Genomic DNA, 56,680 nt, shown 5'->3' on the forward strand with positions numbered 1-56,680 from the left:
CCGGCGGGTGCCCGGGCTGCGCCGCGAGGAGGTCGCCCTGCTCGCCGGGATCAGCCCGGACTACTACCTGCGCCTGGAACGGGGCCGGGACCGCAACCCCTCCTCCCAGGTCCTCGAGTCCCTCGCCCGCGTCCTGCGGCTCGACGAGGTGGAGCGGACGTATCTGCTCGGCCTCACGGCCGCACGCCCGCGCGCCGCGCGGCCCCGGCGGCCCGAGCGGGTGCCGGCCCGGGTGCACGAGCTGCTCGCGCACCTGACGATTCCCGCGTTCGTCGAGGGGCGCGCCTTCGACGTCCTGGCGTCCAACCCGATGGCCGTGGCGCTCTCGCCCCGGCTGCGGCCCGGTGAGAACCGGCTGCGCTCCCTGCTCCTCGACCCCGAGGAGCGGGCCTTCCAACGGGACTGGGAGAAGGCGACCGCCGGCATCGTGGCCGCCCTGCGCACCACCGTCGGGGACGACACCGACAACCCGCGGTTCGTCGAACTCGTGGGCGAACTGGCCCTGTCCAGTCCGCGGTTCCGCACCCTGTGGGCCCGGCACGACGTGCGCACCCTGGAGGGCGGCACGGCCACGGTCGACCACCCCACGGTCGGTGAACTGCGCCTGCACCGCGACAAACTGCCCGTCGGCGGGGTTCTCCTTGTCCTCTACTACCCGGACAAGGACAGCGACAGCGACGAGAAGCTGCGGCTCCTCGCCTCCCTGTCGGCCACGCGCACCCCGCGGGCCGCCGAAGCCGGGTCCGCCGACGCGGAGTCCGCCGGGCCGACGCCCTAGCGGGCCGGAGTGATACCGCCGGAATCCTTTGGCGGGTTGCCCCGAAGGGGATATTGGCGACATCCGGCGTGAACCCCGCGTCAATCGCTGCACGTAGCGCACAGCGTCGAGAAGCAATCGCCGGTCGATCCCGCACACCCTGACGAGGGGTACCATCTGGCGGATACGCGCCCGCCCGAGTGGCGCTCGCCCCGATATCCTCCGCACCGGCCCTCGGGGGCCATCTCCCCTGATTTCACGGTGCAGTTGGCCTTGGGTGATCATGGTAACGTCCTCATTCGAAAGGACAGTGCCACCTGAAAGGGAAATCGTGAACACGGAGAAAATCGCCACTCGCCGTCTCTCGCTCGAAGAGGTGACGAAGCTCGGCGTGAAGGACAGAATCTTCGTTTCCGCCGACACGGCCGAGCTCAAACTTCCCGACTGCTATGTCCCTGCCTTTCTGACCAAGCCCGGTGAGGATTTCGAGGGCGGCGCGATCACGGCGCGCACCATATTCCAGGAAGAAGTCACCTGCCTTCCGGACGACGAGAACGAAGCCGGAATCCACGTGGCCGACGAGAACGGCTCGGAGACCGTCGAGGTCCTCCAGTCCGCCGGTGTCGTACTGGACTTGGCGCTTTTCGTCCCTGGCGGGGACAAGGGGTCGCTCAGTGCCCTCTACGCCGCGGCCCGGCAGGCGTTCGGCGCCGACATCGTGCAGATCTGGCGGCAGGGCCTCAAGGAGGTCCCCGACGTGAAGGTCGACATCTTCGAGGAGCAGGTTCCCCGGGGACGCAAGGGAGGCGACAACCCCAAGCGTGACCGTCGCGCGATCGACACCTACCCCACCCGCGCGGACTTCATCGAGTTCTCGGCGGGGTGGAAGCCGGTCGTCGAGGTGCACAAGCCGGTCGTCGACGACACCCCGACCATCTGAGGCGGTCATATCGGGACGTCCGCCACGCCCGTACCCTCCGGCACGCCGATCGACCGGTGTCCCCTCCCGCGAGAGATCTCGTGGAGGGCACACCGGTCGATCGGTCGACGGCGGACCCGATCGGGACGGCGGACCCGATCGGGACGGGAATCTCACTCAGGCCGGCGTGCCTCGGCGGCGCACCTGGTCCTCACACCCCCACGCTCGCGAGAGCGCGCTGTGCCTCCGGCGTCGGACGGGCCGGGAAGTACAGATAGCAGACCCCGCCGGAACCACCCTTGACCTGGCCGTTGGCGTCGTAGCGCTTGGTGCGCAGCCAGATGTTCTCGAATTCGCGGCGCCGGTAGACGCGGCGCACCTCGGCGTCGCCGGGCGCGGCGGGGTCGTTGGCGATGACGTCACCCTCGGCGGTGAAGCCGATCACGGTCATCAGGTGTCCCGCGGTGCCGTAACCGGCGCCCGTCAGCTCCTCCTTGAGGAAGGACTGCGAGGTGATGACCGGGATGCCCGCGGCGACCAGCGTCTCGACGTCGTTGAGCGAGGTCAGCCGGGTCACCACCCCCTGCATGTCCGGGTAGGTCGCCGCATAGGCCGCGTTGAAGGGCCAGTTGCCACAGCCCTCGTACTGGTGGTCGAAGGTGTAGCGGGCCGCGTGGCAGACCTGGGGATCGGCGTACGACGGGTCCACCCAGGCGAGTTGCCCGGCCGTCGGCCTTCGGCCCCAGTACTCGATGATCATCTGCGAGGAGGTGGGGCTGCACCAGGCCTCGCCGCCGTTGTCGTACTGCGGGTACTGGCCCTTGTGGATCTCCTGGGAGTAGCGCGGGACCCGGAGTTCCCCGGCGTACCCCGGCGTGGAGGCCGGCACCGTGAAACGGTCGGGGACGTCCGAGCCCATGGCGCCGAGCCGCCACACGGTGGGCGTCTTCTCGGTGCCGGGCGCACGGTACAGGGTGAGGCGCAACCGGTAGGAGGCGAGGCGCAGCCCGCTCGCGGCGTCGTCGACGGCGAGGGTGTCGGTCCAGACGCTGCTCCTGCCGTCGCTCTGGTCGTCCACGGAGGTGCGGCGGATGTCCTCGTCGCCGGCCGCCCAGCGCCCCATCACGTACCAGGGGGTGTCGGTGCCGTCGGAGTAGCGGGCCGAGACCTCGGTCTGGATCCAGGTGCCGGCCGGGGTCCGCGCGTTCCAGGAGGCGATGAGCTCGGTGGCGGGCACGGCCAGGGTGTGGGCCCGGGAGGTCCAGGTGGCGTACTCCCAGGCGGAGGTCCGGCCGGTGTGCGGGTCGGTGTAGTCGGTGCGGCCCGCGGGGGCGTCGAGCACCAGGCCGGGGCGGACACCGGCGAGGACGCGGGTGCCCTTGGCCGTGCCGGAACGCCAGTCGGTGACGGAGGTCCAGGCGTGATGGTCCACGGTGGGTGCGGGCTTCGTTCTCGTCGGACGGTGGAAGGGGGCGGCGGCCACGGGGGCCGTCGCGCCGGCCGCGGCGGCGACGGCCACCGCGGCGGTGAGGAGGGTACGGCGGGAGGGCTGGGAAGATCCGGTCATGTGTGTCTACCCCCGAGTGTCCTTGGGTCCTTGGACGGTGGTGGGACGCGAGTGGGCCAACTATGGCCGCCGCGGCGGGACGCCTGCCAGCATTCCGGCGCTTCGGCGCGCCACCACTATTGGTCTCGACCTCCGGCAGGAGAGGATGGTCCCGTCAATCTCTGCCGGTACTCGGCGTTCGGGGCTCGTCATTCAGCAGCTCGTTTCCTCGGTGCGCCGCACACCGCCCTCGTGCGGGGACGTGCGGCTCCTCGGCGTGGACGGGCACGCGGGGTCCGGGAAGAGCACGTTCGCGGGGCGACTGGCCGAGGCACTGGGCGGGGCACCGGTGCTGCACCTCGACGACATCGCCACCCACGCGGAACTCTTCGACTGGACGGGGCGGCTGCTGCGCGAGGTCCTCGCACCGCTGCGCGAGGGCCGCACGGCGCACTACCGCCCGTACGACTGGCGTGCGCGCCGCTTCGGACCGGCGCGCGCGCTGCCGCCCGCTCCCGTGGTGCTGCTCGAGGGGGTCGGCGCCGGACGCCGGGCCCTGCGCCCGCATCTGGCGCTGCTGCTGTGGATGGAGCTGCCGGCCGAGGAGGCCTGGCGGGCCGGCCGGGAGCGGGACGGCGAGGAGCAGCGGGAGTTCTGGGACGGTTGGATCCCGGCGGAGCGCCGGCACTTCGCCGAGGACCCCTCACGACCGCACGCCGATCTGCTGGTGCGGCGGACGCGCGAGGGGATCCGGTCCGGGTCCGGGTCCGCGGCCGGCACCGGAGCCGGGTCCGAAGCCGCGTCCGTGTCCGGGTCCGAATCCGCGTCCGGCGAAAAATATCTGGTGCTGCCGGGGCCCGCGGGGACCTGGTGACAGGGGATTCCCTCACGGAGGGTGACGGATCGTCAGCGGTGTGCTGATTCAGTGAAGGGCCAGCTCATCGACGTGTGCGCCCGGCCCTCCGCACCGCTTGACCGGGGCGCCGCACACGTCCTACGTTGCCCATGTGCGGTTCCGCGGAGCCGCCCTCGCGCGCGAAGCCCCCGGTTGTTCCCCCGTGATCGGGGGCTTCGTCCTGTCCGCGGGCGCCTTGCCGTGTGCCGAGCGACGCCCCGCGCTCACTCACCGTCACCGGCGCGTGTGCGCCCCCGTGCTCCCACCTCGTCCGAAGGCCCCGACGGCACCCTTCGGCGGGCGGCTGCCCCGCAGGTACGATGCCCTCGGCGTGACCGGGCCCGCCTGGTCGCACCACTGCAACTCCGGTCCGCGGTACAGCGGTTCGAGGACTGCCGACGGGCACCTGCCCGGCGGTGAACCATCGGGGGCACGGTTTGTGGGGGACGTGATGGACTTCGGCACGCAGGGCCCCGAGGCTCCGGCCGACCTCGCCTGGCTGCGCGGCGTGGACGCCTACACCATGGGCGCCTACCCACAGGCGGAGGAGGAGTTCCGGGCCGCGGTACGGATGGACCCCGGGATGGCGGACGGCTGGCTCGGCCTGCACGCGCTGCGCGTCGACACGACGACCGCCCTGCTGCGGATGTTCCACCACCGGGAGCGCTTCGGGGAGCAGCGGGCCCGGCACCGGCGCACCTTCAACTCCTGGTACTGGCTGGGCTGGTGGGTGCAGCCGGTGCTGGAGAGCCCCCGCGATCTGCTGCTCGCCCACGCCTCGCACTGGCTGGACGGGCGGCACGTGCCCGAACTCGACCGGGCCCTCGCGGGGCTGCCGCCCATCGACACCGACCCCCAGGTCCGCTTCCTGCACGCCTGCCGGGCCTATCTGGTCAAGGACTGGGAGCAGCTGGTCCGGCACACCGACCCGCTGATCGACGACACCCTCCTCGGCATCGAGGCGGGGTTGTTCGGCGGCATGGCGCGGGTGCGGCTGGAGATGTTCGGGCAGGCCGAGCCGCTGCTGTCGGCCGCGCTGATGCGGTGCCGCAGCGAGCAGCCGCAGCGCAAGGAACTGCGGTACTGGCTCGCGCGGGCACATGAGGGCACGGGCCGTTCGGCGGCCGCGCTGCCCCTGTACCGGGCGGTGCACCGGGTGGACCCGGCGTTCATGGACACCTCGGCCCGGCTCGCGGCGATCTCCGAGGGGGACGGGTACGAGGACGCGACCGGTCTCGCGGCGATCACGCTCGCCGGCCTCGGCCAGGACCTGCTGGACGGCCCGGACGGACTCGACGCCGCCGACCCGCTGTACGGCGCCGGCGCGGAGGGCTGGGACCTGCGGACCGCCCCCGAGCCCGAGCCGCCCACCGTTCCGGCCGCCCCGGTCGTCGCGGCGCCGGCCGCCGACGCGGCCCGGGAACGGACCGGAACGGGCACGTCCTCGCTGCCGGCCGGGCCCACCGATTCCGCGCTGCTGGCGCAGGCACTCGCCGAGCTGGAGCGGATGGTCGGCCTGGAGCCGGTGAAACGCCAGGTCAAGGCGTTGTCGGCGCAACTCAACATGGCGCGGCTGCGGGCCGGTCAGGGGCTGCCCGTGCAGCCGCCGAAGCGGCACTTCGTCTTCTCGGGTCCCTCCGGCACCGGGAAGACGACGGTGGCGCGCATCCTCGGCCGGGTGTTCTACGCGCTCGGGCTGCTCGGCGGCGACCACCTGGTGGAGGCGCAGCGGGCGGACCTCGTAGGCGAGTACCTCGGGCAGACGGCCGTGAAGGCCAACGAGCTGATCGACTCGGCGATCGGCGGTGTCCTCTTCGTCGACGAGGCGTACGCCCTGTCCAATTCCGGCTACGGCAAGGGCGACGCGTACGGCGACGAGGCGCTGCAGGTGCTGCTGAAGCGGGCGGAGGACAACCGGGACCACCTGGTGGTCATCCTCGCCGGGTACCCGGAGGGCATGGACCGGCTGCTGGCCGCCAATCCCGGGCTGTCCTCGCGGTTCACCACACGGGTGGACTTCCCCTCGTACCGGCCGCTGGAGCTGACGTCCATCGGGGAGGTGCTGGCGGCGGAGAACGGCGACGTCTGGGACGAGGAGGCGCTGGACGAGCTGCGCTCGATCGCCGGGCACGTCGTCGACCAGGGATGGATCGACGAACTGGGCAACGGGCGGTTCCTGCGCACGCTGTACGAGAAGAGCTGTGCCTACCGGGACCTGCGGCTGAGCACGTATCCCGGGGCCCTGTCCCGGGACGACCTCGCCACGCTGCGGCTGCCGGACCTGATGCAGGCGTACGGGGAGGTCCTGTCCGGGCGGAGCCCGCAGGATCCGTCCGCGCTGTAGGACGTCACGGCCCTCACCGGGAGGGCGTGCGCGGGGACGGCGGAGTGTCCGCCGCCCCCGCCGTCCCTCACACCGCGGGTGCCTTCGCCCCTTCCGGGGCGAGCCGGTGCGCCGGGTCCCGCACCTCGCCGACCAGCAGTTCCAGGACGTCCTCCAGGGCGACGAGGCCCAGCACCCGGCCGGAGGCGTCCGCCACCTGCGCCAGGTGGGTCGCGGCCCGCCGCATCACCGTCAGGGCGTCGTCCAGCGGCAGTTCGGCGGCCAGGGTGGTCATCGGCCGCCACACGTGCTGGGGTACCGCCCGCTCGGACTCCTCGAGGTCGAGGACATCCTTCACGTGCAGATAGCCCATGAAGGCACCGGTCTCGGCGGCGACGGGGAACCGGGAGTACCCGGTCCGGGCCGTCAGCGCCACGATCTCCCCCGGGGTGACCGCGGGGCGCACCGTCACCAGCGAGGCGCGGTCCAGGAGGACGTCTGTGACCGGGCGGGAGCCCAGTTCCAGCGCGTCCTCCAGGCGCTCCTGCTCCTCCGGGTCGAGCAGTCCGGCCTGGCCGGAGTCCTCGACGAGCTGGTTGAGCTGCTCGCTGGTGAAGACCGCCTCGACCTCGTCCTTGGGCTCCACCCGGAACATCCTGAGGACGAGCCGGGCGCAGGCGCTGAGGAAGACCGTGACCGGCCTGCACAGGCGGGCGAAGGCGACCAGGCCGGGACCGAGCCACAGCGCGGCCTTCTCGGGTGCCGCCATCGCGAGGTTCTTCGGCACCATCTCGCCGATGACGAGGTGGAAGAAGACCACGGCGGCGAGCGCGATCACGTAGCCGAGGGGATGGACCATGCCCTCGGGGATCCGGACCGCGGCGAAGAGGGGCTCCAGCAGGTGCGCCACGGTGGGTTCCGCGACGGCGCCGAGGGTGAGCGAGCAGACCGTGATGCCGAACTGGGCGGCCGCCATCATCTGCGGCAGCCGCTCCAGCCCCTGGAGCACCTGACGCGCCCGGGCGGTGCCGAGCGGCTCGATCTGGCTGCGCCGCACGGAGACCAGGGCGAACTCGGCCCCGACGAAGAACCCGTTCGTGAGCACCAGGAGCGCGGCGAACAGGAGTTGGACGACGCTCATCGCACGGCCTCCGCCTGGGAACCGCTGCGGGCGGGCCGTCCTGCGCGCCCGGACGTGTCCGCGTCGCCGTCCGGTACGGCTTCGCGGCCGGTCGCGGCGGTGCCGCCGCGGCGCTCCGCCGTCTGCGCCGCGCCGCCGGGGACGGCGTGCGGCAGCACGGTCCCGGTGCCCGGGCCGGGCGCCGCGGTCATGCTCCAGGGCGCGGCCGCCGGGGCCGGAGCCGAGGAGCCGCCGGGCGCGGACGCCTGTGCCGCCGCCGGGCGGGCCGGGGCGGACGCGGCGGGCGCGGTGCGCGGGGCCGGCGGGGAGGAGGCCGCGTGGGTCTCGACTGCCGGATCCGTGCGGGTCAGGCGGACCCGCTCGGCGTGGTAGTGGTCGACCTGCCGGACGGTCAGCCGCCAGCCGGGGAGGTCCGTGCGGTCGCCGGGGGCGGGGATGCGTCCCAGGAGGTCGGCGACGAGGCCGGCCACCGTCTCGTACGGCCCCTCCGGCGCGTCGAGGCCGATGCGCCGCAGCACGTCGACCCGCAGCCCGCCGTCGACGTCCCAGGAGGGGCGTCCGTCCTCGGGCGGGGCGACGGCGAGCTCGGGCAGGTCGAGGCCGTCGTGCTCGTCGCGCACCTCGCCGACGAGTTCCTCGACGATGTCCTCCAGGGTGACCACGCCCGCCGTGCCGCCGTACTCGTCGACGACGACGGCGATGGGCTGCTCGCTGCGCAGCCGCGTCAGCAGCGGCCGCACCGGCAGGGTCTCGGGGACCAGGACCGGCGGCTGGGCGATCCGGCCGACGGTGGTGCGCAGCCGGTCGTGCACGGGCACGGCGAGCGCGTCCTTGAGGTGCACCATGCCGACGATCTCGTCGATCTTCTCCCGGTAGACGGGGAAGCGGGACAGTCCGGTGGCGCGGGTCAGGTTGACCACGTCCTCGGCGGTCGCGGAGGACTGCAGGGCACTGACCTTCACGCGCGGGGTCATCACGTGCTGGGCGGTGAGGTCGCCCAGCGACAGCGTGCGCACGAACAGGTCGGCCGTGTCCTGCTCCAGCGTGCCGGCCTGCGCGGAGTGGCGGGCCAGCGAGACCAGCTCGCCGGGGGTGCGGGCGGAGGCCAGTTCCTCGGCCGGTTCCACGCCCAGGGCCCGAACGAGCCGGTTGGCGACGGTGTTGAGCGCCGAGATCACCGGGCGGAACAGGCGGGCGAAGACGTGCTGCGGGCCCGCGACGAAGCGGGCGACCTGCAGCGGCCGGGACACCGCCCAGTTCTTCGGGACGAGCTCGCCGATCACCATCTGTATCGCGGAGGCCAGCAGCATGCCGACCACGACCGCGAGGGGGGAGAGCACTCCCTCGGGCAGGCCGAGGGCGGCCAACGGGCCGCGCAGCAGTTCGGCCAGCGCCGGTTCGGCGAGCATGCCGACGACGAGGGAGGTGATGGTGATGCCGAGCTGGGTGCCGGAGAGCTGGAACGAGAGTTGCTTGAGCGCCTCGACGACCGTGCGTGCGCGCCGGTCGCCCTCGGCGGCGGCCTTCTCGGCCTCGGCCCGCTCCACGGTGACCAGACCGAATTCGGCGGCCACGAAGAAGCCGTTGGCAAGGATCAGTACGAAGGCCGCTGCGAGGAGCAGCAGGGGGATGGTCATGATGCCGCCGCCCGAGCACGCGCGCGGAACGGGTCCGCGCTATGTCGGCAGGGGGCGGCGCAGGTACTGCAGGACGGTCCGTCCATCGCCGGAGGGAGTCACTCCTCGGATAGCAGGAGCCCCCGGGCACCGGGCGGTGCGGCAGGGGCGGAGGTGTTGTGTCAACGCCTCCGCCCCCAAGATTAATCAAGACACGGCCGAATGCGGCAGGGCCGGCTTCCCCGACTCAGCCCTGAGGCTCCCCCGAGGGCGTCTCGGGGTCGTCGGCGGAGCGGGCCCGGACGAGCGCGCGCAGCGCCCGCGCGTCGGCGATGGCACGGTCCCGTGCGATGCCCGGCTGGATGCCCAGCGCGGGGAGGCTGGTGCCGTCGCTGAGGTCGAGGAAGACCCAGGCGTCGCCCGGGCGGAGATTGACCTGAACGATCTGCGCCCACGCCAGCCGGCGCCGGCTGATGATGTTCACCACGGTCACCCCGGAGTCGTCGGCGGTGATCCGGGGCCGCGCGAGCAGGACCAGCACGCCGGCGAGCAGGAACGCGGTGAGCACGAAGCTGAGACGCTCCCCGGGCCCGAGCTGTTCGAGCAGCAGGGCGACCACGGTGATCACGAGGACGGTCGCGAGGGCCGCCGTGAGCAGCACGGCCCGGGTGCGCCCCGGCCGGAAGGTGACCGGCAGGGCGGGGACCTCGGGGGTGCCCGGGGTGTCCCGGGCACCGGACGGATCGGCGGGGCCGGTGGGGCCGGTGGGGCCCCCGGGTGCGGGCGGTGTCGGCATGGTGTCGCTCCGGCCGGTCAGAGGCGGCAGGCGTGGATCGCCGTGGTCAGGATGGCGCGCGCGCCCAGGTCGTAGAGGTCGTCCATGATCCGCTGCGCCTCCTTGGAGGGGACCATGGCACGCACGGCGACCCAGCCCTCGTTGTGCAGCGGGGAGACGGTCGGGGACTCCAGACCGGGGGTGAGCGCGACGGCCTTCTCGAGCTGCTCGACGCGGCAGTCGTAGTCCATCATCACGTAGGTCCGGGCCACCAGGACGCCCTGGAGCCGGCGCAGGAACTGCTGCACCTTGGGCTCCTCGACGTCCGCCCCGGTGCGGCGGACGACGACGGCCTCGGAGGTCATGATGGGCTCCCCGAAGACCTCCAGGCCCGCGTTGCGCAGCGAGGTCCCGGTCTCGACGACGTCCGCGATGACCTCGGCCACGCCGAGCTCGATCGCGGTCTCGACGGCGCCGTCGAGGTGGACGACGGAGGCGTCGACGCCGTGCTCGGCGAGGTGCCCGGCGACGATGCCCTCGTAGGAGGTGGCGACCGTCAGGCCGGCCAGGTCCTTGACGCCGTCGACGGTGCCGGGCTTGCCGGCGAAGCGGAAGGTGGAGCGGGCGAAGCCGAGCGGAAGGATCTCCTCGACCTGGGCTCCGGAGTCGACGAGCAGATCGCGTCCGGTGATGCCGATGTCGAGGCGGCCGGAGGAGACGTAGATCGCGATGTCGCGGGGGCGGAGGTAGAAGAACTCGACCTCGTTGACCGGGTCGACGATCCGCAGTTCCTTGGACTCCCGGCGCTGCTGGTAGCCGGCCTCATGCAGCATCGCCGCCGCAGGGCCTGACAGGGAACCCTTGTTGGGGACGGCGATGCGCAGCATGAGGTCGGCTTCCTTCGCGTGGGAGAGGTGAGTGGGGCGGGGCAGGAGGGGCGGGACGGCTACAGATGGGCGTAGACGTCGTCCAGGGAGATGCCGCGGGCGACCATCATCACCTGGACGTGGTACAGCAGCTGCGAGATCTCCTCGGCTGCCGCCGCCTTGCCCTCGTGCTCGGCGGCCATCCAGACCTCGGCGGCTTCCTCGACGACCTTCTTGCCGATGGCGTGCACACCCTTGCCGACCAGCTCGGCGGTGCGGGAGGTGGCGGGATCGCCGTGGGCGGCCTTGTGCTGGAGCTCGGTGAAGAGCTCCTCGAACGTCTTCTTGGACATGGTGTTCCTTACCCTACGCGGTCCGGCCGGTGCCTCAGTGCCAGGGTTCGGATACCGAGCGGAGCGTGGCCGCGGTGGCGACCGCCGCCGTCACCGCCTCGTGCCCCTTGTCCTCGTTCGAGCCCTCGAGGCCGGCCCGGTCCAGGGCCTGCTCCTCGGTGTCGCAGGTGAGGACGCCGAAGCCGATCGGGACGCCGGTCTCGACGGACACCTGGGTGAGTCCCTGGGTGACGCCCTGGCACACGTAGTCGAAGTGGGGGGTGCCGCCGCGGATGACGACGCCCAGGGCGACGACGGCGTCGTAGCCGCGGCCCGCGAGGACCTTGGCGGCGACGGGGAGCTCGAAGCTGCCGGGGACCCGGAGCAGTGTGGGTTCGTCGATGCCCAGCTCCCGCAGGGCGCGCAGGGCGCCGTCCACCAGTCCGTCCATCACCTTGTCGTGCCACTGTGCCGCGACGACGGCGACCCTGAGGTCGCTCACGTTCCGTACGGACAGTTCCGGTGCGCCCTTGCCGCTCACGTTCTCGTGTCTCCTGGGAGGTCTGGTTGTGGACTGGTTCCGGTGGGGGCCGGCCTGATGTGTCCGGCCGGGCCGTGTCGCTGACGGTGTCTCTACTGGTTGCCGCAGGGGGAGGCGGTGGCCGTGTCCAGCCAGGGCAGGTCGTGCCCCATCCGGTCCCGCTTGGTGCGCAGGTAGCGCAGGTTGTGCTCGCCGGCCTGCACGGGCATGGGTACCCGCGCGGCGACCCGCACACCGTGGCGTTCCAGCGCGTCGGTCTTGTCGGGGTTGTTGGTCAGCAGCCGTACGCTGCGCACCCCGAGGTCGGCGAGGATCCGCGCCCCTGCGCCGTAGTCGCGGGCGTCGGCGGGCAGGCCCAGTTCGAGGTTGGCGTCCAGGGTGTCGCGGCCGCGCTCCTGGAGTTCGTAGGCGCGCAGTTTGGACATCAGGCCGATGCCGCGCCCCTCGTGGCCGCGCAGGTAGACCACCACTCCCCTGCCCTCGCGCTGGACGAGCTCCAGGGAGGTGTCGAGCTGGGGGCCGCAGTCGCAGCGCAGGGAGTGGAAGACGTCCCCGGTGAGGCATTCGGAGTGGACGCGCACGAGGATGTCCTCGCCGTCGCCGAGGTCGCCGTGGACGAGGGCGATGTGCTCGACGCCGTCGGCGGTGGCGCGGTAGCCGTGCGCGGTGAACTCGCCGTGCGCGGTGGGCAGCCGGACCTCGGCCTCGTGCCGGACGGCCGGCTCGGCGGCTGCGGTGGGCTCCTCGGCCTCGGCGGTTCGGCGGTAGGCGACCAGGTCCTCGATGGAGATGATCGTCAGGCCGTGCTTGCGGGCGAAGGGCACGAGTTCGGGCAGTCGCAGCATGCGGCCGTCCTCCCCGGCGATCTCCACGATCGCCCCGGCGGGACGCAGCCCGGCGAGCCGGGCCAGGTCGACGGCGGCCTCGGTGTGCCCGTCGCGGGTGAGGACGCCGCCGGGCCGTGCGCGCAGCGGGAAGATGTGGCCGGGACGGACGAGGTCGGCGGGCTCGGCGGAGCCGCTCGCCAGCAGCCGCAGCGTGGTGGCGCGGTCGGCGGCGGAGATGCCGGTGGTGACGCCGTGCGCGGCGCCGGCGTCCACGGACACGGTGAACGCGGTCTTCATGGACTCGGTGTTGTCCTCGACCATCTGCGGCAGTCGCAGCCGGTCCAGTTCCGCGCCCTCCATGGGGGCGCAGATCAGGCCGCGGCACTCGCTCATCATGAAGGCGACGTGCGCGGGGGTGACCTTCTCGGCCGCCATGACGAGGTCGCCCTCGTTCTCGCGGTCCTCGTCGTCGACGACCACGACCGGGCGGCCTGCCGCGATGTCGGCGATCGCCTGCTCGACGGGGTCAAGCGCGAGCTCGTCGAGGAGGTCGGTGCTGTGCAGGACGGGCGCCGTGGTCATGCCGTGGCTCCTTCCAGGACGGGCCGCGTGCTCCGGCGGGAGCGCAGCCACCAGTCGCGCAGGCCCCACAGGACGAGCGCGCCGTACAGGACGTAGACGAAACCGGAGAAGGCGAAGCCGTTGGCGAAGTTCAGCGGGACGCCGACGGCGTCGACGAGCAGCCAGGCGAACCAGAACTCGACCATGCCGCGCGCCTGGGCGTACATCGCGACGACGGTGCCGACGAAGATGTACGCGTCCGGCCAGGGATCCCAGGACAGCGAGGGGTACGCCTTGAACAGGGCGGCCACGGCAACCGTGCCGACGGCCGCGAACGCGGCCAGTGCCGCGCGCTCGCGCCAGGTGGCGAAGCGGACGGCGATGTGGCCGTCCTCCGCGCCGCCCCGGCCCCGGTTCCACTGCCACCAGCCGTAACCGGCGACGACCATGACGACGACCTGCTTGCCGGCGCTGCCGGACAGGTGGGCGGTGGCGAAGGCGGCGAAGAGGATGAGACCGGAGAGGAACTGGGTGGGCCAGCTCCAGATGGACCGGCGCCAGCCGAAGGCCAGACCGATCAGGCCGATGACGTTGCCGATCATGTCCGACCACTTGATCTGCTGGTCGAAGAGGGTGAACGCCTGCGAGTTCAGCCAGTTCACTCGGCCGCCTCCCGGTCCGCGCCGAGCAGCCGCTCGACGTACTTGGCGACGATGTCGACCTCGAGGTTGACCGGGTCGCCGGGCTGCTTGCGGCCCAGGGTGGTCAGGGCGAGGGTCGTGGGGATCAGGCTGACGGTGAAGTGGGCCTCGCCGGCCTCGACGACGGTGAGGCTGATGCCGTCGACGGTGATGGAGCCCTTCTCGACGACGTAGCGCGCGAGGTCCGGCGGGAGGGAGATCTTGACGATCTCCCAGTGCTCGGAGGGCGTGCGCGCGAGGATCTCGCCCGTGCCGTCGACGTGGCCCTGCACGATGTGCCCGCCGAGGCGCGCGCCAACGGCGGTGGGGCGTTCGAGGTTGACGCGGGAGCCGACGGTGAGGGCACCGAGGCTGGAGCGGGTCAGGGTCTCCGCCATGACGTCGGCGGTGAACTCCTCGCCCTCGTGGTCGACCACGGTGAGACAGACGCCGTTGACGGCGATGGAGTCGCCGTGCTGCGCCCCCTCGGTGACGACGGGGCCACGGAGCCGGAAGCGGGCGGCGTCGCCGAGGTTCTCGACGGCGGTCACTTCGCCCAGCTCTTCGACGATTCCGGTGAACACTTCCCGGGTCCTCCTGCCTCTTCGGGCACGGACTCCGGGGGCTGTCGGAACGACAGACTCGTACGGGAGGAACACCGGGGGCGACGCCGAGAGCGGATCCGCCCCGGGCACGGAGTGCGGATCCGCGCGGGATGTCCCGCGGGTCCGCACGGTCACGCGTCCTCATGGACGAACCGTTACGGCGGCGCGCACGAATGCCCGCCCGCCGCGCACTGCCTCCCATCCGGACTTTAACCGTCGGTCCAGGAATTTCACCTGGTCAACCGGTCGCTGGAAGCGACCGGGTCGCGGACTGTAACCGCCGGTTCGGACTTTCACCGACCCCGGAGTGCGCTGCTTCTTGTACAGGCACAGTGTGCCACGGCCGTGCGGGTGAGTGACTGTGCGGTCTCTCACAGCGAGGACCGGGAATTTCCGGCGCGGAAGCCCGGGAGCCCGCAGGGCGGAACGGGACCGCCGCGTTCGCGCTGGTCAGCCGAGCCGGGCGGCGAAGACGGACTCCTGCACCGCGTCGCGGGCCGTCAGCAGCGCGCCCCGCAGCACCGCCCCGCCCCCCAGCTCCCCCACCCGCACCCGTGTCGGCAGCGGCGACATCCCGGCCAGCCGCTCCGCCACGCGCCCGGCCAGTTCCTCCCCGCCGGCCCGGCCGACCTCGCCCCCGAGCACCACGCACCCGGGGTCCAGGACGGCGACGACGGACGACACTCCGATCGCCACCCGCTCGGCGAGCGCGTCGAGGAAGTCCTCGGCCCCGCCCGCGATGCCCGCCCGCACCAGCAGGGCCGCGTGCTCTCCCGGCTCGGCCGAGGGCGCCGTCACCCCGTACCGCTCCGCGAGCCGGATCACCCCCGCGGCCCCCGCCAGCGCGTGGAATCCGCCCTCGCAGTCCCTCGCCGAGGGCAGGCCCCCCGTTCCCGGCACCGGCAGGAAGCCGATCTCCCCGGTCCCGCCGGAGGCGCCGCGCCGCAGCGCGCCGTCGAGCACGACCGCCGCCCCGGTGCCGTGTCCCAGCCACAGCAGCACGAACGTGTCGTGCTCGCGCGCGGCCCCGTCGCGCCGCTCGGCCAGCGCCGCCAGGTTGGTCTCGTTCTCGACGATCACCCGCGCGGGGAGCCGCTCCTGCAGGGCGGCCACCAGCCGCCGGTGCCACTCGGGCAGTCCGGAGGAGTCGCGCAGTTCTCCCGTCGCGGGGTCGATCAGCCCGGGCGCGCCGATCGCGAGGGTGTGCAGGCGGTCGACGCCGGCCTCCTTCGCGGTGCGCTCCACCAGCGTCACCGCCTGTTCGACGGCAGGCCCGGTCCCGGTGCCGCCGACGATCGGCACGGACGCCTCGGCGAGCACCTCGCCCAGCAGGTCGGCGACGAGGACCGTGACGCCCTCGGTGCGCACGTCGAGGGCGGCCAGATGCGCGAGCCCGGCGACGAGCCCGTAGAGCCGGGCGTTGGGGCCCCGGCGCTGCTCCCCGGACTCCCCCACCACCTCGATCAGCCCGGCGGCGGCCAGCCGTTCGACGAGGTCGGCGACCGTGGGCCGGGACAGTCCGGTGAGCTGCTTCAACCGCCCGGCCGTCAGCGGCCCGTGCTCGTGCAGCAGCCGCAGGGCGAGCCGGTCGTTGATGGCCCGGGCGGTGCGCGGGGATGCGGGCATGCCGGGATCCTCCCAGACGGGACGGCGCGAAGGGCCCCGGGCTCCCGTCACGCCGGGCCCGGGCCGACCGGCCGTAAAGCGACTATCTAACAGGTAGGCTCCCTGATAGTTTACGCGAGCATCGCGGCCCACGGGTCCAGGGAGGGAAGAGGCACCATGGCGGACGTGTACGGAACGGGCCACGAGGTCCACGACAGGCGAGGACTGAGGCGGGCGCGGTACGCCGTGGCGGCCGTCTTCGCCGTGCACGGGGCGGTGACCGGCTCGTTCGCGACCCGCGTGCCGTGGATCCAGGACCACGCCTCGGTGAGCGCGGGACAGCTCGGCCTGGCGCTCGCCTTCCCGGCGTTCGGCGCGGCCGTGGCGATGCCGCTCGCAAGCCGGATCACCCACCGCTTCGGTTCCCGCGCCGCGCTGCGCGGCCTGCTCGCGCTGTGGACGCTCTCCCTGATCCTGCCGTCCCTCTCGCCGAACGTGTACGCGCTGTGCCCGGCCCTCTTCGCCTACGGCGCCGCGGCGGGCATGTCCGACGTGGCCATGAACGCGCTGGGCGTGGAGGTGGAGAACCGCCTCGACAAATCGATCATGTCGGGGCTGCACGGCATGTGGAGCGCCGGTGCCCTGGTCGGCTCGGCCGGCGGCACGCTCGCCGCCCACCTGGGCAGCGACGCGCGCGTCCACCACGCCCTGGCCGCGGGTGTCCTGACCGTGCTCGGCCTGGCGGCCTGTCACTGGGTGCTGGACCTGCGGCCCACCGAGGAGGAGGAACCGCCGCCGCGGTTCTCGCTGCCGCCCCGGTCCGCGCTGCTGATCGGCGCGGTCGGCTTCTGCGCGGTGTTCGCGGAGGGCGCGAGCCTGGACTGGTCGGCGGTGTACCTGCGCGACCGGCTCGAGACCTCGGCCGGCCTCGCCGCGGCCTGCACCACCGGCTTCACGCTGACCATGGCGGTCGCCCGCCTCGTGGGCGACGCGGTGGTGGACCGGTTCGGCGCCGCCCGGACCGTACGCGTCGGCGGTGTGCTGGCGACGCTCGGCGGGCTGATGGTCGTCCTGGCCGGGCACCCGGCCGTCGCCATGAGCGGCTTCGCCCTGATGGGACTCGGCATCGCGGTGGTGGTCCCGCTGTGCTTCGCCGCGGCCGGCCGCAGCGGGCCGAACCCGAGTCAGGCCATCGCGGGCGTCGCGGCCATCACCTACACCTCGGGGCTCGTCGCCCCCGGCGCGATCGGCACGCTCGCCGAGGCGACCAGCCTGATGGCGTCCTTCGCCCTGGTGACGGTGCTGGCCTCGGGGCTCGCGCTGTTCGCCGGAGTACTGCGGGTCGGCGACCGTGACCGACAGAGGGTCAGCGGCGGTCCGGGTGCAGCAGTTCCCGACCCACGGCCCTGAACGGCTCGCTCCACGGCGCGGGCCGCAGCGTCACCGGGTCCAGCCGCACCAGGACCCGGCTGCCGCGGGCGTACGTCACGGTCCCGTCCGCCGAGCAGAAGCGGAACCCGTAGGTCAGCCCGGTGGTGCCGAGCCGCTCCAGCCACAGGTGCACGGCGTAGACGCCGGGGCGGCTCACCGGCGCCTCGTAGCCGATCCGCAGCTCCCGCACGGCGTTGCAGGCGTCACCGGCGGCCTCCCAGTCCCCCTCGTACCCGCCGAAGCCGTACTCCCGCCACAGCTCGCCCCAGGCGCGCTCGACCATGAGGGGGTAGCGGGCGTTGTGCAGCAGCCCGAGGGCGTCGAGGTCGTCGAAGTGGACGGTGACGGGAACCAGCCGCCCGTACGACAGTGCGGGCGCGGCTGGGGCTTCGGCGGTCACGGGGGGGCTCCTGGAGAAGGGCGGGGTGCGCGGACCTTCCCATACTAAGCGTCCGCTCAGACAGACCCGCCGTGCGGCCTATTCCCGCGGCCGCTCCTCCTCGTCGTACTCGGTCAGACCGCCGTCCAGCAGCGCGGGCTGGTACGTGCCCGCCGCCTTGGAGAGCCAGCGCAGGCAGTGGTAGCCGGCCAGCACCAGCAGGGTGCCGAGCGCGATGCCGCTGAGCTCGAAGTTGTCGGAGATCTTCAGGCTCACGCCGCCGATGCCCACGATGAGCCCCGCGGCCGCCGGGATGAGGTTCAGCGGCTGACCGAAGTCGACCTTGTTGCGGATCCAGATCTGGGCCCCGAGCAGCCCGATCATGCCGTAGAGGATCACGGTGATGCCGCCGAGGACGCCTCCGGGGATCGCCGCGACGAAGGCGCCGAACTTCGGGCAGAGCCCGAAGAGCAGGGCGAAGAGCGCCGCGCACATGTAGGCGGCGGTCGAGTACACGCGGGTCGCGGCCATGACGCCGATGTTCTCCGCGTACGTGGTGGTGGCCGGACCGCCGGCGACCGTCGAGACCATGGAGGCGGCGCCGTCCGCCATGATGGCCGTGCCCAGCTCGTCGTCCAGCGAGTCACCCGTCATCTCGCCCACGGCCTTGATGTGGCCGGTGTTCTCCGCGACCAGGGCGATCAGGACCGGCAGGGCCACGATGATCGCCGAGGAGCTGAACGCGGGCGCGTGCAGATCGGGGAAGCCGACCCAGGCGGCCTGCTCGACCGACGTCAGGTCCAGGCGCAGGTGGTCCGTCACCTTGCCGCTGCCGTCCACCGAGTGGATCTTCCCCGCGGTCAGGTCCAGCAGCCAGGAGAGCAGGTACCCGAACACGAGCCCGAGGAAGATCGCGATGCGCGACCAGAAGCCGCGCAGCACCACCAGGGCCAGGCCGGTGAACCCCATCGTGGCCAGCGCCGACCACTGGTCCTGCGGCCAGTAGGTCGAGGCGGCCACCGGAGCCAGGTTGAAGCCGATCAGCATGACCACGGCCCCCGTCACGGCCGGGGGCAGTACGGCGTGGATCACCCGGGAGCCGAGGAAGCGGATCACCACGCCGACCACGGCGAGCGCGAGACCCACGACGAAGAGGGCACCGGTCAGCTCGGCCGGCCCTCCGCCCTGGCTGCCGATGACCGCCGCCACGCCGACGAAGGAGAGCGAGGACCCCAGGTAGCTGGGCACCCTTCCGCGCGTGATCACGAGGAACATCAGCGTCGCCACACCCGAGGCCATCAGGCCGAGGCTCGGGTTGAGCCCCATGAGCACGGGGGCGACGAAACACGCGCCGATCATCGACACGACATGCTGAGCGCCCAGCCCGATGGTGCGGGTCCAGGTGAGCCGCTCCCCCGGCCGGACGACCTCACCCGCTTCCAGGCGGCGTCCGTCGCCGTGCAGCTTCCAACCAAAACCCGACATCAAGCACACTCCGTTCGTTCGGTACCGCAAGAAAATATAGGTCGCACGTTCGCCCGACCGGACCACCGAGGCACCGACCACCTGCCGGAAGACCCGGCGCCGCACCCTCCAGGCGTCACCGCACCGCTCCACCCTCGCGTCCCCCGTTGTGGGGAATGCCCTCGGCCCATGCGGTGCCGGAGGCGGGTGGGCTGGGACGCTGCGGGGATGGTGTGGTCGCGGGAGTCCTTGGCCGGTGTCGGCGGTGGTGGCGTTGTCAGCGGTGGTGGCAGCGGCGGCGGCGCCGGCGACGTCGACGCGGTGGTCGCCCGTATGCGGGCGCTGGGCGCGGCCTGGCCGGAGTGGGACGGGGTGGGGGTGTTCAACCGCGTCTATCTGGCGGTCACCGAGGAAATGGACCGGCGCCTCGAGGCCGGGGAGTTCACGGACCGCAGGGGCGCGAGCACGCTGGACGTCCGGTTCGCCGAGCGGTACCTGACGGTGGCCGAGCGCGGACCGGTGCCCGCGTGCTGGCGTCCGCTGTTCCAGTTCCGCCGGCACCCGGGCGTACGTCCGCTGCAGTTCGCCCTCGCGGGGATCAACGCGCACATCGGGCACGACCTCGCCCTGGCCGTGGTGGACGCCTGCCAGGTGCTCGGCTGCGAGCCCGAGGATCTGGAGGACGACTTCGAACGCGTCGGCGACGTGCTCCTCGCGATGGAGGAACGTATCCGCGAGGAGCTGATGCCCGGCCCCGACCTGCTCCAGGTCGCCGACCCGCTGACGCATCTGCTGGGCTCGTGGAGCCTGGAGCGGGCCCGGGAGGCCGGCTGGTCCTCGGCCCGTGCGCTGTGGGCGCTGCGCGGACTGCCGGAACTGGCCGGGGAGTTCGCCGCCCGGCTGGACGCGGTGGTGGGCCTGGCGAGCCGCATGCTGCTCACCCCGCTGGGACGGTGGGCCCCCGGCGCCCGCTGAGGCCTCCGGGGGACGCCGAGGCGGAGCCCCTCAGTCCTCCGGCAGTTCCACCGGCGCGATCTCCTCGTACACGTCCCCCGGCCCGGGGTTGGTCGGGTCGGTCGTGCCGCCCAGGTGGTGCATGACGCCCCAGACCGCGTTGAGCGCGGTCTGCACCGCGCCCTCGGCCCAGCCCGCCGTCCAGGAGATGTCGTCGCCGGCGAGGAAGATGCCGCGCTTGTCCGCGGGCAGCCGGTCCTGCACGAAGTGGGTGAACAGGCGGCGCTGGTAGCGGTAGTGGCCGGGCAGGTTGGCCTTGAACGCGCCCATGAAGTAGGGCTCGTTCTCCCAGGAGACGGTGACCGGGCTGCCGATGACGTGCTTGCGGATGTCGACGCCGGGATAGATCTCGCCGAGCGACTTCAGCATGACCTCCATCCGCTCGTTCGCCGACAGCGGCAGCCACTTCAGGCTGTCGTCGCACCAGGTGTAGGAGAGGCAGATGACGGCCGGCCTGTCGGGGCCGTCGTCGAGGAGGTAGGTGCCGCGCGTCATGCGGTCGGTGAGCGTCATCGACATGACGTCTCGGCCCGTGCGCGCGTCCTTGTCGAGCCAGAACGGCCGGTCGACGGGGACGAACAGCTTGGAGGACTCCATGTAGTGGGTGCGCTCGATCGCCGTCCAGTGGTCGATCGGGAAGAGCGAGTCGTCGCAGTCGATCTTCGAGAGCAGCATCCAGGACTGGGCGGTGAAGACCGCCGCCCGGTAGGTGCGGATGTCTCCGTGCGCGTCGGTGACGGTGATGCGGTTGCCGGCCGTGCGGTGCAGGCGGGTCACGGCGGGGCGCGGGGCACCGTCGACGTGCAGGGACTTCAGCGAGGTGCCGTACGGCCAGTGGACGATCTTGCCCGGCTCGCGCTCCCACAGCCGCAGCGGCAGCTGCTGGGAACCGCCGACGATGCCGCGGTGGTGGTCGTCGGCCTCGGTGTAGACGACGCGGAGGATCTCCAGGATGGAGTTGGGGAAGTCGGTGTCCCAGCCGCCGGTGCCGAAGCCGACCTGGCCGAAGATCTCGCGGTGGCGGAAGGAGGAGAAGGCGTCGGAGTCGCAGAGGAAGCCGTAGAAGGTCTGGTTGTCGAGCTTCTCGACGAGCCGCGACCAGATCTCGCGGATGCGCGGCACGTCCCGCTCGCGCAGGGCGCGGTTCATGACGGAGAAGTCGGCGCCCTCCTCCAGGCAGCGGGCCCAGGCCTCGGCCACGTCCCGGTAGACCTGTGGCAGATCGTCCATGGTCTCGGCGTAGTGGGACTCGCCCTTGAGGTCGACGACGGTCGACGGGGTGGCCTCCGCGAGGGGGTTCGGGAACGGCCGGGTCTCGAGGCCGACCAGGTCGATGTAGTGCTGCAGCGCCGTGGAGGACGGGGGGAAGCGCATCGCGCCCATCTCGGCGGTCAGCGAGGGGTCACAGCCCTCGAAGCCCACCGTGCGCAGCCGGCCGCCGATCCGGTCCGCCTCGTACACCACGGGCTTGAGGCCCATCTTCATCAGCTCGTAGGCGGCGACGATGCCGGACAGTCCACCGCCGATGACGGCGATCTCGGTGCCGTGCTCGGTCGCGGGGACCTGGCCGAGACCGGCGGGGTGGGCGAGGAAGTCGTCGTAGGCGTACGGGAAGTCCGGGCCGAACATGGTGATCGGCGGCTGCTGCCCCTCGGGCTGCTCGATCGCGTTGGGCACGGTGGACGTCATGGGGTACGGCTCCTTGCACGGGTGGTACGGGAGAGCGGGGGTCACGGAGGGAAACGGAGGGAAACGGAGGGAAACGGAGGGAAGGGGACGCGGGTCAGGCGGGCGTGCCGTAGAGACCCGGGCGGCGGTCCCGCAGATAGGGGTTGGCCTCGCGGGAGGCGGCGAGGAGGCCGGGGTCCACGTCGGCGAGGAGCAGTTCCTCCGTCCGGCCGGCCCGGGCGCGGGCGGTGCCGTCGGGTCCGGCGAGCGTGGAGAGGCCGACGAACTCGAACTCGCCCTCCTGGCCGACCCGGTTGACGTAGGCCACGTACATCTGGTTCTCGAAGGCGCGCACCGGCACGAGGGACTCGGCGACGAACTCGAAGGGGTGCAGTTGCGCCGTCGGCACGAGCAGCAGGTCGGTGCCGGCCAGGGCGTGGGCGCGCACGTTCTCCGGGAACTCCACGTCGTAGCAGATCATCAGGCCGACGGTGAGGCCGCCCAGCTCGGCCTGGACGATGTGTCGCTCGCCGGGGGTGAAGTGCGCGCGCTCGAAGCCGCCGTAGAGGTGGGTCTTGCGGTAGTTGGCGAGCCGGGCGCCCTCGGCGGTGACGAGCTGGACGGAGTTGAAGACCGTGCCCTCCGGCGCCCGTTCGGGATAGCCGTAGGCGAGGGCGAGTCCGTGGCGGGCGGCGGTCTCGGCGACCTCGTCGGCGGCCTCGCCGTCGGCGGGCTCGGCGAGCCGGGCGAGGTCCTCGCCAATCGCGTACCCGGTGAGGAACAGCTCCGGCGTGACGAGCAGCCCGGCGCCCGCGGCGGCGGCACGGCCCGCGGCCTCGTCGAGGACCTTCAGGTTCTCGACGACGGAGCCGGGGCGGCCGGAGCTCTGGAGCAGGGCGGTGCGCATGCGGGGTCCTCACCGGGTACGGAGGGGGGTCGGGGATCGCTTAGACCGTACGGTCGGGCGACTTGGGCGGACAAGGCGGAGCCGTTGCGCGCCGGTGCGCCTTCCGTTGCGTCTCCCGGGCCGTTTCCGGCGATTCGTTGCGCGTGTGCCGGGAGGGGCGGGGGCGGCGGCCCGCCCGCGCCAGCAGGGCCGCCGTCAGCAGGTACGGCGTCGCGCCCCAGGTGAAGGCGGCGGCGTGGCCGGCGGCCGTGGCGAGCGCCCCGTACCCCGCGTACACGGCGACCGTCGTGAGGGAGCTGCCCAGTCCCGCCACCGAGGTGAGGGTGGCCCGGCGGCTGTCCGTGAGGCGCCGTTGGAGCCGCGCGTCGGCGAGCACGACCGCGAGCTGGAAGCCGCCGAAGGCCGCGGCGATCCCGACCAGTCCGGCCGGGCTGCCCGAGGCGGCGCCCAGGGCCAGGGCGCAGGCGGCGCCCGCCAGCAGTGCGGCGAGGCCGCGGCTGCCGAGCCGGGACCCGGGTCCGGCCAGCAGCCCCCCGGCGGTGGCCCCGGCCCAGACCAGCAACAGAAGCCACGGCACCGTCCGGTCGGCCACGCCGGTGTCGCGCACCAGCAGCGGGGTGTACTCGTCGAGCGCCTCGAAGACGGAGGTCACGGCCGGGACGAGCAGCAGCGCCCCGCGGACGGAGCGGTCGTCGCGGGCCTCGGCGAGCCCGGCGCGCAGCGTCGCGGTCCAGCCCCTGACGCCGGCGGCCGGCCCCCGGTGCTCGGGGAGGCGGTTCGCCGTGGCCGCGGCGAGCAGGCAGGTCAGTACGCTCGCCGCGCCGACGGCGAGGTAGCCGCCCCCGGCGAACACGGGCCCGGCGAGGGCCATCGCGGCCATGACGGCCACCAGTCCGCAGGCGCGGGCCCGGCCCATGATCCCGGCGTAGCGGTCGGCGGCGCCGAGCCGCTGCAGTTCCTCGTAGACGAGTGCTTCTAGGGTGCCGGAGCCGAGCGCTCCCCCTGCGCCCCACAGCACGAAGCCGACGGCGAAGGAGGCGTACGAGGGCAGCAGCACCCACAGGGCGAAGCCGGTGGCGGTGAGCAGCGGGGCGAGGACGAGCAGCCGGCGCCGGGAGGTTCCGTCGGCCAGCGCGCCGGAGGGCACCTCGAGGACGACGCCGGTGAGGGACCAGAGGGCGAACAGGGAGGAGATCTGCCAGACCGAGAGTCCGGTGTCGCTGAACAGCAGCGCGTACACCGGGTACAGGAGGACGAACTCGTCGAGGAACGCGTAGCGGTAGAGGGTGCGCGTGAGCCGCCGCGGACCGCCGGCGGGCGCGGGTGAAGAGGGCATCGGCCTTCCCGAGGTCGAATGTCGGACACCGGACGTGTGGACGTGCGGTGTCCGGGGCGGCCCTCGGGAAGCGTGGGCGGGCCGTCGCCCTCGGGAGGCGTGGGCGGGGTATCAATGTCGCCAGGTCATACGGGGAGCGTAGACCGGCGGGGCGGGCGGTGTCGCCGGGATTTCACGCCCGGCCCTGCGTGGGGAGGACCCCTACGCCGGTGCCCCCGAGGAGAAGCGGCGCAGCAGCGGGGAGAGCACGAGGACGGACTTGGTCCGTTCCACGAAGGGCTCCCCCGCGATCCGTTCCAGCACACGTTCGAAGTGGCGCATGTCGGAGGCGAAGACCTGGACGACCGCGTCCGCGTCCCCGGTGACGGTGGACGCGGCCACGACCTCCTGGTACCGCTCGAGGCCCCGCCGGATGGTCTCCGGCGAGGTGTTGCGCCGGCAGTGCAGTTCGATGAACCCCTCGGTCTCCCAGCCGAGCGCCGCCGGGTCCACGCGGACGGTGAACCCGGTGATGGCACCGGTGCTGCGCAGCCGGTCGACGCGCCGCTTCACGGCGGGGGCCGACAGGCCGACCAGGTGCCCGATGTCCGCGTAGGAGCGCCGGGCGTCCTCGGCGAGGGCGTGCACGATGCGTTCGTCGAGTTCGTTCAGCACGGGTGGCGGTTCACTTCTGCTCGGGGAAGGGGGCGCCCCCGGCCGGAGCCGGGGACGTCCTCGCGGTCTCAGCTCCAGCTCGCGTGCAGGGGCTTGCCCTCGGCGTAGCCCGCCGCGCTCTGGATGCCCACGACGGCCTTCTCGGCGAACTCCTCCAGGGAGCCCGCGCCGGCGTAGGTGCAGGAGGAGCGGACGCCCGCGATGATCATGTCGATGAGGTCCTCGACGCCCGGACGGGCCGGATCGAGGAACATCCGGGAGGTGGAGATGCCCTCCTCGAACAGCGCCTTGCGGGCGCGGTCGTACGCCGACTCCTCCGAGGTGCGGTTGCGCACGGCGCGGGCGGAGGCCATGCCGTAGGACTCCTTGTACGGCCGTCCGTCGGCGTCGTGCTGGAGGTCGCCGGGCGACTCGTAGGTGCCGGCGAACCAGGAGCCGATCATCACGTTCGAGGCGCCGGCCGCGAGGGCCATCGCCACGTCGCGCGGGTGACGGACGCCGCCATCGGCCCACACGTGCTTGCCGTACTTGCGCGCCTCGGCCGCGCACTCCAGGACGGCGGAGAACTGCGGCCGGCCGACGCCGGTCATCATGCGGGTGGTGCACATGGCGCCGGGGCCGACGCCGACCTTGATGATGTCCGCACCCGCGTCGATCAGGTCCTTGACGCCCTCGGCGGAGACGATGTTGCCGGCCACGACGGGCACCTCGGGGTCGAGGGCGCGGACCAGCTTCAGCGCGCTGATCATCGACTCCTGGTGGCCGTGCGCGGTGTCGATCACGAGGGTGTCGACGCCCGCGTCGAGGAGTTGCTTGGCCTTGCCCGCCACGTCCCCGTTGATGCCGACGGCGGCGGCGACACGCAGCCTGCCCCGGGCGTCGGTGGCGGGGGTGTAGAGGGTGGCGCGCAGGGCGCCGGTGCGGGTGAGGATGCCGGCGAGCCGGCCCTCGGCGTCGACGGCCGGGGCGTAGCGGCGGTTGGCCCCGTCCAGGCGGTTGAAGGCCTCGCGGGGGTCTATGTCCGCGTCGAGGAGCAGCAGGTCCTTGGACATGACCACTTCGAGCTGGGTGAAGCGGTCGACGCCGGTCAGGTCCCGGTCGGTGACGACGCCGACGGGGCGCCGGTTCTCGTCGACGACCACGCCGGCGTTGTGGGCCCGCTTGGGCAGCAGGGCGAGCGCGTCGGCGACGGTCTGGTGCGGGGCGAGGACGATCGGGGTGTCGAGCACGTGGTGACGGCTCTTGACCCAGGCCAGGACGTCGGTGACGACCTCGATCGGGATGTCCTGCGGGATGACGACCAGGCCGCCGCGGCGGGCCACGGTCTCGGCCATGCGGCGGCCGGCGATCGCGGTCATGTTGGCGACGACGAGCGGGATGGTCGTGCCGCTGCCGTCGGGGGAGCTGAGGTCCACGGACTGGCGGGAGCCGACGGTGCTGTGGCGGGGGACCATGAAGACGTCGTCGTACGTCAGGTCGTGGGGCGGCTTGATGTCATGGAGGAAACGCACGTACTTGATTCTCACACGGGGAGCGGCCCGGTGGGACGGGGAGGATCGTCCAGGGCACGGGGTCCGGGGCTCGTACGAACGTCCAGACGGTGCCGCTAGGAACTCCGTCCGGGTGCCCATGGGGGTGTCCCCGCCGATGTCCTCACGGGGCGGACCCCGCGCCGGAGGCACCGCCCCGGCCCGCACGGTCCCCCGCCCTCCCCTCAGGAGGCGCGGAGAACCGGGCGCTACCCTCAGGGGGCGCGGGGAACCCGGGGCGCGCGGCCGCGCTCACACCCCGTCGGGGTCCGCGCGGCTCAGCGCCGGTTTGGGGGCCGGTCCCGCGGTCATCAGCGCGTCCGCGGCGGAGGTGTCGGTGACGAGGCTCGTCACCAGTCCCGAGCGCAGCACCGCGTCGATCGCCGCCGCCTTGCGCTGTCCGCCCGCGATCGCGACGACCTCGGGGACGCGCCGGAGCTGGTCGGCCTTGACCGTGATGCAGCGCTCCCCCAGGTCGCGCCCCACCCGGCGCCCCTCGGCGTCGAAGAGGTGCGCGGACATCTCCGCGGCCACACCGAGCGTCGCGTAGTGCGAGCGCTCCTCCTCGCTGAGCATGTCGTGCACCGTGGAGATGCCCGCCTCCCAGGAACCGATGGAGACGCAGGCGACGGTGACCTTGTCGAAGTACTCGAAGGCCCGCGCGATCCCGGTCTGGTGCCGCAGCGCCGCCGCGGTGGCCGCGTCCGGCAGCAGCATCGGGGCGTAGATGGGGTGCGCGTCCCCGCCGGAGACCTGCGCGGCCCGCCGCACGGCCTCCACCGAGCCGCGTTCCGCGGTCCCGGCGTCGTAGACCCCCGTGAGCTGCACGACCGTGCACGGCGGCAGCCGGTCGAGGGCGGCCGCCATGTGGATGGTGGAGCGGCCCCAGGCCAGCCCCAGCACATCGCCCTCGGTCACCAGTTCGCCCAGCAGGTCCGCGGCGACCTCGCCGAGGTTCTCCGGGTCGGGCGACTCGTCGACGTCGGCGGGGGACTCCACCACGACGGCGTGCCGGAGACCGTAACGGGCCCGCAGCGCGTCGGAGCGCTCGGCGTCCAGCTCCGCGGGGACGCGGATCTCGATGCGCACGAGATCCCGTTCGAGGGCGGTCTCCAGGACCCGGGCCACCTTGAAGCGGCTGACGCCGAACTCCTCGGCGATCTGGATCTTCGATTTGCCCTCGAGGTAGAAGCGGCGTGCCATGGCCGCCGCCTGCACCAGCTCAGCGGGTCCCATCCGCATCGCCGACCGGCCCGCCGACATACCCGACACGGCCATCTCCTCACTTGTGTGCTGCTGTTCACATTTCGATGTGCCGTTCATCCTCGCAGATCCACGGATCGCGATCAGCCCGGACGATCGGCGTTCGGCTCGCGTTCGTTCAGTGGTCGCCTGCCCAGGAGACACCCGCCGTCACGTTCTCGGCCTGGGCGCGCAGGGCACGCACCGCCGCGGCCGGATCCTCGGCGCCGTAGACCGCGCTGCCGGCGACGAAGACGTCCGCGCCGGCCTCCGCGCAGCGCTCGATGGTCGAGGCCGAGACACCGCCGTCGACCTGCAGCCACAGGTCGAGGCCGTGCTTGCCGATGAGCTGCCGGGTGCGGCGGATCTTGGGCAGCATGATGTCGAGGAAGGCCTGGCCGCCGAAGCCGGGCTCGACGGTCATGATCAGCAGCATGTCGAGTTCGGGCAGCAGGTCCTCGTACGGCTCGATCGGGGTCGCGGGCTTGAGGGCCATGGAGGCGCGGGCCCCCTTGGCGCGGATCTCCCGGGCGAGGCGCACCGGCGCGGCGGCCGCCTCCACGTGGAAGGTGACGGAGGAGGCGCCCGCCTCGACGTACTGGGGCGCCCAGCGGTCGGGGGCCTCGATCATCAGGTGGCAGTCCAGCGGGGTGTCCGTCGCCCGGGCCAGCGACTCCACGACCGGCACGCCGAGCGTCAGGTTGGGTACGAAGTGGTTGTCCATGACGTCGACGTGGAGCCAGTCGGCCCCCTCGACCGCCCGCGCCTCCTCGGCGAGACGCGCGAAGTCGGCGGACAGGATGCTGGGGTTGATCTGCACGGCCATGCCTCAAGCCTCCCATGCCGCGGCGGCGGGCTTCGCCCCGCGGCCCTCCGGGTGCGCGGGGAACGGTGTCGAACGGTGTCTTCGGGTCGGCGCGGTCCTCGGGTACGCACGCACGTCAGGCGCGCACGCACGTCAGGCGCGCACGTACCGAGGTACTGCCCGCCCACCGAGGTACCGACCTACCGACCTACCGACCTATTGAGATACGCGGGGAACGGCGTCCCCGCTCACGCGGCCTCGGGATGCCGGGGACCGCTCAGGAGACGCGGCGCAGCAGCGCCAGGTACATCGCGTCCGTGCCGTGCAGATGCGGCCACAACTGCACGTCGGGGCCCTCCCCCAGCAGGGACACCCCCGGCAGCAGCGGTCGCGCGTCGAGCTGTTCGAAGCCCGGCTGCCGCTTGAGTACGTCCGTCACCACCGCCCGCGTCTCGGCGAGGTGCGGCGAACACGTCGCGTACCCGACGACTCCGCCCACCCGCACCGACCGCAGGGCCATCTCCAGCAGACCGCGCTGCAGCGGGGCGAACCCGTCCAGGTCCTCCGGCCGGCGCCGCCACCGCGCCTCGGGCCGCCTGCGCAGCGCGCCCAGACCGGTGCAGGGCACGTCCACCAGTACCCGGTCGAACGTCCCCGGGCGCCACGCCGGGCGGGTGCCGTCGACGGTGACCACCTGGTAGGGGCCGGGATTGCCGTGCAGCGCCCTGGCCACCAGGCCCGCCCGGTGCGGCTGCTTCTCCGCCGCCACCAGAGCGGCTCCCCGCTCGGCGGCGAGCGCGGCCAGCAGCGCGGCCTTGCCGCCGGGTCCGGCGCAGCCGTCCAGCCACCGTTCGTCGCGGCCCTCCACCGGGGCGTTGGCGAGGGCCAGCGCGACGAGCTGGCTGCCCTCGTCCTGCACCCCGGCGCGGCCCTCCCGCACGGCCTCCACGGCTCCGGGCTCGCCGCCCTCGGTGAGCCGGACGGCGTAGGGCGACCAGCGGCCCGGCTCGGCGGCCGGCTCGCGCAGGAGTTCCTCGGCGGTGGCCCGGCCGGGGCGGGCGACGAGGGTGACCTCGGGGCGCTCGTTGTCGGCCTCCAGCAGGTCCTCGATGCCGGCCCGGCCGCCGCCGAGGGAGTCCCACAGGGCGGAGACGATCCAGCGGGGATGCGAGTGCACGACCGCGAGGTGCTCCTCGGGGTCGTCGTCGTACGGCGGCGCGACCTGCTCCAGCCAGCCGTCGAGGTCGTGCCGGGCGACCTTGCGCAGCACGGCGTTGACGAACTTGGCCCGTCCGTCGCCGAGCACCACGCGGGCCAGCTCTACGGAGGCGGAGACCGCGGCGTGCGTGGGGATGCGCGTGCCGAGCAGCTGGTGCGCGCCGAGGCTGAGCACGTCGAGGACCGGCGGGTCCACCTCGCGCAGCGGACGGTCGACGCAGGCGGCGAGGATCGCGTCGTAGGTGCCCTGCCGGCGCAGCGTGCCGTAGACGAGCTCGGTGGCAAGCGCGGCGTCCCGGCCGTCGAAGCCGTCCTGCTCGCGGGCCTTGCGCAGCAGCGGGGGCAGGACGAGGTTGGCGTACGCGTCCCGTTCGTCCACCGCGCGCAGCGCCTCGAAGGCGAGGAAGCGGACGGGGTCCTTCTGGGGCCTGCGGTAGGGCTTGCCGGGTTTACGGGGACGGCGGGGCTGATCGCTCACGAAAAAGGTGCTCCGGGTCGCAGAACGGGCTGTCCGCCCAGCCTACGCGGTGACCACGGGGACGCCCGGCGGGGAGCGGAGGGACCGCCCGCGGGGGTCTGACAGGCCCTCGGCCGGGAGCCCGTGAGGGCCCCTTCGTCCTCCGTGAGGCCGGTTGTCGCCCGTGGGGCCCGTTCGCCGCCCGTGGCGCCGGTCGGTCGCCCACCCGCTCGTCCTCCGTGAGGGCTCGTTCGCCGCCCGTGGAGCCCGTCAGTCGCCCACCCGCTCGTCCTCCGTGATGCGCACGCCCCGCGCCCAGTCGGCCGCGCGCATCGGCTTCTTGCCCTGGGCCTGCACCCACAGCAGCTCGACGGCGTGCGAACCGGTGCCCACGTGGACGCTGTTCTTGCCGACGGCGACCGCGCCCGGGGCGAGTTCGGCGCGTTCGGGGGCGAGGGCCAGCTGGATCAGCTTCAGCCGCTCCCCGCGGAAGGTGGTCCAGGCACCGGGTGCCGGGGTGCAACCGCGCACGACCCGGTCGACGCGGAGGGCCGGGGCGGCCCAGTCGACGCGCGCGTCCTCGACCGTGATCTTCGGGGCGAGCGTGACGCCCTCGGCGGGCTGCGGCACCGCCTCCAGGGTGCCGTCCTCGATCCCGTCCATGGTGGCGGCCAGCAGCCCGGAACCGGCGAAGGCGAGCCGGGTGAGCAGGTCGCCGCTGGTGTCGGTGGGCCGGATCTCCTCGGTGACGGTGCCGTAGACCGGTCCGGAGTCGAGCCCCTCCTCGATCAGGAAGGTGGAGGCGCCGGTGATCTCGTCGCCCGCCATCAGGGAGTGCTGCACGGGGGCGGCACCGCGCCACGCGGGCAGCAGCGAGAAGTGCAGGTTGACCCAGCCGTGGGCCGGCACGTCGAGAGCGACGCGGGGCAGCAGGGCGCCGTATGCGACGACGGGGCAGCAGTCCGGGGCGATCTCGCGCAGCCGTGCCAGGAAGTCCTCGTCGCGGGGGCGGCGCGGCTTGAGCACCTCGATGCCGGCCTCCTCGGCCCGCTCGGCGACCGGGCTGGCGACCAGCCGCCGGCCGCGTCCGGCCGGGGCGTCGGGGCGCGTGACGACGGCGGCGACCTCGTGCCGCCCGGAGGCGATCAGGGCGTCCAGGGCGGGGACGGCGACCTCGGGGGTGCCTGCGAAGACGAGCTTCATACGGGTGTGTCGGCCTCTCGGGCAGTGTTGCGTACCGATGCGTACCTGCGGCGAAGTCCGCCCAGTCTATGGCCCGGCGCCTCCGGGACGGCCGTGGCCCGGCGGTGCCGGGAGGCCCCGGCCCGCGGCGCCGCCCTCGGGGGTGCGGGCGGGCCCGGTGGGCGTACGCGAATGCTTCCGCGCCCCCACACCGTGACCAGTCACGCGCGAACGCGTTGGTCAAGAAGGAGTTGACCCCGACGGACCGGAACCCCCGGTCCACAGCCCGCCGCACACCTCCAGTGCCCTCTGCTCACCCTCACCACCTTCTTCACCCTCAGCACCTTCTTCACCTTCTTCACCCTCTTCATCTCTTCATCGCCGGTTCGAGAGGCTTGTTCATGGCCGACCACGCAACCCACGACGCCCAGGCCCGGGCCAGCCTGCACTTGCTGGTGCGGGACATCGAGCGGGTCCGCCGGCAGGTGGACGCGCTGCGCACGCTCACCGCCCAGTTGGGCAACGTCTACCGTCCCCGCCGCTCCGGGCCCTCCGCGGGCTTCGTCGTCTACGGGCGGGCTCCCGCTCCGACCGTCCGTCTCGCCCAGGAACTGCGGGACAGCGTCGAGACCCTGGTCACCGCGGCCGTCGACTTCGACCGCTCCCTGGGGTTCTCGTGGGACGCGGTCGGCTCCGCGCTCGGTGTCACCAAGCAGGCGGTGCACCGGCGCTACGGGGCGCGCAGGGCGGCCGCCCAGGCCGCCGCCGAGGCGGAGCGCACGGCGGAGTCGGCGGGCTCGCGCCCCGTCAACGTCGGTTCCGGTCTGCCGACGGTACCGGCGGCGCGGGCGATGCCGACGCAGCCGAAGGCGGGGAGTCCGTCCTTGCGCGAGGAGCCCAGGCCCCCCGCGTTCCCGACCCCCCGCAACGGCTGACCCCCGGCCACCTCACGGAGCCCCGTGCACGGCCGGGGCTCCGGGTGCGCCCCTCTCACGCGCTTTCCCTCTCCAGGGGCCGCGGGGAGCCCCTCAGCCGATGTCCGGCGGGTCGATGCGTATCCGCACCTCGGGGCCCGCTCCGCGTGCCATCCGTGCCGCCTGCGCCATCTTGAGCGCCGCCGCGAGCCCCGCACCGCTCCCCGGCGGCACCCGGACCAGCGCCCGTTCGCTCTCCGCCGACGGGGCGGCACCCCCCGGCGCGGCGACCGGCACCGGTCCGAGCACCTCCGCGTCCCCCGGCAGCTCCACTCCCGCCAGGAACTCCGCCACCGTGCCCACCGGACCCGCCACCGCCGCCATCCGGAACACCGGCGGGAAGGCCAGCTCGCGCCGCTCCCCCAGTTCCCGCACCGCGTGCCCGGCCGGGTCCCAGCGGACCAGCGCCTGCACGGGCCGCAGCGTCGGCTCGGCGACGATCACCACCGTGCCCCCCGCACTCTGGGGCCGGACGAGCGCGGCCGCCCCGATCCAGCGGCGCAGCGCCTCCTCCCCCGCCCGCAGGTCCGGCCTGCCGAGCATCGCCCATCCGTCGAGCAGCAGCGCGGCCGCGTAGCCGCCCTCGGCGACGGGCTCGGCCCCGGGTGTGCTCACCACCAGCGCCGGTGTCCCCGGCACCGTGTCCAGCACGTGCTCGCGACCCGAGGTGCGCACCGGCACCGCCGGGAACGCCCGCCCCAGCTCCTCCGCCGTCCGTCGCGCCCCCACGACCTGCGCCCGCAGCCGGAACCCGCCGCACTCCGGGCAGTGCCAGGAGGTCTCCCCGGTACCGCACCACACACAGCGCAGTTCTCCGTCGTCCCGTGCCTCCAGCGGCCCGGCGCAGCGCCGGCAACGGGCCGGCGCCCGGCACTGGGCACAGGCCAGCCGGGGTACGTACCCCCGCCGCGGCACCTGGATCAGCACCGGTCCCTGCCGCAGCCCCTCCCGCAGCGCCTGCCAGGCGAGCGTGGGCAGCCTGGCGGCCCTGGCGGCCTCGTCACGTGCCAGGTCCTGGTCCCCCACGGTCCGCACCAGTGGGGCGGTGGCCCGCACCGTTTCCCGCTCGGCGACCAGGGGCGCGGCCCAGCCGCTCTCCACCAGTTGCGCGGCCTCCACCGTGCAGCTCCAGCCGCCCAGCAGGAAGGCGCACCGGTCCCGGGTGGCGCGCAGTTCCAGCACCTCGCGCACATGCGGGAAGGGTGCGTGGTCGTCGCTGTGCCCGGAGTCGCCGTCGTCCCACACGACGACCAGGCCCAGGTTCCGCACCGGCGCGAACATCGCGGCGCGGGTGCCGACGACGGCCCGCACCGCACCCCGGCGCACGGCGAGCCACTCCCGGTAACGCCGCTCCTGCCCCGCGTCGGCGGTCAGCACCGCGTGCTGCCCCTCTCCGAGCAGGGCGGTGAGCGCGGCGTCGACCCGGCCGGCGGGGCGCCCGGAGGGGACGACGACGAGCGCGCCCCGGCCCGAGGCGAGCGTGGCCGCCACGGCCCGGGCGATCTCCTCGGCCCACTCGGGGCCGGGCAGCGCCGTCCACACCGCTCGGGGCGCGCCACCGCCGGCCAGGGCGCGCAGGAATCCCTCGCCCCTGCCGTAACGCGCCCAGCTCCCGGGCTCCGGCGGGGCGGGCGGGGCGGGCGGCGCACCCAACTCGCGGGCCTCGGCGCGGGCGTGCCGCGGCGGCACCGCCAGTTGCAGCACATCGGCGAGGCTGCCCGCATACCGGTCGGCGACGGCCCGGGCGAGGCCCAGCAGCTCGGGGTCGAGCACCGGCTCCGGCGAGACGACCTGGGCGAGGGCGGCCAGCGGCCCGGCGTAGTCGGACTCGGCGACCCGTTCGACGAGGTAGCCGTCGATGAGGCTCCCACCCTCGCGCCGCCCCTCCCGGACGGTGCGCCCCCCGGCGCCGAACCTCACCCGCACCCGTACCCCCGGCTGCGCGGCCTCGTCGAGTTCCTCGGGCACGGCGTAGTCGAAGTACCGGTCGAGGTGCAGGACACCCTTGTCGACCAGCACCCGGGCCACGGGCAGCTCCTTGGCCAGCGCCGCCCCCCGCCAGGTGCGCGGCTTGGCCCGGGGCACCTTCGCCCTGCGCACACTCTCGCGAATCAACGCAAGCTGCTCCGGCGGCGCCCCGTCACCCCCGGCGCCCCCGCCCCCCGCCTGCCCGTTCTCGCCGCTCACACCAGCATTTTTACCAAAGGGCACTGACAGTGGAGCAGCGACGGGCGGCGGGCACGAACCGCGTGGGCCCGGCCCCCGTGGAGGGGCCGGGCCCGGCGGAACGACGGGATGTGCCCGGTGTCAGAGACCCGCCGCCTTGCGCAGCGCGTCCATCCGGTCCGTGCGCTCCCAGGTGAAGTCGGCCAGTTCGCGGCCGAAGTGGCCGTAGGCGGCCGTCTGGGCGTAGATCGGGCGGAGCAGGTCGAGGTCGCGGATGATCGCGGCGGGGCGCAGGTCGAAGACCTCGGAGATGGCGGCCTCGATCTTCTCGGCGTCGACCTTGGCGGTGCCGAAGGTCTCCACGAAGAGGCCGACGGGCTCGGCCTTGCCGATCGCGTAGGCGACCTGGACCTCGCAGCGCGAGGCGAGGCCCGCGGCGACCACGTTCTTGGCGACCCAGCGCATCGCGTAGGCGGCCGAGCGGTCGACCTTGGACGGGTCCTTGCCGGAGAAGGCACCGCCGCCGTGGCGGGCCATGCCGCCGTAGGTGTCGATGATGATCTTGCGGCCGGTGAGGCCGGCGTCACCCATCGGGCCGCCGATCTCGAAGCGGCCGGTGGGGTTGACCAGCAGGCGGTAGCCCTCGGTCTCCAGCTTGATGCCGTCGTCCAGCAGGGCCTTCAGCTCGGGCTCGACGACGAACTCGCGGATGTCGGGGGCCAGCAGCGACTCCAGGTCGATGTCACTGGCGTGCTGGGAGGAGACGACGACGGTGTCGAGGCGGACCGCCTTGTCGCCGTCGTACTCGATGGTGACCTGCGTCTTGCCGTCCGGGCGCAGGTAGGGGATGGTGCCGTTCTTGCGCACGTCGGAGAGGCGCTTGGACAGCCGGTGGGCCAGGAAGATCGGCAGCGGCATCAGCGTGGGCGTCTCGTCGGAGGCGTACCCGAACATCAGGCCCTGGTCGCCGGCGCCCTGCCGGTCCAGCTCGTCCTCATCGCCCTCGACCCGGTTCTCGTAGGCCGCGTCCACTCCCTGGGCGATGTCCGGGGACTGGGCGCCGATGGAGACGGAGACACCGCAGGAGGCGCCGTCGAAGCCCTTCTTGGACGAGTCGTAGCCGATCCCGAGGATCGTGTTGCGCACCAGCGTCGCGATGTCCGCGTACGCCTTGGTCGTGACCTCGCCGGCCACGTGCACGAGGCCGGTGGTGATCAGCGTCTCCACGGCGACCCGGGAGGTCGGGTCCTCCCGCAGGAGCGCATCGAGAATGGTGTCACTGATCTGGTCAGCGATCTTGTCCGGGTGACCCTCGGTCACTGATTCCGAGGTGAACAGGCGACGGGACACAACGCTCCCTGGGGTTGCAGCGGCTGCTGGCTGATCATTGGTGGACGGGCGGGGGCTGCGCCCGGCGACGTCCGGGGACAGTTTATCGGTCATGCCCGGCCACGGGCCCACCCGTCTCGCCTCTCGGGCGCACTGTGACCTGCGGCACGGGCATTCTGCCCAATGCCGGGCCCGCGTGCCAGAGGCCCCGGACAGCGTGCACGAGCGGAGGGCGCGGGTCCGCCGGGCCCGGCCGCGCGGTCAGGCCAGACGGGCGGCCACGAGGTCCCAGACGGTGTCCGCCAGGGCCTCCTTCGGGCCGTGCGGCACGGGGGTTTCGCTGCCGTCGGCCCCCAGGACCACCGCCTCGTTCTCCTCGGCGCCGAAGGTGCGGTGCTCCCCCACCTCATTGACGACGAGCAGGTCGCAGCCCTTGCGCGCGAGCTTGGCGCGGCCGTTGGCGAGGACGTCGTCGGTCTCGGCGGCGAATCCCACGATCACCTGGCCGGACCTCGCCCGGTCGGCCGATATCTCCGCGAGAACGTCCGGATTGCGCACCAGCGCGACCGGTTCGGGCTCCTGTCCGTCCTTCTTCTTGATCTTTCCGGTGGCGTAGGCGGCGGGGCGGAAGTCGGCGACGGCGGCGGCCATGACGACCGCGTCGGCCTCGGCGGCCGCCTTCAGCACGGCCTCGCGCAGCTGCACCGCCGTGCCCACCGGGACCACGTCCACGCCGGCCGGGTCGGGCAGCGCGGCGTTGGCGGCGATCAGCGTGACCCGGGCGCCCCGCGCGGCGGCGGTCCGCGCGAGGGCGTAGCCCTGCTTGCCGGAGGAGCGGTTGCCGAGGAAGCGGACGGGGTCGAGCGGCTCCCGGGTGCCGCCGGCGCTGACCACGACGTGCCGCCCGGCGAGGTCGGGTTCCGCAACGCCCCGGGCCAGGACACGGCGGCAGACCTCGAAGATCTCGGCCGGGTCGGGCAGCCGGCCCTTGCCGGTGTCGACGCCGGTGAGGCGGCCGACGGCGGGCTCGATCACGACGGCGCCGCGGCGGCGCAGCGTCGCCACGTTCTCCCGGGTGGCGGGGTGCTCCCACATCTCGGTGTGCATCGCGGGGGCGAAGACGACCGGGCAGCGGGCGGTGAGCAGGGTGTTGGTCAGCAGGTCGTCGGCGAGGCCGTGGGCGGCCCTGGCCAGGGTGTCGGCGGTGGCGGGGGCGACCACGACGAGGTCGGCGGCCTGGCCGATGCGCACGTGCGGCACCTCGTGGACGTCGTCCCAGACCTCGGTGGAGACCGGGTGGCCGGAGAGCGCGGACCAGGTGGCGGCGCCGACGAAGTGCAGCGCGGAGGCGGTGGGGACGACGCGGACGTCATGGCCCGACTCGGTCAGCCGGCGCAGCAGCTCGCACGCCTTGTAGGCGGCGATACCGCCGCTGACCCCCAGAACGACCTTGGGCTTGCTGTCCGGACGCACCGGGCCTCCCCGCTCTCGACGCTCGTACGCCCCGGCAGATCGGCGTACGGGTTCCATGACACACCACAGGCCCGGCAGTCGCGCTGCCGGGCCTGTGGAAAAACCAGTTGCGGTCCGAAAATGCTACCGCCGTTACTGCGCCGGGCCCTCGACGGCCTCGGAGGTCAGCAGACCGGCGTTGATCTCGCGCAGGGCGATCGAGAGCGGCTTCTCGTGGACGTGCGTGTCGACGAGGGGACCGACGTACTCGAGGAGGCCCTCGCCGAGCTGCGAATAGTACGCGTTGATCTGGCGGGCCCGCTTGGCCGCGTAGATCACGAGGCTGTACTTCGAGTCGGTGGCCTCGAGGAGCTCGTCGATCGGCGGGTTGATGATGCCCTCGGGCGCGGTGATGGAAGAGGACACGCTCTACCTTCCGAAAGGTGGGATGAGATCGAAGAAAACGATCACACTACGTCCATCAAGGCTAGCAGCTCGCGCGCCACGTCCTCGACGGAGGTGTTGACGAGGGTCTCGTCGAACTCCGACTCGGCCGCGAGCTCGATCTTGGCCACGGCGAGGCGGCGCTCGATCACCTCGGGCGGCTCGGTGCCGCGACCGGTGAGCCTGCGCACCAGTTCCTCCCAGGAGGGAGGTGCCAGGAACACGAGCCGGGCGTCCGGCATGGACTCGCGGACCAGCCGGGCCCCCTGGAGGTCGATCTCCAGCAGGACCGGCTCGCCGGCCTCCAGGCGCTCCAGCACGGCGGCGCGCGGCGTGCCGTAGCGGTTGCCGGCGAACTCGGCCCATTCCAGCAGCTCGCCGTTGGCGATCAGCTTGTCCATCTCCTCGTCAGTGACGAAGAAGTACTGGACGCCGTGCTTCTCACCGGGGCGGGGCGTCCGGGTCGTCGCCGACACCGAGAGCCATACCTCGGGGTGTTCCTTGCGCATATGAGCGACGACCGTGCTCTTGCCGACCCCGGAGGGGCCGGAGAGCACGGTCAGCCGCGGACGTGCGTCCGGGGGTACGGGGGACGTCCCCCGGGGTGTTACAGCCATGCGGCGATTATTCCAGCAATCCCGGAGTGCCCCGGACTCAGCTGGCCTGGCTGCCGAACTCACGCTCCAGGGAGGCGATCTGGTTGGAGCCGAGGCCGCGGACCCGGCGGCTCTCGGAGATGCCGAGCCGCTCCATGATCTGCTTGGCGCGGACCTTGCCCACGCCCGGGAGGGACTCGAGGAGTGCGGAGACCTTCATCTTGCCGATGACGTCGTTCTCCTGGCCCTGCTTGATGACCTCGTGAAGGGAGGCGCCGGAGTGCTTGAGTCGATTCTTCACCTCGGCCCGCTCCCGGCGAGCCGCGGCGGCCTTTTGGAGCGCGGCTGCGCGCTGTTCGGGGGTAAGGGGCGGAAGAGCCACGCCTACGTCACCTCGGATGTCGAACTGTCGGATACGGACCGGTGAGGAACCTAGTCGTCCCACACCAGGTGAGCCGCGAGCAACACGCTTGCCCGTCGACTCTCGTCGGAGACTAGCGGTCAAGGCCGCGAGAGTCAGCGAGAACAGCGGAAAAGTCCTGGTCAGCCTCTGTCGAGCCGGGCATTTACGGCATACCGGCGCGGATTTGAGCCTGTATTCACGCTCAAGTGGGCTCAGGAGACGGCCAGAGCGGCCCTGACCTCCTCCGCGAAGCGGTCCGAGGCGGCCCGCAGCGCGCCCGTGTCGGGCCCGTGCCGGAGCACCCCCCGGCTGACGTTGGGGACGACCTCGCCCGAGGCCGCGCCGAAGACCCGCGGGAGATCGGCGGGGGTGGCGCCCTGGGCGCCGACGCCGGGCGCGAGGAGCGGCCCGTTGATCGCCAGGTCGTAGGAGGACAGGTCGCCGAGCGTCGCGCCGACGACCGCGCCGAAGGAACCGAGCGGCTCCTCCCCCGCGTTCTCCGCGGCCAGGTGGGCGAGGATCGTGGCGCCCACGTTCCGTCCCGGGCCCTCGCCGTCCCCGGCGCGGACCGCGTGCTGCACCTCGCCGCCCTCCGGGTTGGAGGTGAGGGCGAGCACGAAGAGACCGGCGCCGCTCTCCCGGGCCTGCTCCACGGCGGGCCGCAGCGATCCGTACCCCAGGTAGGGCGAGACGGTGAGCGCGTCCGAGAACAGGGGCGCGTCCTTGTGCAGGAAGGCCTCGGCGTAGGCCGCCATGGTGGAGCCGATGTCGCCGCGCTTGGCGTCCATGACGACGAGGGCGCCGGCGGCCCTGGCCTCCTGGACCGTCCTCTCCAGGACGGCGAGGCCGCGGGAGCCGAAGCGCTCGAAGAACGCGCTCTGCGGCTTCAGGACGGCGACCCGGTCGGCGACGGCCTCGACGACCGTGCGGCTGAACCGCTCCAGACCGGCCACGTCGTCGTTCAGTCCCCACTCGGTGAGCAGGGAGGCGTGCGGGTCGATGCCGACGCACAGCGGTCCGCGCGCGTCCATGGCACGGCGCAGCCGGGCTCCGAAGGGTTCCATCACCGTCATGCGTGCTTCCTCACGTCGGCGCCGACCGCGTCGGCGAGGGTGGCGTACGGGCTGCTGCGCAGGCGCGCGGCGAGACCCTTGTGGATCCCGCGGGCCCAGAAGGGGCCCTGGTAGATGAAGGCGCTGTAGCCCTGGACGAGGGTGGCGCCGGCCAGGATGCGCCGCCAGGCGTCCTCGGCGTCCTCGATGCCGCCGACGCCGACCAGGGTGACGCGGTCGCCCACGCGGGCGTGGAGGCGGCGCAGCACCTCCAGGGAACGTTCCTTGAGCGGCGCGCCGGACAGTCCGCCGGTCTCCGCGGTCACGGACGGGGCGGCGCGCAGGCCGAGGCCCTCCCGGGCGACGGTGGTGTTGGTGGCGATGATCCCGTCCAGGCCGAGTTCCACGGCCAGGTCGGCGACGGCGTCCACGTCCTCGTCGGCCAGATCGGGCGCGATCTTGACGAGCAGGGGGACCCGGCGTCCGGTCACCGCGCGGTCGGCGGCCTCGCGGACGGCGGTGAGCAGCGGGCGCAGGGCCTGTGTGGCCTGGAGGTTGCGCAGGCCGGGGGTGTTGGGCGAGGAGACGTTGACGACGAGGTAGTCGGCGTGCGGGGCGAGCCGCTCGGCGGACTTCACGTAGTCGGCGGCGGCCTCCTCCTCCGGGACGACCTTGGTCTTGCCGATGTTGACGCCGAGCACCGTGCGGAAGACGGGGGTGCGGGCGGCCAGGCGGGCGGCGACGGCGGCCGAGCCCTCGTTGTTGAAGCCCATGCGGTTGATCAGGGCCCGGTCCTGGACCAGGCGGAACAGCCGCTTCCTCGGGTTGCCGGGCTGGGGCTCGCCGGTGACGGTGCCGATCTCGACGTGGTCGAAGCCGAGCATGGCCAGGCCGTCGATCGCGAGGGCGTTCTTGTCGAAGCCGGCCGCGAGCCCGAAGGGGCTGTGCAGGCGCAGTCCGAGGGCCTCGGTGCGCAGTTCCTTGTGGCGGGGGGCGAGGGCCGCCGCGACGAAGGTGCGCAGCACGGGGACGCGGGCGACGAGGCGGATCCAGCGCACCGCGAGGTGGTGCGCCCGTTCCGGGTCCAGACGGGAGAAGACGAGCCGGAAGAAGAGCGGGTACATGTGTGTCCTGGGTGTCCTGGTGTCCTCATGAGGAGGGGGACACCGTTCCCGGTGTCCCCCTCGTCCGTCAGTCGCGGGCCGCGGTCAGGAATTCGGCGTGTTCCTGCAAGGAGCGCACGCCCACGCCGCCTGCGTGGAGGGCGTCGATGCCCTGGACGGCGGCGGCCAGCGCCTGGACCGTCGTCAGGCAGGGCACGGAGCGGGAGACGGCCGCCGTACGGATCTCGTAGCCGTCGAGGCGGCCGCCGGTGCCGTAGGGGGTGTTGACGATGAGGTCGACCTCGCCGTCGTGGATGTGCTGGACGATGGTCTTCTCGCCGTTCGGGCCGGGGCCCTCGGACTGCTTGCGCACGACGGTGGCGTCGATGCCGTTGCGCCGCAGCACCTCGGCGGTTCCGGAGGTGGCCAACAGCTCGAAGCCGTGGGCGACCAGTTCCCGGGCGGGGAAGATCATGGACCGCTTGTCGCGGTTGGCCACCGAGATGAACGCGCGGCCCTTGGTGGGCAACGGGCCGTAGGCGGCGGCCTGCGACTTGGCGTAGGCCGTGCCGAAGACGGAGTCGATGCCCATGACCTCGCCGGTGGAGCGCATCTCCGGGCCGAGCACGGTGTCGACGCCGCGTCCGGAGGTGTCCCGGAAGCGGCTCCAGGGCAGCACGGCCTCCTTGACGGAGATCGGCGCGTCCAGCGGGAGGGTACCGCCGTCGCCGTTCCTCGGCAGCAGGCCCTCGGCGCGCAGTTCGGCGACGGTCGCCCCGAGGGAGATGCGGGCGGCGGCCTTGGCCAGCGGCACCGCGGTCGCCTTGGAGGTGAAGGGGACCGTGCGGGAGGCGCGCGGGTTGGCCTCCAGGACGTAGAGGATGTCGCCGGACAGCGCGAACTGGATGTTGATCAGTCCGCGGACGCCGACGCCGCGCGCGATGGCCTCGGTGGAGGCGCGCAGCCGCTTGACGTCGTGGCCGCCGAGGGTGATCGGGGGCAGGGCGCAGGCCGAGTCGCCGGAGTGGATGCCGGCCTCCTCGATGTGCTCCATGACGCCGCCGAGGTAGAGCTCCTCGCCGTCGTAGAGGGCGTCGACGTCGATCTCTATGGCGTCGTCGAGGAAGCGGTCGACCAGGACCGGCCGGGAGGGGCTGATCTCGGTGGACTCCTCGATGTACGCCGAGAGCCGGGTCTCGTCGTAGACGATCTCCATGCCGCGGCCGCCGAGCACGTAGGAGGGCCGCACCAGGACCGGGTAGCCGATCTCGTCGGCGATGGCCTTGGCCTCGGCGAAGGTGGTGGCGGTGCCGTGCTTGGGGGCGGGCAGGCCGGCCTCGGCGAGCACGCGGCCGAAGGCGCCGCGGTCCTCGGCGGCGTGGATGGCCTCCGGGGAGGTGCCGACGACGGGCACGCCGTTGTCCTTGAGCGCCTGCGCGAGGCCGAGCGGGGTCTGCCCGCCGAGCTGGACGAGGACGCCCGCGACGGGTCCGGCCTGCTGCTCGGCGTGGACGATCTCCAGGACGTCCTCCAGGGTGAGCGGCTCGAAGTAGAGCCGGTCGGAGGTGTCGTAGTCGGTGGAGACGGTCTCCGGGTTGCAGTTGACCATCACGGTCTCGTAGCCGGCGTCGCTGAGGGCGAAGGAGGCGTGGACGCAGGAGTAGTCGAACTCGATGCCCTGGCCGATGCGGTTCGGGCCGGAGCCCAGGATGATCACCGCGGGCTTCTCGCGCGGCGCGACCTCGCTCTCCTCGTCGTAGGAGGAGTAGAAGTACGGCGTCCGGGCGGCGAACTCGGCGGCGCAGGTGTCGACCGTCTTGTAGACCGGGCGCACGCCGAGCGCGTGCCGCACCTCGCGCACGACGTCCTCGCGCAGGCCGCGGATCTCGCCGATCTGATGGTCGGAGAAGCCGTGCCGCTTGGCCTCGGCGAGCAGTCCGGCGTCGAGCCGCTCGACGGAGGCGACCTCGTCGGCGATCTCCTTGAGGAGGTAGAGCTGGTCGACGAACCAGGGGTCGATCTTGGTGGCCTCGAAGACCTCCTCGGGGGTGGCGCCCGCGCGGATGGCGCCCATGACGGCGTTGATCCGGCCGTCGGTGGGGCGGACCGCCTCCTCGAGCAGCGCGGCCTTGTCGCCGGGGTCGCCGACGAACGTGAACTGGCTGCCCTTCTTCTCCAGGGAGCGCAGCGCCTTCTGGAAGGCCTCGGTGAAGTTCCGGCCGATCGCCATGGCCTCGCCGACCGACTTCATGGTGGTGGTCAGCGTGGAGTCGGCGGAGGGGAACTTCTCGAAGGCGAAGCGGGGGGCCTTGACGACGACGTAGTCGAGCGTGGGCTCGAAGGAGGCCGGGGTCTGCTCGGTGATGTCGTTGGGGATCTCGTCGAGGGTGTAGCCGACGGCGAGCTTCGCGGCGATCTTGGCGATGGGGAAGCCGGTCGCCTTGGAGGCGAGCGCCGAGGAGCGCGAGACGCGGGGGTTCATCTCGATGACGATGACCCGGCCGTCCACGGGGTTGACGGCGAACTGGATGTTGCAGCCGCCGGTGTCGACGCCGACCTCGCGGATGATCGCGATGCCCATGTCGCGCAGGATCTGGTACTCGCGGTCGGTGAGCGTCATCGCGGGGGCGACGGTGATGGAGTCGCCGGTGTGCACGCCCATCGGGTCGAAGTTCTCGATGGAGCAGACGACCACGACGTTGTCGTTCTTGTCGCGCATCAGCTCCAGCTCGTACTCCTTCCAGCCGAGGATGGACTCCTCCAGGAGCACCTCGGTGGTCGGCGAGAGGGTGAGGCCGGTGCCGGCGATGCGGCGCAGCTCCTCCTCGTCGTGGGCGAAGCCGGAGCCGGCGCCGCCCATCGTGAAGGAGGGCCGTACGACGACCGGGTAGCCGCCGAGCGTCTCGACGCCCGCGAGGACGTCGTCCATGGTGTGGCAGATGACCGAGCGGGCGGACTCGCCGTGCCCGATCTTCTTGCGGACCTCCTCGACGACCAGCTTGAACTGGTCCCGGTCCTCGCCCTTGTGGATGGCCTCCACGTTGGCGCCGATGAGCTCGACGCCGTACTTCTCCAGGACGCCGTTCTCGTGCAGCGAGATCGCGGTGTTCAGGGCGGTCTGGCCGCCCAGGGTGGGCAGCAGGGCGTCCGGGCGCTCCTTGGCGATGATCTTCTCGACGAACTCGGGGGTGATCGGCTCGACGTAGGTGGCGTCGGCGATCTCCGGGTCGGTCATGATCGTCGCCGGGTTGGAGTTGACCAGGACGACCCGCAGACCCTCGGCCTTGAGGACGCGGCACGCCTGGGTGCCGGAGTAGTCGAATTCGGCGGCCTGGCCGATGACGATCGGGCCGGAGCCGATGACCAGGACGGACTGGATATCGGTGCGCTTAGGCACGCTGGCCCTCCATCGGGACTGTGCTCATCAAAGACGTGAAACGGTCGAACAGGTAGGCGGCGTCGTGCGGGCCGGCCGCCGCCTCGGGGTGGTACTGGACGCTGAAGGCCGGCCGGTCCAGGAGCTGGAGGCCCTCCACCACGTTGTCGTTGAGGCAGACGTGGGAGACCTCGGCGCGGCCGAAGGGGGTCTCGGAGACCTTGTCGGTGGGGGCGTCGACGGCGAAGCCGTGGTTGTGCGCGGTGACCTCGACCTTGCCGGTCGTGCGGTCCTGCACCGGCTGGTTGATGCCGCGGTGGCCGTACTTGAGCTTGTAGGTCCCGAAGCCGAGGGCACGGCCGAGGAGCTGGTTGCCGAAGCAGATCCCGAACAGCGGGGTGCCGCGCTCCAGGACACCCCGCATGAGGGCGACGGGGTGGTCGGCGGTGGCCGGGTCGCCGGGGCCGTTGGAGAAGAACACGCCGTCGGGCTCGACCGCGTACACCTCGTCGAGGGTGGCGGTCGCGGGCAGCACGTGCACCTCGATGCCGCGCTCGGCCATGCGCTGCGGGGTCATGCCCTTGATGCCGAGGTCGATCGCGGCGACGGTGAACTTCTTCTCGCCGACCGCCGGGACGACGTACGCCTCGGGGGTGGTGACCTCCTCGAAGAGGCTGGCGCCCTTCATCTGGGGGGCCTCCTGGACCCGTGCCAGCAGGGTGGCATCGTCCGCGAGGGCCTCGCCGCTGAAGATGCCGACGCGCATGGCGCCGCGTTCGCGCAGGTGGCGGGTGAGGGCGCGGGTGTCGATGCCGGAGATGCCGACGACGCCCTGCCCGGCCAGCTCCTCGTCGAGGGTGCGCCGGTTGCGCCAGCTGGAGGGCACGCGTGCGGGGTCGCGCACGACGTAGCCGGCGACCCAGATCTGCCGGGACTCGGCGTCCTCGTCGTTGACGCCGGTGTTGCCGACGTGCGGGGCGGTCATGACGACGACCTGGCGGCGGTAGGACGGGTCGGTGAGGGTCTCCTGGTAGCCGGTCATGCCGGTGGAGAACACCGCTTCGCCGAAGGTCTCCCCCACGGCCCCGTAGGCACGGCCGCGGAAGATACGGCCGTCCTCCAGGACGAGTACGGCGGGAACCTTGGCTCCCCTTGTGGAGGTGGTCATCGTGCGCCTTCCGTTTCCGTCTTGTTGATCATGTGGTTCAGGGTCCTGACCCATTCCGGGTGCTCGGCCGCGTGGTCGGAGCGGAAGCCGGAGTCGATCAGCCTGTCGCCGTGCTGCCAGGTGACGACCAGCAGTCCGCCCTCGGTGAGGACCTTGCCGGCGATGCCCTTGTCGAGCCGGGCCTCGCGCAGTGCGGCGGCCGGGACGAAGAAGTCGGCGGCTCCGGGGCGTACGACGTCCAGGCCGGCGCCGGTGAGGGTGAGCTCGACGCGGCTGCGGGTGCCCAGTCCGCGCGCGACGATGCGGTCCAGCCACTGTCCGGCGGTGGTGGAGCCGTGGTAGCGGCCGCTCATCGTCAGGGTGGCGGGCCCCCGCTCGTCCGGCGCCAGGGGAAGCTCCGGAAGGTCGTTCTGGAGGGTGCCGCGCCACTTCCAGCCCTCGCGCATGAGCCAGTAGAGGAGCGCGACGAAGAGGGCGAGACCCACCAGCCAGCCGATGCGCGCGGCCCAGTCGGTCACTTCCGCCGATTTCTGTTCGGCGGCCAGCAGCTGCAGAGATGTCACGTGAGCTTCCCGTCGACGAGCGTGGCCCTGCCCCGGAGCCAGGTGTGCGTGACACGGCCCGGCAGCGCGCGGCCCTCGTAGGGGGTGTTGCGGCTGCGCGAGGCGAAGCCCGCGGGGTCCACCTGCCCACGGTATGCCGTGTCGACCAGGGTGAGGTTGGCGGGCTCACCTGCCGAGACGGGCCGGCCGTGGCCGTGCGCCCGTCCGATCTCGGCGGGCGTGGCGGACATGCGCGCGGCGACCCCGGCCCAGTCCAGCAGCCCGGTTTCCACCATCGTCTCCTGGACCACCGACAGGGCGGTCTCCAGGCCGACCATGCCCATGGCGGCGGCGGCCCACTCGCAGTCCTTGTCCTCGTGCGGGTGCGGGGCGTGGTCGGTGGCCACGATGTCGATCGTGCCGTCGGCGAGCGCCTCGCGCAGGGCATGCACGTCGGCCTCGGTGCGCAGCGGCGGGTTGACCTTGTAGACCGGGTTGTAGGTGCGCACCAGCTCGTCGGTGAGGAGCAGGTGGTGCGGGGTGACCTCGGCCGTCACCCGGATGCCGCGGGCCTTGGCCCAGCGGACGATCTCGACGCTGCCGGCGGTGGACAGGTGGCAGATGTGGACGCGGGAGCCGACGTGGTCGGCGAGCAGCACGTCCCGGGCGATGATCGACTCCTCGGCGACGGCCGGCCAGCCGCCCAGACCGAGCTCGGCGGAGACGACGCCCTCGTTCATCTGGGCGCCATCGGTGAGCCGGGGTTCCTGCGCGTGCTGGGCGACGACGCCGCCGAAGGCCTTCACGTACTCCAGGGCGCGGCGCATGATCACGGCGTCGTGGACGCACTTGCCGTCGTCGGAGAAGACGGTGACACCGGCCGCCGAGTCGTGCATGGCGCCCAGCTCGGCGAGCTTCTTCCCTTCCAGTCCGACGGTGACGGCGCCGATGGGCTGCACGTCGCAGTAGCCGTGCTCCCGGCCGAGCCGGTACACCTGCTCGACCACGCCGGCGGTGTCGGCGACGGGGAAGGTGTTGGCCATGGCGAACACGGCCGTGTAGCCGCCGGAGGCGGCGGCCCGGGTGCCGGTGAGGACCGTCTCGGAGTCCTCGCGGCCGGGCTCGCGCAGATGGGTGTGCAGGTCGACCAGGCCCGGCAGCAGCACCTTGCCCTCGGCCTCGACGATCTCGGCGCCCTCGGTGTCGGCGTCGGGGAGCCCGGTACCGACGTGCATGATCGTTTCGCCGTCGATCAGGACGTCCTGGGGCGCGCCGCCGAGGACCTTCGCACCGCGGATCAGGGTCTTGCTCATGCCGGTTACTTCTCCTCCGTGGTGCGGGCGTGGGTGAGGGCGGGCTCGTTGCCGCCGAGCAGCAGGTACAGGACGGCCATCCGGATCGAGACGCCGTTGGCGACCTGCTCGACGGCCGTGCAGCGCGGCGAGTCGGCGACCTCGGCGGTGATCTCCATGCCGCGGACCATCGGCCCGGGGTGCATCACGATGGCCTGCTCGGGCATCCGCGCCATGCGGTCGGCGTCGAGGCCGTAGCGGCGGGTGTACTCGCGCTCGGTCGGGAAGAACGCGGCGTTCATGCGTTCGCGCTGCACGCGGAGCAGCATCACCGCGTCGGACTTGGGAAGCGTGGAGTCGAGGTCGTAGGAGACCTCGCAGGGCCAGGTCTCGACGCCCACCGGCAGCAGGGTGGGCGGGGCGACGAGGGTGACCTCGGCGCCCAGGGTGTGCAGCAGGTCGACGTTGGAGCGGGCGACCCGGCTGTGCAGGATGTCGCCGACGAGCGTGACACGCCGGCCTGTGAGGTCCTGGCCGAGTCCCGCGTCCCGGCCGACCAGGCGGCGGCGCAGGGTGAAGGCGTCCAGCAGGGCCTGGGTGGGGTGCTGGTGGGTGCCGTCGCCCGCGTTGATCACGGCGGCGTCGATCCAGCCGGAGTTGGCCAGCCGGTAGGGGGCGCCGGAGGAGCCGTGCCGGATGACGACGGCGTCGACGCCCATCGCCTCCAGGGTCTGCGCGGTGTCCTTGAGGGACTCCCCCTTGGACACGCTGGAGCCCTTGGCGGTGAAGTTGATGACGTCCGCGGACAGGCGCTTCTCGGCGGCCTCGAAGGAGATCCGGGTACGGGTCGAGTCCTCGAAGAAGAGGTTGACGACGGTACGGCCGCGCAGGGTGGGCAGTTTCTTGATCGGCCGGTCGGCGACCCGGGCCATCTCCTCGGCGGTGTCGAGGATCAGGACGGCGTCGTCGCGGGTGAGGTCGGCGGCCGAGATGAGATGACGCTGCATCTTTTTCAGGCTCCGTAGGGCGGTTCTGGGCAGGAGGCCGGGCTCCGGGAGGCGGGCGCCTTCCGGCGACCGGGTCCTCCGGCGGGTGTCCGGCGGGGCTTCGCCGGGCGGGGCGGCACGTGCGGGGGCGCACGCGGGCCCGGCCGGGCTCGCTCGCGGCAGGCGTACGGCGGTGCCGTACGCCGGAAGCTAGGGCTGGGCGCCCTGGGCGGCCGGCTTCACACCGAGCAGCACGGTGTCGCGGCCGTCCTCCTCGGAGAGCTGGACCTTGACCGTCTCCCGCAACGACGTGGGGAGGTTCTTGCCGACGTAGTCGGCGCGGATCGGGAGTTCGCGGTGACCGCGGTCGACGAGGACGGCGAGCTGCACGGCGCGCGGCCGGCCGATGTCGCCCAGCGCGTCCAGGGCGGCGCGGATGGTGCGCCCGGAGAAGAGCACGTCGTCGACGAGGACGACGAGGCGGCCGTCGACGCCGTCCCCGGGGATCTCGGTGCGGGCGAGCGCACGCGGGGGCTGCATGCGCAGGTCGTCGCGGTACATGGTGATGTCGAGGGAGCCGACCGGGACGGCGCGGCCGGTGATCTGCTCGAGCTTGGCGGCGAGCCGGCGGGCGAGGAAGACGCCGCGGGTCGGAATGCCGAGGAGCACCACGTCGTCGGCGCCCTTGGCGCGTTCGACGATCTCGTGGGCGATGCGGGTCAGTACCCGCGCGATGTCGGGGCCCTCGAGTACGGGCCGGGCATCGGACGCGTACGCGTCGACAGGGGTGTCCATGAAAAACGGACCTCCTTCTCCGCCTCACGGGACGGACCTTAAAGGACGTCGGATGTACGCCGTCCACGCTACCAGCCCCGGGACGGGCCCCCGCCGGCCACCCCCGCACATCCCCGGTCGCCCCGGAATGCCCCGGATCTCCGCCCTTCCCCGCACCCCCTCCGCGCCCCGCCGCGCCGCCCGGTCACCCCTTCGGCCGTCGCCTCTCACCCGATCGGCGTCACCACCCGTCGCCGGCAGGTGGACGGGGCGGGCCGACCGATTCCGCTTGACGGGGCAGAGTCACGCTGCGTAACCTCACAGTGAGTCACCAAGCCGCGCGGCCGCGCCGCACGTCGACACAGTGTCCGGGAGCCATATGTCCAGCGAATACGCCAAGCAGCTCGGGGCCAAGCTCCGGGCCATCCGCACCCAGCAGGGGCTCTCGCTCCACGGTGTCGAGGAGAAGTCCCAGGGACGCTGGAAGGCCGTCGTCGTCGGCTCCTACGAGCGCGGCGACCGCGCCGTGACCGTGCAGCGCCTCGCCGAGCTCGCGGACTTCTACGGGGTGCCGGTGCAGGAGCTGCTGCCGGGCACCACGCCGGGCGGGGCCGCCGAGCCGCCGCCGAAGCTCGTCCTCGACCTGGAGCGGCTGGCCACGGTCCCGGTGGAGAAGGCCGGGCCCCTGCAGCGCTACGCGGCGACGATCCAGTCGCAGCGCGGCGACTACAACGGCAAGGTTCTCTCCATCCGCCAGGACGACCTGCGGACACTCGCCGTCATCTACGACCAGTCGCCCTCGGTCCTCACCGAGCAGCTGATCACCTGGGGCGTTCTCGACGCGGACGCGCGCCGCGCCGTCGCCCACGAGGACGCCTGAGAGCCGCTCTCGCGCAGAAACGTGCCGCCGGGGCGGCGGGAACCCATCCGGTTCCCGCCGCCCCGGCGGCTTTGCGGTGCCTCGGCGGTGCGATACGCGCTAGGCGCGCCGCAGCGAGGGCTTCAGCTCCTTCAGACGGCCGAGGAGGCCGTTGACGAACCCCGGCGACTCGTCCGTGGAGAACTCCTTGGCGAGCTGCACCATCTCGTCCAGCACCACCGCGTCGGGCGTCTCGTCGACCCAGATCAGCTCGTAGGCGCCGAGCCGCAGGATGTTGCGGTCGACGACCGGCATCCGGTCCAGCGTCCAGCCCACCGCGTACTGCGCGAGGAGCTCGTCGATCCGCGTCACGTGCTCCGCGTAGCCCTCGACGAGCTGCATCGTGTACTCGCTGACCGGCGGCTGCCGGGTGTCGCTCCGGGAGAGGGAGACCCAGTCCGCGAGCACGGTCAGGACGTCGGCACCCCGCTGGTCGCCCTCGAAGAGAATCTGGAAGGCGCGCTTGCGGGCCGTGTTACGGGCAGCCACGGTTAGCTGTTCACCCGGCCGAGGTAGTCACTCGAACGGGTGTCGACCTTGATCTTCTCACCGGTGGTGATGAAGAGCGGGACCTGGATCTGGTGGCCGGTCTCCAGGGTGGCGGGCTTGGTGCCACCGGTGGAGCGGTCGCCCTGGACGCCCGGCTCGGTCTCCTGGATGGTCAGCTCGACGGCGGCGGGCAGCTCCACGAAGAGCACCTCGCCCTCGTGCTGGGCGACGGTGGCCTCGAAGCCCTCGATGAGGAAGTTCGCGGCGTCACCGACGGCCTTGCGGTCGACGTGGAGCTGGTCGTAGGTCTCCATGTCCATGAAGACGAAGTAGTCGCCGTCCATGTAGGAGAACTGCATGTCGCGCTTGTCGACAGTGGCCGTCTCGACCTTGACGCCGGCGTTGAACGTCTTGTCGACGACCTTGCCGGAGAGCACGTTCTTGAGCTTGGTGCGCACGAAGGCCGGGCCCTTGCCGGGCTTGACGTGCTGGAACTCGACGACGGACCAGAGCTGGCCGCCTTCGAGCTTGAGCACCATGCCGTTCTTGAGGTCGTTCGTGGAAGCCACGGTTGCGGAATCTCCTGGACTGACGAGTGGACGACAAGAAGACACGCGCCTACAGCGCGAGCAGCTCCTTGGTCGTGATGGTGAGTAGCTCGGGTCCGCCGTCCGCCTCGGGGCGCACGACGAGCGTGTCATCGATCCGGACACCGCCCCGGCCCGGGAGGTGGACCCCCGGTTCGACGGTGACCGGCACGCAAGCGTCCAGTTTACCCATGGCCGTGGGGGCCAATTGAGGGTCCTCCTCGATTTCCAGTCCGACCCCGTGTCCCGTCATCTGCGGCAGCGCGTCCCCGTGCCCCCCGGAGTCGATCACCTGCCGCGCCACCCGGTCCACGTCCCGGCACGCCACACCGGGTGCCAGGGCCTCGCGTCCGGCCCGCTGAGCGGCGAAGACCAGGTCGTACAGCTCGATCTGCCAGTCGGCGGGCGAGGTCCCGATGACGAAGGTACGGCCGATCTCGCAGCGGTAGCCGTGGTAGGCGGCGCCGAGGCAGACGGTGAGGAAGTCCCCTTCCTCCACGCGCCGGTCGGTGGGGCGGTGGCCGCGGCGTCCGGAGTGGGGGCCGGTGGCCACGGAGGTGGTGAAGGCGGGCCCGTCGGCGCCGTGGTCGACGAGGCGGCGCTCCAGTTCGAGGGCGAGGTGCCGCTCGGTGCGGCCGACGAGGATCGACTCCAGGAGTTCGCCGAGGGCCTGGTCGGCGATCTCCGCGCCGACGCGCAGCAGGGAGATCTCCTCCTCGTCCTTGACGAGGCGCAGTTGTTCGACGATGCCGCCGACGTCGTCGAGCCGCAGCCGGGGGGCGACGGAGCGCAGGGCGCGGTGGCGGGAGACGGTGAGGTGGTGCTCCTCCACCGCGAGGGAATCGACACCCTGGTCGGCGGCCAGGTCCGCGGCGGCGACCGCGGCGTCGCCGCCGGTGGCGTTCGGGCCTCCGGTGCGGCCCGGCAGGGTCTGGACGCGCAGCGCCTCGTCGAGGCGGTCGGCGCCGGGCTGCGGATCGGGCGGGCCGGGACTGAGCAGCAGGTCCTCCTCGCGGCCGAGGAGAAGGACCGCGCCGCGGGGCGCGGCGCCGGCCAGATAGCGGACGTTGACGGGGCGGGAGATCAGCGCCGTCGCGCTGCCGCTCGCGCTGCAGCGGTCCCTCAGGCGGTTGCGGCGGTTCGCGTACACCTCGGACATGCCCCGAGCCTATGAGCTATGGGCGATTTGTGCCGGTTGGGGACCGCCGAGCGGGGCGCGGACGCCCGGGGGCGTGCGCCACCCCCGGCCGGACGCGCCGGACGGGCCGGTCACCAGGTGGGCGGGCTCGCGATCGCCCGGGCCAGGACGTCGTCCAGGAGCCGTGCGGTGGAAGGAACGTCGAGGTGGGAATTGTCGATGATCGGCAGACCCGAGCCGTACCAGCCGGCCATGCGCCCGTGGATGCGGGCGACCTCCTCGTCGCTGAGGCGGCGGTTGCCCGAGCGCTCGGCGTTGCGCTCCAGGACGATCTCCAGTCCGGGCAGCAGGACGACCGGCAGCAGGCCGGGGCCCACGTGCCGCTTCCAGCCGCCGAGGCCGACGACGGGACGGTCCGGGAAGACGGCGTCGTCCAGAATGCAGGAGATGCCGTTGGCCAGGAAGTTGCGGGCGGCGAAGCCGCAGGTGCGGCGGGCCAGACGGTACTGCGCCTCGGAGTTGTCGTTCCAGCCGGACTGGGGGTCGGCGAAACCGGAACGCACCCATTCGCGCACGTCGTCGAGGCTGATGTGCGCGGTGGGGACGCGGCGGCGGTCCGCCCAGTACTTGGCGACGCTGGTCTTGCCGGCACCCGCGGGGCCGATCAGCAGGACGGCGAGCGTGGTGGCCGTGACGTCGGGCGCGCCCGCGGCGGGCGGGACGTGCGGGATGCCGACGGGGCCTCCCGGCGGAAGGGTCACATGGCCGGTGGTCTCCGGCCGGACCTGCCCGGGCGGGGCGGAGTGCGCGGGCGGCGGGGCGGAATGCGCGGGCGGGCCCGCGGGCGCGGGGGGTGCCTGCGGCGCCGGTGGCACGGGCGGACCGGCCGGCGCGGGTGCGTGGGGCGGCGGCGCGGGCTGCGCCGGCATGTGCGTGGAGGGCACCCCGGGGGGCGGCACCGGGCCGGTGCCGAAGCCCGGCGGTGTCGCCGGGGCGGGGCCCGGGTGACCCTGGGGATGGTGTGCGGCCGGGGACCACACGGTCGCCGGCGGCTGCCCCGGCCGAGGGGGCGGCGGCAGCGGAGCTCCCCCTGCGTGCTGCATCCGGTGCCACTCCGTCTCGTACAGGCTGTCGGTCCCGGCCGCGGGGCCCGACCGCCCGCCGCCTACCGAACGGTACCGTCCCCGGCCGTCGTTGTGTGAACGGCCGGGGACGGCGGGGAGTGCCCGGTGCCTCCGCGGACCGGACCGGGGCGGGTGCGGGACCCGCGCGCGCTCCCGGTGGTTACTCGGCGACTTCGCCGTACGCGGCCAGCAGGACCGCCGGGTCGGGGCCCTCCAGGACGGTCGGCTTGGCGAGACCGTCCAGGACGATGAAGCGGAGAAGGTCGCCGCGGGACTTCTTGTCGACCCTCATGTTCTCCACGAGACGGGGCCACTGGTCGTGCCGGTAGTGCAGGGGCAGCCCGACGGACTCCAGGATGCTGCGGTGCCGGTCGGCGGTGGCGTCGTCCAGGCGGCCCGCCACCCGGCCGAGTTCCGCGGCGAAGTGCATGCCGACGGCGACGGCCGCGCCGTGCCGCCACTTGTAGCGCTCGTTCTTCTCGATGGCGTGACCGAGGGTGTGCCCGTAGTTGAGGATCTCGCGCAGCCCGGACTCCTTGAGGTCGGCGGAGACGACCTCGGCCTTGACCCGGATGGAGCGCTCGATGAGCTCGGCGGTGTGCGGTCCGGCCGGGGTGCGGGCGGCCTGCGGGTCCTCCTCGATGAGGTCGAGGATCACCGGGTCGGCGATGAAGCCCGCCTTGATGACCTCGGCGAGCCCGGAGACGTAGTCGTTGACGGAGAGCGACTCCAGCGCCGCGAGGTCGCACAGCACGCCCGCGGGCGGGTGGAAGGCGCCCACCAGGTTCTTGCCCTCGGCGGTGTTGATGCCGGTCTTGCCGCCGACCGCCGCGTCCACCATGGCGAGCACGGTGGTCGGCACGGCGATCCAGCGCACCCCGCGCAGCCAGGTCGCCGCGACGAAGCCGGCCAGGTCGGTGGTGGCGCCGCCGCCGACGCCGACGATCACGTCGGTGCGGGTGAAGCCGGACTGCCCGAGCGCCTTCCAGCAGTAGGCGGCGACCTCGGCGGTCTTCGCCTCCTCGGCGTTCGGCACCTGGATGGCGATCGCCTCGTAGCCCTGGTCGGCGAGGTCGGCGCGCAGCGCCTCACCGGTCTCGGCGAGCGCCTCGGGGTGCACGACCGCGATCCGCTTGGCCTTCGGCCCGACGAGGGTGCCCAGCTCGCCGAGGAGCTGCCGGCCCACCAGGACCTCGTAGGGCTCGCTGCCCGCCGTGCCGCCGATCTCGATGCGTGTGGCCGACTCGCTCATGTCTGCTTCCACCCCATAGCGTCCAGGACGGCTTGCGCGACCTCTTCCGGGTCGCGTCCGTCGGTGGCCACCACCGCGGTGGCGACCTCTTCGTACAGGTGCCGCCGTGCCTCCATCAGCTCGCGCCACTGCTTGCGCGGGTTGAGGGTCAGCAGCGGCCGGGCGGCGTTCAGGCCCGTGCGCCGGACGGCCTCCTCGACGTCCATCGTGAGGTAGACGACCTTGTGCCCGGCGAGCAGGGCGCGGGTGTCCGGGTCCAGGACGGCGCCGCCGCCGAGCGCCAGGACGCCCTCGTGCTCCTCCAGCGCCCGCCGCACGGCGTCCTTCTCCAGGGCGCGGAAGACCGGCTCGCCCTCGTCGAGGAAGATCTCCGAGACGGTCAGGCCCCGCGCGGCGACGATGTCGGCGTCGGTGTCCCGGTACCCGAGCCCGAGCCGCTCGGCGAGCAGCTCGCCCACGGTGGACTTGCCCACGCCCATCGGGCCGACCAGGACGACGACCGGGGCGGCGCTCACCGGATCGCCAGGTTCTCGAGGAAGGAGGTCACGTTGCGGCGGGTCTCGGCGACGCTGTCGCCGCCGAACTTCTCCGCGACCGCGTCGGCCAGGACCAGCGCGACCATCGCCTCCGCGACGATCCCGGCGGCCGGCACCGCGCACACGTCGGAGCGCTGGTGATGGGCCTGCGCCTGTTCGCCCGTGGCGACGTCCACCGTCCGCAGCGCCCGCGGCACCGTCGCGATGGGCTTCATCGCCGCCCGCACCCGCAGCAGCTCACCCGTGGTGAGGCCGCCCTCGGTGCCGCCGGAGCGCCCCGAGGACCGCCTGATGCCCTCGTCGGTGGCGAGGATCTCGTCGTGCGCCTGCGAGCCCGGCACCCGCGCGAGTTCGAAGCCGTCGCCGACCTCGACGCCCTTGATGGCCTGGATGCCCATCAGCGCGGCGGCGAGCCGGGCGTCCAGCCGCCGGTCCCAGTGCACGTGGGAGCCGAGGCCCACCGGCACGCCGTAGGCGAGCACCTCGACCACGCCGCCGAGGGTGTCGCCGTCCTTGTGGGCCTGGTCGATCCGGTCGACCATCGCCGCGGAGGCGTCCGCGTCCAGGCAGCGCACCGGGTCCGCGTCGAGCCGCTCGACGTCCGCGGGCGTCGGGTACACGCCGTAGGGCGCCCGGGCCTCCGCCAGCTCCACCACGTGGGAGACGATCTCGATGCCTGCGGTCTCCTTGAGGTAGGAGCGGGCCACCGCGCCCAGCGCCACCCGCGCGGCCGTCTCGCGGGCGGAGGCCCGCTCCAGGACGGGCCGCGCCTCGTCGAAGCCGTACTTCTGCATGCCGGCCAGGTCCGCGTGGCCGGGGCGGGGCCGGGTCAGCGGGGCGTTGCGGGCCAGGTCCGCGAGGATCTCGGGGTCGACGGGGTCGGCCGCCATGACCTGCTCCCACTTCGGCCACTCGGTGTTGCCCACCATGACCGCGACCGGGGAGCCCAGCGTGAGTCCGTGCCGCACGCCGCCGAGGAAGGTGACCTCGTCGCGTTCGAATTTCATCCGGGCGCCGCGCCCGTAGCCGAGCCGTCGCCTCGCCAGGTGGTCGGCCACCATGTCGGTGGTGATCGGTACGCCGGCGGGAAGACCCTCCAGCGTCGCGACAAGTGCGGGACCGTGGGACTCACCGGCGGTCAGCCAACGCAGCCTGCTCAACGAAGCTCCTCAGTGCTCGCGCCCCGACACTGCCCTCCGTACACGTGTCCTCGCGTACGGAGACGGCGTGACCGGGGTGCGCGGTGCCGGCCCGCCGCCTGAATCCTCCCACGTCCCCGGGGAGGAACCGGCCGTCGGTCCACACAGCGGACGCGGCCGCCCTGCACCGGCCCCGGCGCGGGACGTGCTCAGCGGGCCCCGAGGGCCTGCTCCCCCGCCTTGCGCATGGCCTCCAGGGGCGCGGCGGGCACGCCCGTCATCCGTTCGACCTGGAGGACGGCCTGGTGCACGAGGAGGTCGAGCCCGCCGAGGACGGCACCGCCGCCGGCCGACCAGCGCGCCGCCAGGGCGGTCGGCCAGGGCTCGTAGAGGACGTCGAAGAGGGTCCCGGGCCGCTCGGGCACGGCACCGGCGAGCGCGTCGGTCGCTCCGGCGGGGGTGGTGGCGATCACCAGGGGGGCGCCGAGCGCCTCCCCGGCCCGCTCCCAGTCCCGGACGGTGACCGGCACGCCAAGTCGCGCGCCCCACTCCCGCATCTCGGCG

51 protein-coding genes, 1 pseudogene and 1 riboswitch (2 of these 53 cut by a window edge) are annotated in these 56,680 nt (G+C 72.9%); of the genes and pseudogenes, 8 read left to right on the forward strand and 44 right to left on the reverse strand.

Features of this window, described 5'->3' with window-relative positions:
• On the forward strand, window positions 1-778 hold the 3' portion of the coding sequence (locus OHB09_RS05345) for a helix-turn-helix domain-containing protein (RefSeq protein WP_006141537.1). Its footprint begins 107 nt before the window's first position; 778 of the gene's 885 nt are visible here — the last part of the coding sequence; its start codon lies beyond the left edge, outside the window; the stop codon is at window positions 776-778.
• A gap of 310 nt (window positions 779-1,088) precedes the next feature.
• On the forward strand, window positions 1,089-1,697 hold the full coding sequence (locus OHB09_RS05350) for a hypothetical protein (RefSeq protein WP_006141538.1): 609 nt from the start codon (window positions 1,089-1,091) through the stop codon (window positions 1,695-1,697).
• Window positions 1,698-1,887: 190 nt separating this feature from the next.
• On the opposite strand, the gene OHB09_RS05355 is transcribed toward OHB09_RS05350, so the two are convergent.
• Window positions 1,888-3,243: a peptidase C39 family protein gene (locus OHB09_RS05355; RefSeq protein WP_328921672.1), complete on the reverse strand. Its 1,356-nt coding sequence runs from the start codon at window positions 3,241-3,243 to the stop codon at window positions 1,888-1,890.
• A gap of 145 nt (window positions 3,244-3,388) precedes the next feature.
• On the opposite strand from OHB09_RS05355, the gene OHB09_RS05360 reads away from it, so the two are divergent.
• Together OHB09_RS05360 and OHB09_RS05365 are read left to right on the forward strand one after the other, a co-directional pair.
• Window positions 3,389-4,096, forward strand: coding sequence for a uridine kinase family protein (locus OHB09_RS05360; RefSeq protein WP_319119294.1), 708 nt, complete (start codon window positions 3,389-3,391; stop codon window positions 4,094-4,096).
• A gap of 472 nt (window positions 4,097-4,568) precedes the next feature.
• Window positions 4,569-6,461 (forward strand): AAA family ATPase, encoded by a 1,893-nt coding sequence (locus OHB09_RS05365; RefSeq protein WP_006141542.1) that lies wholly within the window; start codon window positions 4,569-4,571, stop codon window positions 6,459-6,461.
• Window positions 6,462-6,528: 67 nt separating this feature from the next.
• On the opposite strand, the gene OHB09_RS05370 is transcribed toward OHB09_RS05365, so the two are convergent.
• The 10 genes and pseudogenes from OHB09_RS05370 to OHB09_RS05415 all read right to left on the reverse strand — a co-directional run bounded on the left by OHB09_RS05370 (window position 6,529) and on the right by OHB09_RS05415 (window position 16,010).
• Window positions 6,529-7,581, reverse strand: a complete 1,053-nt coding sequence (locus OHB09_RS05370; protein WP_006141543.1) for a hemolysin family protein — start codon at window positions 7,579-7,581, stop codon at window positions 6,529-6,531.
• 311 nt (window positions 7,582-7,892) lie between these two features.
• A pseudogene (locus OHB09_RS05375) lies at window positions 7,893-9,218 on the reverse strand (hemolysin family protein); the annotation flags it as partial.
• A gap of 226 nt (window positions 9,219-9,444) precedes the next feature.
• Window positions 9,445-9,993 (reverse strand): PH domain-containing protein, encoded by a 549-nt coding sequence (locus OHB09_RS05380; RefSeq protein ID WP_252307050.1) that lies wholly within the window; start codon window positions 9,991-9,993, stop codon window positions 9,445-9,447.
• Window positions 9,994-10,010: 17 nt separating this feature from the next.
• A complete protein-coding gene (gene hisG, locus OHB09_RS05385) occupies window positions 10,011-10,859 on the reverse strand; it encodes an ATP phosphoribosyltransferase (RefSeq protein ID WP_006141546.1) in 849 nt (282 codons plus the stop codon).
• 59 nt (window positions 10,860-10,918) lie between these two features.
• Window positions 10,919-11,191 (reverse strand): phosphoribosyl-ATP diphosphatase, encoded by a 273-nt coding sequence (locus OHB09_RS05390; protein WP_006141547.1) that lies wholly within the window; start codon window positions 11,189-11,191, stop codon window positions 10,919-10,921.
• Window positions 11,192-11,225: 34 nt separating this feature from the next.
• Window positions 11,226-11,711, reverse strand: coding sequence for a 6,7-dimethyl-8-ribityllumazine synthase (gene ribH / locus OHB09_RS05395; protein ID WP_006141548.1), 486 nt, complete (start codon window positions 11,709-11,711; stop codon window positions 11,226-11,228).
• Between the two features lie 92 nt (window positions 11,712-11,803).
• Window positions 11,804-13,120 carry a bifunctional 3,4-dihydroxy-2-butanone-4-phosphate synthase/GTP cyclohydrolase II gene (locus OHB09_RS05400; RefSeq protein ID WP_006141549.1) on the reverse strand — a complete coding sequence of 439 codons (1,317 nt, stop codon included), beginning with the start codon at window positions 13,118-13,120 and terminating at the stop codon, window positions 11,804-11,806.
• Window positions 13,117-13,761 carry a nicotinamide mononucleotide transporter family protein gene (locus OHB09_RS05405; protein WP_093592703.1) on the reverse strand — a complete coding sequence of 215 codons (645 nt, stop codon included), beginning with the start codon at window positions 13,759-13,761 and terminating at the stop codon, window positions 13,117-13,119. Before OHB09_RS05405 ends, OHB09_RS05400 begins: the two co-directional genes overlap by 4 nt.
• Window positions 13,758-14,363 carry a riboflavin synthase gene (locus tag OHB09_RS05410; protein WP_093592700.1) on the reverse strand — a complete coding sequence of 202 codons (606 nt, stop codon included), beginning with the start codon at window positions 14,361-14,363 and terminating at the stop codon, window positions 13,758-13,760. Before OHB09_RS05410 ends, OHB09_RS05405 begins: the two co-directional genes overlap by 4 nt.
• Window positions 14,364-14,568: 205 nt before the next feature.
• A riboswitch (FMN riboswitch) is annotated at window positions 14,569-14,699 on the reverse strand.
• A gap of 135 nt (window positions 14,700-14,834) precedes the next feature.
• Complete coding sequence (locus tag OHB09_RS05415; RefSeq protein WP_093592697.1) at window positions 14,835-16,010, reverse strand: ROK family transcriptional regulator; 1,176 nt, start codon at window positions 16,008-16,010, stop codon at window positions 14,835-14,837.
• Window positions 16,011-16,166: 156 nt separating this feature from the next.
• Here OHB09_RS05415 and OHB09_RS05420 point away from each other — a divergent pair, with 156 nt between their 5' ends.
• On the forward strand, window positions 16,167-17,399 hold the full coding sequence (locus OHB09_RS05420) for an MFS transporter (RefSeq protein WP_006141553.1): 1,233 nt from the start codon (window positions 16,167-16,169) through the stop codon (window positions 17,397-17,399).
• On the opposite strand, the gene OHB09_RS05425 is transcribed toward OHB09_RS05420, so the two are convergent.
• Window positions 17,356-17,820, reverse strand: a complete 465-nt coding sequence (locus OHB09_RS05425; protein ID WP_191890870.1) for an acyl-CoA thioesterase — start codon at window positions 17,818-17,820, stop codon at window positions 17,356-17,358. The two genes, OHB09_RS05420 and OHB09_RS05425, sit on opposite strands and share 44 nt — an antisense overlap.
• 78 nt (window positions 17,821-17,898) lie before the next feature.
• A complete protein-coding gene (locus OHB09_RS05430; RefSeq protein WP_234528486.1) occupies window positions 17,899-19,284 on the reverse strand; it encodes a uracil-xanthine permease family protein in 1,386 nt (461 codons plus the stop codon).
• 207 nt (window positions 19,285-19,491) lie between these two features.
• Between OHB09_RS05430 and OHB09_RS05435 the strand changes: the two genes are divergently transcribed.
• Window positions 19,492-20,238: a DUF5995 family protein gene (locus OHB09_RS05435; protein WP_328921673.1), complete on the forward strand. Its 747-nt coding sequence runs from the start codon at window positions 19,492-19,494 to the stop codon at window positions 20,236-20,238.
• A 30-nt stretch (window positions 20,239-20,268) separates the two neighbouring features.
• Here the strand turns inward: OHB09_RS05435 and OHB09_RS05440 are convergent, their stop codons facing one another.
• The 9 genes from OHB09_RS05440 to fmt all read right to left on the reverse strand — a co-directional run bounded on the left by OHB09_RS05440 (window position 20,269) and on the right by fmt (window position 31,296).
• Window positions 20,269-21,966 carry a flavin monoamine oxidase family protein gene (locus tag OHB09_RS05440; RefSeq protein ID WP_319118575.1) on the reverse strand — a complete coding sequence of 566 codons (1,698 nt, stop codon included), beginning with the start codon at window positions 21,964-21,966 and terminating at the stop codon, window positions 20,269-20,271.
• 94 nt (window positions 21,967-22,060) lie between these two features.
• Window positions 22,061-22,852 (reverse strand): carbon-nitrogen hydrolase family protein, encoded by a 792-nt coding sequence (locus OHB09_RS05445; RefSeq protein ID WP_328921674.1) that lies wholly within the window; start codon window positions 22,850-22,852, stop codon window positions 22,061-22,063.
• A gap of 40 nt (window positions 22,853-22,892) precedes the next feature.
• Window positions 22,893-24,188: an MFS transporter gene (locus tag OHB09_RS05450; RefSeq protein WP_328921675.1), complete on the reverse strand. Its 1,296-nt coding sequence runs from the start codon at window positions 24,186-24,188 to the stop codon at window positions 22,893-22,895.
• A 201-nt stretch (window positions 24,189-24,389) separates the two neighbouring features.
• Window positions 24,390-24,842: an Lrp/AsnC family transcriptional regulator gene (locus tag OHB09_RS05455; RefSeq protein WP_006141561.1), complete on the reverse strand. Its 453-nt coding sequence runs from the start codon at window positions 24,840-24,842 to the stop codon at window positions 24,390-24,392.
• Between the two features lie 68 nt (window positions 24,843-24,910).
• Entirely contained in the window at window positions 24,911-26,353 is a 1,443-nt protein-coding gene (locus OHB09_RS05460; protein WP_006141562.1) for a GuaB1 family IMP dehydrogenase-related protein, read from the reverse strand.
• 270 nt (window positions 26,354-26,623) lie between these two features.
• On the reverse strand, window positions 26,624-27,694 hold the full coding sequence (locus OHB09_RS05465) for a sugar-binding transcriptional regulator (protein ID WP_006141563.1): 1,071 nt from the start codon (window positions 27,692-27,694) through the stop codon (window positions 26,624-26,626).
• 58 nt (window positions 27,695-27,752) lie between these two features.
• Entirely contained in the window at window positions 27,753-28,439 is a 687-nt protein-coding gene (gene rpe / locus OHB09_RS05470; RefSeq protein ID WP_328921676.1) for a ribulose-phosphate 3-epimerase, read from the reverse strand.
• 256 nt (window positions 28,440-28,695) lie between these two features.
• A complete protein-coding gene (locus OHB09_RS05475; RefSeq protein WP_191854450.1) occupies window positions 28,696-30,114 on the reverse strand; it encodes an RsmB/NOP family class I SAM-dependent RNA methyltransferase in 1,419 nt (472 codons plus the stop codon).
• Window positions 30,115-30,363: 249 nt separating this feature from the next.
• Window positions 30,364-31,296 (reverse strand): methionyl-tRNA formyltransferase, encoded by a 933-nt coding sequence (fmt, locus tag OHB09_RS05480; RefSeq protein WP_006141567.1) that lies wholly within the window; start codon window positions 31,294-31,296, stop codon window positions 30,364-30,366.
• A gap of 380 nt (window positions 31,297-31,676) precedes the next feature.
• On the opposite strand from fmt, the gene OHB09_RS05485 reads away from it, so the two are divergent.
• On the forward strand, window positions 31,677-32,210 hold the full coding sequence (locus tag OHB09_RS05485) for a hypothetical protein (RefSeq protein WP_040895999.1): 534 nt from the start codon (window positions 31,677-31,679) through the stop codon (window positions 32,208-32,210).
• A gap of 93 nt (window positions 32,211-32,303) precedes the next feature.
• Here the strand turns inward: OHB09_RS05485 and OHB09_RS05490 are convergent, their stop codons facing one another.
• The 14 genes from OHB09_RS05490 to pyrR form a co-directional block, all read right to left on the reverse strand.
• Window positions 32,304-34,436, reverse strand: a complete 2,133-nt coding sequence (locus tag OHB09_RS05490) for a primosomal protein N' (RefSeq protein WP_328919151.1) — start codon at window positions 34,434-34,436, stop codon at window positions 32,304-32,306.
• A 120-nt stretch (window positions 34,437-34,556) separates the two neighbouring features.
• On the reverse strand, window positions 34,557-35,765 hold the full coding sequence (gene metK / locus OHB09_RS05495; RefSeq protein ID WP_006141571.1) for a methionine adenosyltransferase: 1,209 nt from the start codon (window positions 35,763-35,765) through the stop codon (window positions 34,557-34,559).
• A gap of 240 nt (window positions 35,766-36,005) precedes the next feature.
• Window positions 36,006-37,274 carry a bifunctional phosphopantothenoylcysteine decarboxylase/phosphopantothenate--cysteine ligase CoaBC gene (gene coaBC, locus OHB09_RS05500; RefSeq protein WP_240964052.1) on the reverse strand — a complete coding sequence of 423 codons (1,269 nt, stop codon included), beginning with the start codon at window positions 37,272-37,274 and terminating at the stop codon, window positions 36,006-36,008.
• Between the two features lie 75 nt (window positions 37,275-37,349).
• Window positions 37,350-37,622, reverse strand: coding sequence for a DNA-directed RNA polymerase subunit omega (gene rpoZ / locus OHB09_RS05505; protein WP_003982715.1), 273 nt, complete (start codon window positions 37,620-37,622; stop codon window positions 37,350-37,352).
• 41 nt (window positions 37,623-37,663) lie between these two features.
• A complete protein-coding gene (gene gmk / locus OHB09_RS05510) occupies window positions 37,664-38,257 on the reverse strand; it encodes a guanylate kinase (RefSeq protein ID WP_050811244.1) in 594 nt (197 codons plus the stop codon).
• A 37-nt stretch (window positions 38,258-38,294) separates the two neighbouring features.
• Entirely contained in the window at window positions 38,295-38,618 is a 324-nt protein-coding gene (locus tag OHB09_RS05515; RefSeq protein WP_093592676.1) for an integration host factor, read from the reverse strand.
• 233 nt (window positions 38,619-38,851) lie between these two features.
• Window positions 38,852-39,712 (reverse strand): orotidine-5'-phosphate decarboxylase, encoded by an 861-nt coding sequence (gene pyrF / locus OHB09_RS05520; RefSeq protein WP_191890863.1) that lies wholly within the window; start codon window positions 39,710-39,712, stop codon window positions 38,852-38,854.
• Entirely contained in the window at window positions 39,709-40,815 is a 1,107-nt protein-coding gene (locus OHB09_RS05525; protein ID WP_191854447.1) for a quinone-dependent dihydroorotate dehydrogenase, read from the reverse strand. Before OHB09_RS05525 ends, pyrF begins: the two co-directional genes overlap by 4 nt.
• A gap of 67 nt (window positions 40,816-40,882) precedes the next feature.
• Window positions 40,883-44,191 carry a carbamoyl-phosphate synthase large subunit gene (gene carB / locus OHB09_RS05530; protein ID WP_328921677.1) on the reverse strand — a complete coding sequence of 1,103 codons (3,309 nt, stop codon included), beginning with the start codon at window positions 44,189-44,191 and terminating at the stop codon, window positions 40,883-40,885.
• Window positions 44,184-45,338 (reverse strand): glutamine-hydrolyzing carbamoyl-phosphate synthase small subunit, encoded by a 1,155-nt coding sequence (gene carA, locus OHB09_RS05535; RefSeq protein WP_006141578.1) that lies wholly within the window; start codon window positions 45,336-45,338, stop codon window positions 44,184-44,186. Before carA ends, carB begins: the two co-directional genes overlap by 8 nt.
• Complete coding sequence (locus OHB09_RS05540) at window positions 45,335-45,901, reverse strand: PH-like domain-containing protein (RefSeq protein ID WP_006141579.1); 567 nt, start codon at window positions 45,899-45,901, stop codon at window positions 45,335-45,337. The genes carA and OHB09_RS05540 overlap by 4 nt, the downstream gene beginning before the upstream one ends.
• Entirely contained in the window at window positions 45,898-47,193 is a 1,296-nt protein-coding gene (locus OHB09_RS05545; RefSeq protein ID WP_328921678.1) for a dihydroorotase, read from the reverse strand. The genes OHB09_RS05540 and OHB09_RS05545 overlap by 4 nt, the downstream gene beginning before the upstream one ends.
• Window positions 47,194-47,198: 5 nt before the next feature.
• The gene (locus OHB09_RS05550) at window positions 47,199-48,179 is read right to left on the reverse strand and encodes an aspartate carbamoyltransferase catalytic subunit (RefSeq protein ID WP_006141581.1); all 981 of its coding nucleotides are present in this window, start codon (window positions 48,177-48,179) and stop codon (window positions 47,199-47,201) included.
• Between the two features lie 189 nt (window positions 48,180-48,368).
• Window positions 48,369-48,953, reverse strand: coding sequence for a bifunctional pyr operon transcriptional regulator/uracil phosphoribosyltransferase PyrR (gene pyrR, locus OHB09_RS05555; RefSeq protein ID WP_006141582.1), 585 nt, complete (start codon window positions 48,951-48,953; stop codon window positions 48,369-48,371).
• 358 nt (window positions 48,954-49,311) lie between these two features.
• On the opposite strand from pyrR, the gene bldD reads away from it, so the two are divergent.
• Window positions 49,312-49,812 (forward strand): transcriptional regulator BldD, encoded by a 501-nt coding sequence (bldD, locus tag OHB09_RS05560; RefSeq protein WP_006141583.1) that lies wholly within the window; start codon window positions 49,312-49,314, stop codon window positions 49,810-49,812.
• A 99-nt stretch (window positions 49,813-49,911) separates the two neighbouring features.
• Here bldD and nusB read toward each other — a convergent pair whose 3' ends face one another.
• The 8 genes from nusB to OHB09_RS05600 all read right to left on the reverse strand — a co-directional run.
• The gene (gene nusB / locus OHB09_RS05565) at window positions 49,912-50,340 is read right to left on the reverse strand and encodes a transcription antitermination factor NusB (RefSeq protein WP_006141585.1); all 429 of its coding nucleotides are present in this window, start codon (window positions 50,338-50,340) and stop codon (window positions 49,912-49,914) included.
• A gap of 2 nt (window positions 50,341-50,342) precedes the next feature.
• Complete coding sequence (efp, locus tag OHB09_RS05570) at window positions 50,343-50,909, reverse strand: elongation factor P (RefSeq protein ID WP_006141586.1); 567 nt, start codon at window positions 50,907-50,909, stop codon at window positions 50,343-50,345.
• A gap of 49 nt (window positions 50,910-50,958) precedes the next feature.
• Entirely contained in the window at window positions 50,959-52,086 is a 1,128-nt protein-coding gene (locus tag OHB09_RS05575; protein WP_006141588.1) for an aminopeptidase P family protein, read from the reverse strand.
• Window positions 52,087-52,196: 110 nt separating this feature from the next.
• Window positions 52,197-53,168 carry an AAA family ATPase gene (locus OHB09_RS05580; protein WP_191854444.1) on the reverse strand — a complete coding sequence of 324 codons (972 nt, stop codon included), beginning with the start codon at window positions 53,166-53,168 and terminating at the stop codon, window positions 52,197-52,199.
• Window positions 53,169-53,349: 181 nt separating this feature from the next.
• Complete coding sequence (gene aroB, locus OHB09_RS05585; protein WP_328921679.1) at window positions 53,350-54,441, reverse strand: 3-dehydroquinate synthase; 1,092 nt, start codon at window positions 54,439-54,441, stop codon at window positions 53,350-53,352.
• Entirely contained in the window at window positions 54,438-54,920 is a 483-nt protein-coding gene (locus OHB09_RS05590) for a shikimate kinase (RefSeq protein WP_086010976.1), read from the reverse strand. The genes aroB and OHB09_RS05590 overlap by 4 nt, the downstream gene beginning before the upstream one ends.
• Window positions 54,921-54,952: 32 nt before the next feature.
• Window positions 54,953-56,137 carry a chorismate synthase gene (aroC, locus tag OHB09_RS05595; RefSeq protein WP_006141593.1) on the reverse strand — a complete coding sequence of 395 codons (1,185 nt, stop codon included), beginning with the start codon at window positions 56,135-56,137 and terminating at the stop codon, window positions 54,953-54,955.
• A gap of 188 nt (window positions 56,138-56,325) precedes the next feature.
• A protein-coding gene (locus tag OHB09_RS05600) for a shikimate dehydrogenase (RefSeq protein ID WP_006141594.1) crosses the window boundary here: on the reverse strand, window positions 56,326-56,680 show its final stretch. It continues 482 nt past the right edge of the window; the window shows 355 of its 837 coding nt (coding positions 483-837); the start codon falls outside the window, past its right edge — the gene reads right to left on this strand; it ends in the stop codon at window positions 56,326-56,328.

The sequence above is a fragment of the Streptomyces griseoaurantiacus genome (assembly GCF_036189845.1).
GTDB classification, from domain to species: Bacteria; Actinomycetota; Actinomycetes; order Streptomycetales; family Streptomycetaceae; genus Streptomyces; species Streptomyces griseoaurantiacus.

Excerpts from the sequence above, each read along its gene's own strand:
- OHB09_RS05430 (WP_234528486.1), bottom strand. The coding sequence starts at position 19,284 with ATGTCGGGTTTTGGTTGGAAGCTGCACGGCGACGGACGCCGCCTGGAA.
- coaBC (WP_240964052.1), bottom strand. The coding sequence starts at position 37,274 with ATGGAACCCGTACGCCGATCTGCCGGGGCGTACGAGCGTCGAGAGCGG.
- OHB09_RS05415 (WP_093592697.1), bottom strand. The coding sequence starts at position 16,010 with ATGCCCGCATCCCCGCGCACCGCCCGGGCCATCAACGACCGGCTCGCC.
- OHB09_RS05355 (WP_328921672.1), bottom strand. The coding sequence starts at position 3,243 with ATGACCGGATCTTCCCAGCCCTCCCGCCGTACCCTCCTCACCGCCGCG.
- OHB09_RS05545 (WP_328921678.1), bottom strand. The coding sequence starts at position 47,193 with ATGAGCAAGACCCTGATCCGCGGTGCGAAGGTCCTCGGCGGCGCGCCC.
- OHB09_RS05580 (WP_191854444.1), bottom strand. The coding sequence starts at position 53,168 with ATGCAGCACGCAGGGGGAGCTCCGCTGCCGCCGCCCCCTCGGCCGGGG.
- OHB09_RS05440 (WP_319118575.1), bottom strand. The coding sequence starts at position 21,966 with ATGACGTCCACCGTGCCCAACGCGATCGAGCAGCCCGAGGGGCAGCAG.
- OHB09_RS05575 (WP_006141588.1), bottom strand. The coding sequence starts at position 52,086 with ATGTCCGAGGTGTACGCGAACCGCCGCAACCGCCTGAGGGACCGCTGC.
- OHB09_RS05525 (WP_191854447.1), bottom strand. The coding sequence starts at position 40,815 with ATGTACCCGCTCTTCTTCCGGCTCGTCTTCTCCCGTCTGGACCCGGAA.
- hisG (WP_006141546.1), bottom strand. The coding sequence starts at position 10,859 with ATGCTGCGCATCGCCGTCCCCAACAAGGGTTCCCTGTCAGGCCCTGCG.
- carA (WP_006141578.1), bottom strand. The coding sequence starts at position 45,338 with ATGACCACCTCCACAAGGGGAGCCAAGGTTCCCGCCGTACTCGTCCTG.
- OHB09_RS05390 (WP_006141547.1), bottom strand. The coding sequence starts at position 11,191 with ATGTCCAAGAAGACGTTCGAGGAGCTCTTCACCGAGCTCCAGCACAAG.
- aroB (WP_328921679.1), bottom strand. The coding sequence starts at position 54,441 with ATGAGCGAGTCGGCCACACGCATCGAGATCGGCGGCACGGCGGGCAGC.
- OHB09_RS05380 (WP_252307050.1), bottom strand. The coding sequence starts at position 9,993 with ATGCCGACACCGCCCGCACCCGGGGGCCCCACCGGCCCCACCGGCCCC.
- OHB09_RS05450 (WP_328921675.1), bottom strand. The coding sequence starts at position 24,188 with ATGCCCTCTTCACCCGCGCCCGCCGGCGGTCCGCGGCGGCTCACGCGC.
- rpe (WP_328921676.1), bottom strand. The coding sequence starts at position 28,439 with ATGGCCGTGCAGATCAACCCCAGCATCCTGTCCGCCGACTTCGCGCGT.
- OHB09_RS05435 (WP_328921673.1), top strand. The coding sequence starts at position 19,492 with ATGGTGTGGTCGCGGGAGTCCTTGGCCGGTGTCGGCGGTGGTGGCGTT.
- fmt (WP_006141567.1), bottom strand. The coding sequence starts at position 31,296 with ATGAAGCTCGTCTTCGCAGGCACCCCCGAGGTCGCCGTCCCCGCCCTG.
- pyrF (WP_191890863.1), bottom strand. The coding sequence starts at position 39,712 with ATGACGGTGATGGAACCCTTCGGAGCCCGGCTGCGCCGTGCCATGGAC.
- OHB09_RS05590 (WP_086010976.1), bottom strand. The coding sequence starts at position 54,920 with ATGGGCGTGGGCAAGTCCACCGTGGGCGAGCTGCTCGCCGAGCGGCTC.
- bldD (WP_006141583.1), top strand. The coding sequence starts at position 49,312 with ATGTCCAGCGAATACGCCAAGCAGCTCGGGGCCAAGCTCCGGGCCATC.
- OHB09_RS05445 (WP_328921674.1), bottom strand. The coding sequence starts at position 22,852 with ATGCGCACCGCCCTGCTCCAGAGCTCCGGCCGCCCCGGCTCCGTCGTC.
- pyrR (WP_006141582.1), bottom strand. The coding sequence starts at position 48,953 with ATGGACACCCCTGTCGACGCGTACGCGTCCGATGCCCGGCCCGTACTC.
- gmk (WP_050811244.1), bottom strand. The coding sequence starts at position 38,257 with ATGGCTGTAACACCCCGGGGGACGTCCCCCGTACCCCCGGACGCACGT.
- OHB09_RS05465 (WP_006141563.1), bottom strand. The coding sequence starts at position 27,694 with ATGAACGGCACATCGAAATGTGAACAGCAGCACACAAGTGAGGAGATG.
- OHB09_RS05550 (WP_006141581.1), bottom strand. The coding sequence starts at position 48,179 with ATGCAGCGTCATCTCATCTCGGCCGCCGACCTCACCCGCGACGACGCC.
- OHB09_RS05420 (WP_006141553.1), top strand. The coding sequence starts at position 16,167 with ATGGCGGACGTGTACGGAACGGGCCACGAGGTCCACGACAGGCGAGGA.
- OHB09_RS05365 (WP_006141542.1), top strand. The coding sequence starts at position 4,569 with ATGGACTTCGGCACGCAGGGCCCCGAGGCTCCGGCCGACCTCGCCTGG.
- OHB09_RS05400 (WP_006141549.1), bottom strand. The coding sequence starts at position 13,120 with ATGACCACGGCGCCCGTCCTGCACAGCACCGACCTCCTCGACGAGCTC.
- OHB09_RS05360 (WP_319119294.1), top strand. The coding sequence starts at position 3,389 with ATGGTCCCGTCAATCTCTGCCGGTACTCGGCGTTCGGGGCTCGTCATT.
- OHB09_RS05485 (WP_040895999.1), top strand. The coding sequence starts at position 31,677 with ATGGCCGACCACGCAACCCACGACGCCCAGGCCCGGGCCAGCCTGCAC.
- OHB09_RS05370 (WP_006141543.1), bottom strand. The coding sequence starts at position 7,581 with ATGAGCGTCGTCCAACTCCTGTTCGCCGCGCTCCTGGTGCTCACGAAC.